Genomic DNA, 55235 nt, shown 5'->3' with positions numbered 1-55235 from the left:
CGGATCGCCTTCGTCACCGCCGACCTCGGCGCGCTGTTCCAGTCCGTCCACCAAGGCGTCATGCGCAAGCTCCAGGCCGCGTACGGCGACCTCTACACCGAGCAGAACGTGCTCCTCAACGCCACGCACACCCACTCCGCGTGCGGCGGGGATTCCCATTACGCCGCCTACGATCTGGCGATCCTGGGCTTCCAGCAGCAGGTGTACGACGCGCACGTCGACGGGATCTTCGAGGCGATCACCCGGGCGCACGCGAACCTCGCGCCGGGGTCGATCCGGCTCGGCCGCGCCGAGCTGACCAAGGCCAGCGTCAACCGCTCGCGCAAGGCCTTCGACCTGAACCCGCAGGCGGACAAGGACCACTTCCCGCAGGCGATCGACCCGGCCGTCACGGTGCTGCGGTTCAGCCAGAACGGTGTCGACGTCGGCGCGATCAGTTGGTTCGCGACGCATGGGACGTCGATGAGCAACGGCAACCACCTGATCAGCGGTGACAACAAGGGCTACGCCGCCTACGAGTGGGAGCACGACCACGCCGGCGTGCGGTACCTCGACGGGAACCCGCGGTTCGTCGCTGCCTTCCCGCAGACCAACACCGGCGACATGAGCCCGAACCTGAACCTCGAACCCGGTACCCCCGAAACCGAGTTCGAGTACACCCGCACGATCGGCGATCTCCAGTTCCGCGCGGCGAAGAGCGCCTTCGATGCCGCTGCGGAGGCTGTGAGGGGCGGCGTCGATCACCGGATGTGCTACGTGGACATGTCCGACGTGGCCGTCGACGCGAAGTACACCCCGAACGGGCGGCCGCAGCGCACCTGCACGGCCGCGATCGGGGTGTCGATGCTCGCGGGCAGCCGCGAGGACGGCCCCGGCCTCCCGCTCCCCGAAGGGGTGAAGAACCCGTTCATCGACTGGCTCGGCGGCATCGACGCGCCGATCCCGCAGGCACTCGCCGACGCGCACGCGCCGAAGGTGATCGCGGTGCCGTTCGGCGCGATGAAGCCGTATCCGTGGACGCCGGAGGTGCTGCCGCTGCAGCTCGTCCGGATCGGTCAGCTGTATCTCGTGGCCGTGCCCGCCGAGCTGACCATCGTCGCCGGACTGCGCCTGCGCCGGACCGTCGCGGCGGAACTCGGTGTTCCGCTGGAGAACGTGCTCATCCAGGGGTATGCCAACGCGTACAGCCAGTACGTCACCACGCCCGAGGAGTACGACTCGCAGCAGTACGAAGGCGCGTCGACGCTGTACGGCCGGTACACGCTTCCGGCCTACCAACAGGAATTCGCCAAGCTCGCGGCCGCGATGAAGGCGGGGGTGGGGGTGCCGCACGGGCCGACGCCTCGGGATCTGCGCGGCAAGCTGATCAACTTCCAGCCAGGGGTCGTCTTCGACAGCCCGCCCGCGTTCAAGAACTTCGGTGACGTCCTGGTCGACGCGAAGAGCACCTACGCGCGCGGCGAGCAGGTCGCGATCGAGTTCGTCACCGGGCATCCGAAGAACGACCTGCGGCGCGGCGGCACGTTCCTGGAGATCCAGCGGCTGGTCGACGGCAAGTGGGTCCGGCACGCCGACGACGGCGACTGGGACACGAAGTACCACTGGGCACGGACGTTCGTCGCCGAATCGAAAGCCGTCGTCCACTGGAAGATCCCCGCGAACGCCCCGATCGGCAAATATCGCGTGATCCACTTCGGAAACTGGAAGAACGGCTGGAACGGGGCGATCTCCGCGTTCAGCGGGACTTCGCGGACATTCGTCGTCTCCTGACACCGGAAAGGGTCTTTCGTGCGGAAGCTCGCCGTACTCGCCATCGCCGCCGCGATGTTCGCCGGAACCGCCGTGCCCGCCCAAGCGGCGGTCTCGGTGAAGGTCATGGCGTTCAACATCTGGCAGCTGCCCTGGATCGCCAGCCCGAACACTTCGGACAAACAGGCCAGGGCTCGCGCGGCGGAAGACGTCATCCGCGCGAACGACGCCGACGTCGTAGTCCTGGACGAGGCTTTCAGCGCCCAGGCGGAGGAACTGCGGAACCGGCTGAAGGACGTCTGGCCGCACCAGACCCCGCTCGTCGGCCAGTACTGCGGCACGTCACCCGGCTGGACCACGGTGAACGGGAACTGCTCGAATTCCCCCGTCGTGGTCAACGGCGGGGTCACGGTGCTCAGCAAGGCGCCGGTGACCGAGCAGCATCAGCTGGTTTTCCGCAATTCCTACTCCGGCACAGCGGATTACCTGTCCAACAAGGGTGCCGCGCTGGCCCGACTGGTCGTCAACGGGAAACCGCTGTGGATCGCGGGTACGCACATGCAGGCGGACGAGGAACCGGAGACACTGCCGAAGGCGCACGAGATCCGGATGGCGCAGCTCGGTGAGATCCGGGACCTGGTCACGAAATACGCGCCGGCCGGTGAGCCGGTGGTCCTCGCGGGCGACCTGAACATCGAGTACTGGGCCGGGCGAACGCGCAAGGACTCCCTCGGCCGGACCCAGGTCCAGCAGGGCGAAGCCATCCTCGACGGCGTCCTCCGCACGACGGGCGAAGGCGCGTACACCTTCGACGCGGCCACGAACCCGAACGCGGCGAAGTCCGTTCCGGCGACCTACCGTGACTCGCTGGACTACGTCGGAGCCGTGCACGCGGGCGGGCGTCCACGCGCCGCTGTCGGCCCGGTACAGCTCGTGCATTACGACGGTGGCACGATTCCTTCCGACCACTACCCGGTGGTGGCCAAGATCCAATACTGAGGCCTTCATCGGGAGAACCGCCTCGAGGAGGATCATGGCATCGCTGCCAGCACGGACGAGGTATCGCTACTCGCTCGGCTCGTTCGTCACCGGTGCCTTTGGCACGGTTCCCGGCCTGCTCCTCCTGAAGTACCTCACCGACACGATGGGCGTCGCGGCGGGCGTGGCCGGTCTGATCGTGTTCGTTCCCAAAGCGTGGGACGTGCTCTTCAACCCGATCGCGGGAAGGCTGTCGGACGCGGACATGGTCCGCACCGGCAGCCGCCGCCGGTTCCTGCTCTACGGCGGAATCGGCGTTTCGATCCTTTTCGCGGCCCTGTTCGCGCATCCCGGCTTCGGCGGCCCGGTGCCCGACGCGATCTACGTCGTCGTCGTGTTCCTGTTGTGCGCCACCGCGTACGCTTTCTTCCAGGTGCCGTTCAACGCGCTGCCCGCCGAGCTGACCGATTCGGCGGAAGAACGCACGAAGCTGACCAGCGTCCGGATCGGGTTCCTCGCGGTCGCCATCCTGGTCTCCGGCGGGGGCGCGCCGGCGATCACCGACCTCATCGGCGGTGTCGCAGGCTACCGGGTCATGGGCCTGTTCATCGCGGTGGTCATCCTGCTCGCGACCCTCGGCGTGTACTTCGGCCTGAAGGACGCTCCCGTCGGCGCGCTGCGGCCGAACACGGTCAGCCCGCGCGAACTGCTCCGGACACTCGCGCAGTGGCGGCCGTTCCGCTGGCTGCTCGGCGTCTACTTCATCCAGGCGCTCGGCATCGGCACGGTGCTGGCCGCGATCCCGTTCTTCGCCGAGCGGATCCTCGGCAGCTCCGGCTACTCGACGGTCCTGTTCGTCGGTTTCGTCGGACCGGCGCTGCTGACCATGCCGCTGTGGCCGCGCCTCGGGGCGAGCGTCGGGAAGCTGGCCGGGTTCCGGATCGCCACCGGCGCGTTCGGTGTCGGCCTGCTGGGTCTGCTCGGCGCCGAGGTGTTCCCGTTCGCCGTCACGATGGTGTTCGTGGCCTTCTGCGGTGTCGGCTACGCGGGGATCTCGGTGTTCCCGCTGGCGATCCTGCCGGACCTGATCAGCGACGAGGAGGAGCGGACCGGCGAGACCAGGGCCGGTGTCGCGGCCGGCGTCTGGACGGCGTCGGAGACGCTGGGGCTCGCGCTCGGACCGGGCCTGTGGGGGCTCGTGCTGCAGTTCGGCGGCTACCAGTCCAGCCTCGACGCCAAGGTCGCGCAGCCGGACAGCGCGCTCACGGCGATCCTGCTCGGCGCGTCGATCCTCCCGGCCGTGCTGATCGTGCTGGGCATCCCGTTGCTGCGCAGGTCCGTGCTGGAGCGCCGCGCGTGACCGCCGAGGACGTCCTCAAGGAACTGCGGGAGCTGCGCGCGGGGGACTTGCCGACGCACGGAGGCCGGACGCTCGCGTACGTCTACGACAGCGGTCTGTCCGAAGTGGACGAACTCGGCGCGGCCGCGCACGCGCTGGCGTCGTCGGCCAACGGGCTCGACCCGACGGCGTTCCCGAGTCTGCTGCGGATGGAGAACGACCTCGTCGGTACCGCCGCACGCCTGCTGGGTGGGACGGACGAGACGGTCGGCTCGGTGACCTCTGGCGGCACGGAGTCGTGCATGCTCGCCGTCCTGGCCGCCCGCGACGCGCGTCCCGACGTGGCCACGCCGAACATCGTGCTGCCCACGACCGCGCACGCGGCGTTCCACAAGGCGGCGCATTTCTTCGGCGTCCGCGTGATCTCGGTGCCGGTCGATCCGGTGACCTTCCGCGCCGTCCCCGAGGCCATGGCCGCCGCGGTCGACGACAGCACGGTGCTCGTCGTCGCGAGCGCGCCGTCGTACGCCCACGGCGTCCTCGACCCGATCCCCGAGATCGCCGCGCTGCTGGACGGCGTCCGGTTCCACGTCGACGCCTGCATCGGCGGCTGGGTGCTCCCGTACCTGGGGCAAGGCTCGTTCGGCTTCGACGTCCCCGGCGTCACCAGCGTCTCGGTGGATCTGCACAAGTACGCCTACTGTCCGAAAGGCGTGTCGGTTCTGTTGCACGCCAACGCCGACCTTCGCCGGCCGCAGTACTTCGCCAGTGCCGATTGGCCCGGCTACACGATGCTGAACACCACGCTGCAGAGCACGCGGTCCGGTGGCCCGCTGGCCGCGGCGTGGGCCGTGGTGCGCCATGTCGGCGACGAGGGCTATGCGAAGCTGGCTTCGGCGGCGCGGGAGGCGGCCGTCGAGATCCGCGCCGGGATCGAGGCGCTGGACGGATTGCGTGTCCTCGGCGATCCGGTGTCGACCCTGCTCGCGTTCACCGTGGCGGACGATGCCGGGTTCGACCTGTTCACCGTCGCGGACGAGATGCGCGAGCGTGGCTGGTACGTCCAGCCGCAGTTCGCCCACGAGTCGTCGCCCGCGAACCTGCATCTGACCGTGACGGCCGCGAACCGGGGGAACGAGAAGGACTTCCTTGCCGATCTCGCCGTGTCGGTCGCGGCCGCCCGTGAAGCGGGACCGGTCGTCGTCGACCCGCAGGTGGCCGAGTTCGTCGCGGCGCTGGACCCGGCGACGTTGACGCCGGAGCAGTTCGCCGGGCTGCTGGCGGCCGCGGCGCTCGGCGGCGCGGCCGGGCTGCCCACCCGGATGGCGGAGATCAACGCGTTGCTGGCCACGGCACCCGGGCCGTTGCGAGAGCGGCTGTTGCTGGAGTTCCTCGGGGCGCTGTACACGGCTTCCTGATTCGCCCTTGACGCAATCAGTCGGTTGCTATACAAAGTTATAGCAACCGATTGATTGCTACATAAGGAGGCTGTCGTGGGATTCCCCGACCGGATCGAACGCACCGTCGAAATCGCCCACCCGCCCGCGAAGGTCTGGGCCGCGCTGACCACGGCCGAAGGCCTGGGTACCTGGTTCGGCAACCAGGCGAGCATCGACCTGCGGCCCGGAGGTGCGGCCGAGATGAAATGGGACGAGGGGCACAAGGCGAACATGCGCGTCGAGCGTGTCGAAGAGCCGGAGATCTTCGGTTTCACCTGGAACATCTACGGTCTGCCCGACGAGGATCCCCGTCGCACCTACGTCGAATTCACCCTGGTGCCGAACGACGGAGGTACGCGGCTCACCGTCGTCGAGTCCGGCTTCTCCCAGCTGCCGGACGAGGCACACCAGGTCGCGTTCGAAGGAAACACGAAGGGGTGGGCGGCCGAGCTGGGCGAACTGATCGAATACCTCGATGCCGCCTGACAACGAAACGATCGCCGAACAGGTCTTCGTCGCCTTGGCCGACCCGAGCAGGCGGAGCATTCTCGCCGTCCTCGCCTCGGGCGGCCCGGCCACGGCGACCGACCTGGCCGACCGGCTGCCGATCACGCGGCAGGCCATCGCCAAGCATCTCGCACTGCTCACCGACGCGGGGCTGGTGATCCCGGAGCAGGGGGAGCGGCGCCGCGTCCGCTACCGGCTGCATTCGGCCCCGATGCAGGTCGCCCAGCAATTCCTCGCCGCGCTCGCCCGGGATTGGGACGGGCCGCTCGCGGCTCTGAAGGACCATCTGGAGGGTTCATCATGAGCTTCACGACGAGTTTCACCGTGGACCAGACGCCACACCAGGTCTTCGACGCCTTCACCGACGTCGGCCGGTGGTGGTCGGAAGAGATCGAGTACGCCGGGGACGAGTTCGAGTACCACTACGAAGAGGTGCACCGCTGCCGGATCCGGATCACCGAATCCGTGCCCGGCCGCAAGGTCTCCTGGCTGGTCCTCGAAAACCACTTCGACTTCACCCGTGACGAGACCGAATGGATCGGCACCACCATCACGTTCGAGATCACTGAGAAGGACGGCAAGACCGAAGCGCGCTTCACCCATCACGGGCTGGTTCCGGAGTACGAATGCTTCGACGTCTGTCACAAGGCGTGGACGTTCTATGTCGGCACCAGCCTGCGTGACTTGATCACCACCGGGGAAGGGCGGCCGAACCGGCGAAGCGTCCTGCCCGCGGAGTTGGCGCGATGAACACGGTGACCGCGGCCGAATGGGAAGAAGCGCGCCTTCGGTTGCTGGTGAAGGAAAAGGAGCTGACCCGAGCCCGCGACGCGCTCGCCGCCGAGCGGCGCCGGATGCCGTGGCTCGCCGTCGAGAAGCCGTACGAGTTCGAGGGGCCGTCCGGCACGGTGAACCTGCTCGACCTGTTCGAGGGCCGCCGTCAGCTGATCGTCTACCGGGCCTTCTTCGATCCCGGCGTGGAAGGTTTCCCCGACCACGCCTGCAAAGGCTGCTCGCTGGTGGCCGACCAGGTCGCGCACGTCGCGCATCTGAACGCCCGCGACACCACCCTGGCCTTCGTTTCCCGGGGCGGGCAGGCGGATATCGCGCGGATGAAGGCGCGGATGGGCTGGACGATGCCGTGGTACACGATCACCGGTGACTTCGACGTCGACTTCGGCGTCGACGAGTGGCACGGCACCAACGCCTTCATCCGCGAGGGTGACCAGGTGTTCCGGACGTACTTCGTCAAGGATCGCGGAGACGAAGCGATGGGGAGCACGTGGAGCTACCTCGACATCACCGCGCTGGGGCGTCAGGAGGAGTGGGAGGACTCGCCGGAGGGCTATCCGCAGACGCCCCCGTACGAGTGGTGGGACTGGCACGACGCCTACGAGGGTGCCGCTCCCGCCGGTGGCTGCTGCTCGGGGTCTTGACCCTGGGTTAGGGTCCGGCCGGTGGAGAGTCTGTTCTTGACCCGGGTGATGGACGCGCTGCGCTCGGGAGGCGACGAAGTGCTGTTCGTCCAGGACGGCGTGGAGACCGGCTACGGGCAGGCGCTCGACCTGGTACGCCGGATGTACGCGGGACTGCCGGAGCGCGGGGTGGTCGCCATCGACGCAGGCAACCGGCCGGAGACCGTCCTCCTGCAGATCGCGGCACAGCTGCGAGGTTCGACGGTGCTGCTCGTCGCCGCGTCGGCGAGTTCGCCCGATCGCCTCGCCGCGGTCGAAGCGGCCGGGGTCACGACCCTGGTGACCGAGCAGCCGTCGGACTGGCCCGCCGGCGACGGGCGGGTGATCACGCTCGACGAACTGCTGGATCACGACGGCGCCGACCCGGCGGGAATGCCGGGTTCGGTCACCGTCGTCTTTCCCACCGGGGGTACCACCGGGGCGCCGAAACTCATCCGGCACAGTGGGATCTACGACGGGATGGCGCATATCTTCGCGCCGGATCCGGCGGCGCCGGGCCGCGCGCTGCTGATCGCGCCGATGACGCATATGACCGGCAACGCCACCGTGCTGGGAGCGATCCTGCGGCGGGAGAGTGTCGTCCTGCTGCGGGGCTTCGACGCGGGCGCGGTACTGGACGCGATCGCGGAACGCCGGATCACCACGTTGTCCCTCACTCCCGCGCGCCTGGCCGAGGTGCTCGACCATCCGGCCATGACGTCGACCGACGTCAGCAGTGTGCGGCAGCTTTCGCTGGGGGCCGCCCCGCTACCGCCGAGACGGCTGGCTCAGGCGCTCGAGGTGTTCGGGCCCGTGGTCGGGCAGGGATACGGGCTCACCGAGGCGCCGATGATCGCGAGCATCTCCGCGGCGGAGCTCGACGGGCGGCCGGACCGGCTCGAGTCCGTGGGCCGGATCGTGCCGGGCATGGAGGCCAGAATCGACGACGGGGAGGTCCTGGTGCGCGGTCTGTCCATGATGGTCGGTTACCACGGGTCGCCGCCGATCGGCGACGGCTGGCTGCGGACCGGCGATCTCGGGCGGTTCGACCACGAGGGATACCTCTACCTGCTGGACAGGGCGAACGACGTCATCATCACCGGCGAGCACGGCACCAAGGTGTATTCGACCGTGGTCGAGAACGCACTCGCGCGGCATCCGCTGATCCGGTCCGTGGCCGTGTTCGGTGTGCCTGGTGACGGAGGCGAGGGTGAGCGGGTCCACGCCGTGGTGGTCGCCTCGGGAGCGCTGTCGGCCGAAGAAGTCCGGGCGCAGGCCAGGGACTTCTTCGGGCGGGAGCATTTCGTACCGTCCGATGTGGACTTCGCCGACGCGCTGCCGCTGACGGCGATCGGCAAGGTCGACAAGCGGGCGCTCCGGGAGCCGTTCTGGGCCGGGCACCGCCGCCGCATCGCCTGATCGGCCACCCGGTCGGGTGAGAGCGCTGCTGGGCCGGTATCCCGGTGCTACGGTCCGCCTGATCAGGCATTTCCGCTCAGGAAGGACCCGGTGATGACCGCCGCGCACACCGAACACGCCGGCCATACGCACGCTCACGGCGAAGGATGCGGCCACGTCGCCGTACCCCACGGAGACCACGTCGACTACGTGCACGACGGGCATCTGCACCGCGCCCACGACGGGCATTTCGACGAGTGCGAGACCGGCGACCACATCCCGCACCAGGGTCACGACCACGCGCACGGCGAGGGCTGCGGTCATGTCGCGGTGCCGCACGGCGACCACGTCGACTACCTGCACGACGGCCACCGCCATGCCGCGCACGGGGATCACTACGACGACCACTGACCCTCGCCTCGTAGTGAGCGGCGAGGGCAGCTCCGTTGAGGGGTAAGGCAATCGTGTCGTGTTGCGAAAGTGGCGTTCGCAACGTTGAAGGAGCCGCTATGTCGCGGAAGTGCCCATTACCGAGTCCGTGAAGGCCTCCTTGAGGGACCCAGGGTCCCTCAAGGAGGCCTTCACGGACCGGACTTGCCGCAGGCAGTCAGTGGCTGTGCACCGCTTCCCATTCCGGGAACGGATCCGCCCCGGCCGGACCGGCGGCCAGGCAGGATCGGAGGGAGTCCAGCAGCGCGTCCTCCTCCAGCCCCACACCGATGAACACCAGCTCCTGTCGCGGCGCCTCCTCGACACCCTGCGGTTCGAACCGGGCGACCGAACCCGCCTGCGACCACAGCCCGGTGACCCCGGGCCGCGACACCAGCGAGAAGAACCCCTTCGACCGCAGGACCGTCCCGAATTCCCCGGTATCGAGCCGCCCGACGAAGTCCCACAGCCGTTCCGGATCGAAAGCCATCGAGGCGCGGAAGACGACGCTGGAGATCCCGTACTCCTCCGTCTCCGGCACGTGATCGCCGTTGAGTTCCGCCACCCACCCGGGTGCTTCCTGCGCCCGCTCGATGTCGTAGCGTCCGGTGCCGAGCACCCGGTCGAGCGGGGCCCTGCCGTGCGTCGAGACGACGACGTCGGCGGCCGGGTTGAGGCGCCGCAACACCGCCGTCAGCCGGTCGAGGGAGACGGCCGGGACCAGGTCCGCCTTGTTCAGCAGGAGGACGTCCGCGAACTCGATCTGGTCCATCAGCAGGTCGCTGACCGTCCGCTCGTCCCCGTCGTACTGGTCCAGCCCGCGTTTGGTCAGCGCGTCACCGGCCGCCAGTTCCCGCTCGAAGTTCACGGCGTCGACCACGGTCACCATCGTGTCGAGCCGCGCGGAGTCCAGGAACGAGAACGTCGCCGCCACGGGCATCGGCTCGGAGATCCCGCTCGATTCGATGAGCAGATAGTCGAACCGGCCGTCCTCGCACAGCCGCGAGACCTCTTCCAGCAGGTCGTCGCGCAAGGTGCAGCAGATACAGCCGTTGGTCATCTCGACGAGCCGTTCCTCGGTGCGGGACAGGCTGTTCCCGTCCCGCACCAGCGCGGCGTCGATGTTGACCTCGCTCATGTCGTTCACGATCACCGCCACCCGCAGCCCGTCGCGGTTGGCGAGGACGTGGTTGAGCACGGTCGTCTTGCCCGCCCCGAGGAATCCGGACAGCACCGTGACGGGCGTCGTCACGCCCCGCCCTGATGGAAGTGCTTCATCAGCTTGCGCGGCACGAGTTTCGTCTCGCCGTTCACCTTGATCGGGACCAGATCCGGTACGGCGGCCTTCCACTGCGAACGCCGGGACCGGGTGTTGCTGCGGGACATCTTCCGCTTGGGGACGGCCATTACTTCGACCCTCCGCGGCGTCCGTAGCGGCGGTGGAACTTCTCGACCTGGCCCGCGCTGTCCATGATCCGCTGGTTGCCGGTCCAGAACGGGTGCGACCAGGAGCTGATCTCGACGTTCACCAGCGGATAGGTGTTGCCGTCGCTCCACTCGATGGTCTGCTCCGAGGTGGCGGTGGAGCGTGTCAGGAAGGCGTCCCCGGTGGAGAGGTCCTTGAACACCACCGGGTGGTAGTCGGGGTGGATTCCCGGTTTCACTGCGTTTCGTCCTTTCGGTTCGACGCGTTCACGTCGTGCTTCTCGGGGTCGGTTTCCGTGTCCTCGCACGGTTCTTCGTGCCATTCGCCGAACGGATCCGGGTAACGGAGCCATTCCTGCTCGCCGGCGGAGAGTTCCTCGTCCGTCAGCAGTGCCCCGTTCAGGGCGGCTTCGATCTCGTCCGGGGTGGCCTGATCGGTGACGACGACCAGTTCCTGCGCGCGGTCGCCGAACAGCGGGTCCCAGCGCAGGGAGGCGAGGGTGCGGCGTTCGGGGGAGACGTCGGTCCAGTCGGGACCGTCCGGAGCGGCGAGCCACGGCCCGGCGTGCCCGACGCCGAGACCGCCGCCCGCGGATTCGATCCACAGCGCCATGTCGGGCTGGCTCGCCACCCAGAGCCGCCCCCGGGTGCGGACCACGCCGTCGAGCAGGACGTCGATCGCGTCGTGCAGGCGCTCCGGGTGGAACGGGCGCTGCGAGGTGAAGGTGAGCAGCCCGATGCCGCAGTCGGTGTGCAATGGCGGCTGGCCGCGCAGCAGCGGCCCGTGCATGTCGGTGACCTCGCCGCGCCGGGCGTCGGCCGGGACGGCGTCGAGCACGGTCTTCCCGTCCACAGAGGACAGATCGACGCGGGGGATCGACGGCGCGACGCGGTCGAGCACGGCCGAAGCCTTCGCCGCGGACCACGCGTCGGTCGCGGCCCCGGCGAGGACGAGCAGGTCGGCGAACTCGACCTGGGACAGCGCGACCTGGGCGACGGTGCGTTCGTCCTCGGGGCTGGCCCGCAGGCTCCGTTCGGCCAGGGTGTCGTCGCCGGTGCTGTCGGCCAGCCAGGCCGCGCAGTCGACGACGGTCAGTACCGCCCGGAGATCGACGTCCTCGATCACCGGCCGGTCGCCGACGAGGACGTTGTGCAGCGCCCAGCTGACCGGCTCGGGCTCCATGGCCTCGTCGAGCCGCACCACGATGCGCCGCACTTGGGGCATCTGCGAGAGCTTGCGCAGCAGCGGCAGCAGGTCTTCGCGGAGTGTGCACGAGACGCAGCCGTGCGCCAGTTCGAGGACGGTCAGCTGGTCGCGGTCGCCGAGCCGGATCCGCCGACGGACCACTCCGGAGTGAATCTGCCTCAGGTCGTGATGCACGACGGCGGTGCCCGGCTCGGCGAGGCGCAGCCGCTCGGCGAGGTCGGTGTTCGGTCCCGGTGCGAGGCCGCTGATCAGGACGAGGGGCACGCGGGGGTTGTCGGTCACTGAAGCTCCGGGGCGTCGAGGGCGTTCTGGTTCGGCTGTGTAGAGTAAATGAAAACGACAACCGATATCAACTCGGGAGGGTATATGTCCGCCGTGTGCCAGGTCACCGGCCGCAAACCGGGCTACGGGAAGCAGGTGTCGCATTCGCATCGGCGCACGTCCCGGCGCTGGGAGCCGAACCTGCAGGCCAAGCGGTACTTCGTGCCGAGCGAAGGACGATGGGTCCGCCTGCGGGTCTCGGTGAAGGGCATGAAGACGATCGACAAGCGCGGGATCGAGGCCGTCGTGGCCGAGCTCCGCGCGAAAGGGGTGAAGCTCTGATGGCCAAGAGCACCGACATCCGGCCGATCATCAAGCTCCGCTCGACCGCCGGCACCGGCTACACGTACGTCACCAAGAAGAACCGGCGGAACGACCCGGACCGGATGGTGCTGCGCAAGTACGACCCGATCGCGCGCAAGCACGTCGAGTTCAAGGAGGAGCGCTGATGGCCAAGAAGTCGAAGATCGCCAAGAACGAGCAGCGCAAGGTCATCGCCGCCCGCCATGTCGAACGACGGCGTGAGCTGAAGGCCACCATCGCCTCGCCCTCCGTGTCGCCCGAGGAGAAGGCGGCGGCCGTGTCGGCCCTGCAGGCGATGCCCCGCGACGCCAGCGCGACCCGCATCCGCAACCGCGACACCGCCGACGGCCGCCCACGCGGCTACCTGCGGAAGTTCGGGCTGTCGAGGGTCCGCATGCGGCAGATGGCGCACAACGGCGAACTGCCCGGCGTCACGAAGTCGAGCTGGTGAGCGCGATGGGCAAGCCGAACCGCGACCGTCCCTTCAAGCGCAAGACGAACATCTTGCACGCCAACAAGATCACCGAGGTCGACTGGAAGGACGTCGACCTGCTGCGGAAGTTCATCTCCGACCGCGGCAAGATCCGCGCCCGCCGGGTCACCGGGCTGACCCCCCAGCAGCAGAAACAGGTCGCCACGGCGATCAAGAACGCCCGCGAGATGGCGTTGCTGCCCTACCCCAACGCGGGGCGCTGACGCCACCGGTCCGGGCGGTGCGAGACGCCGCCCGGACCGCGGTTCCGCGTGGGAGAATGGGCCCCATGACGGAGAACCCCGGACAGGCCGAGGAATTCGATCCCGAACTGCTGGAGTTGTGGGCGAAGGTGTTCGGCTTCGCCCGTTCAGGCGCGACGGCCGAGATCGCCGCGTACGTCGACGCGGGGATTTCGGCGAACCTGACCAACGACCGGGGCGACACGCTGGTCATGCTCGCCGCCTACCACGGGCACGCCGAGACCGTCGCGGCGCTGATCGAACGCGGCGCCGATCCGAACCGTGAGAACGATCGCGGGCAGAGTCCGCTGGCAGGCGCGGTGTTCAAGAACGAACCCGAGGTCGTGAAGGCGCTCCTGAAGGGCGGCGCGGACGCGACGGCGGGGGAGCCGTCGGCGCTCGACGCGGCCAGGATGTTCGGCAACACCGAGCTGCTGGCGCTGCTGGAGAGCTGAGGCGGTTCTCACTCGGATCGCGGTCCGGGGCGCTGAATCCTTACACTGCCCCGCATGGATGACCCGCATTACCTCTCCGGCCTCGACCTGGCAGGCCGTCGTGTCGTGATGATCGGTGGCGGGACGGTAGCCCAGCGCCGCCTGCCGCGGTTGATCAGCGCCGGCGCGCGGGTCGAACTGGTCTCGCCGCACACCACGCCGTCGGTGAGCGCCATGGCCGACGCAGGCGAGATCGTCTGGCACGAGCGCCGCTACACCGAGGGCGACCTCACCGACGCCTGGTACGCGCTGGCGTGCACGAACGATCCCGAGGTCAACGCCGCGGTCTGCGCCGAAGCCGAACGCGCGCGGGTGTTCTGCGTCCGCGCCGACGACGGCGACCTCGGCAGCGCGGTCACCCCGGCGTCGGGCAGGCACGGCGGGCTGCTGGTCGGCGTGCTCTCCGGCGGCGAGCCGCTGCGGTCGGCCACCGTCCGGGACGGCATCCTCGACGGCCTCCGCGCCGGCACCGTCGCCGACGGCCGTGTCCCGGACGTCCACGGCGACCTCCCCGGTGTCGCCCTCGTGGGCGGTGGCCCCGGTGACCCGGAGCTGATCACCGTCCGCGGCCGCCGTCTCCTGGCCAGGGCCGACGTCGTCGTCGCCGACCGGCTGGCTCCGCGCGAACTGCTCGACGAACTCGCGCCCCACGTCGAGATCGTCGACGCCGCGAAGATCCCGTACGGCCGCGCGGCCAGCCAGGAAGTGATCAACTCCACCCTGATCGAGCGGGCCAAGGCGGGCAAGTTCGTCGTGCGGCTCAAGGGCGGCGACCCGTACCTGTTCGGCCGTGGCTTCGAAGAAGTCCTGGCCTGCGCCGAAGCGGGTATCCCGGTGACGATGGTCCCCGGGATCACGAGCGCGTTCTCCGTTCCCGCCGCGGCGGACGTCCCGGTGACTCACCGCGGCGTCGCGCACGAGGTCGTGGTGGTGTCCGGGCACGTCGCGCCGGACGACGAGAAGTCGCTCGTGGACTGGGAACTGCTGGCGAAGATGCGCGGCACGATCGTGCTGATGATGGGTGTCGAGCGGCTCCCGCAGTTCGCGAAGGCGCTCCAGGCGGGGCGGCCGGGCGACACGCCGGTGGCGATCGTCGAGGACGGCACCATGCGCACGCAGCGGGTACTCCGCTCCACTTTGGACAAGGTGGTCGAAGACGCCGCCACGGCCGGGGTCCGGCCGCCCGCGGTGATCGTGTTCGGCCCGGTGGCGGGGCTGGCTCAGCCCTCGTAGCCGGGATCCGAGACGTAGAACCAGTCGGCCCCGTCGTCGCCGGGAGTGTCGAGGTGCTCCGCGCGGACCAGCCCTGCTCGCAGCGCCACCCGCTGCGACGCCACGTTCTCCGGCCGGACACGGGCGATCACGAGATCGTCCGGCCGGTGGACACGGGCCCAGTCCACCGCCGCGGCGGCGGCCTCACTGGCGTAACCGGCGCCCCAGGACGAGGGAAAGAAGCGATAGAAGAGGTTCAGGACGGGGCGGCGCCGGAAGCCGACGATCTTCACCCCGCAGAATCCCAATGGCTCCGCCGAGTCGTGCCGCCGGACCGTCCAATACCCGAAGCCGTACCGGTTCCACTGGTGTGACCAGCGGAGCAGCAGCAACTCCGCCTCCTTGCGCGTGTCCAGCAGATCCGAGGGGTTGTGCGCGCAGGCCTCGGGGTCGGTGTGGAGCGCGAAGATCGCGTCGAGGTCTCCGGGACCCGGGCGGCGCAGGAGCAGCCGCCCGGTCCGCAGTTCCTCCGCGTCGCGGACCGGCGCCGGGTCAGCGGTCATGGCAGCGCGCGGAGAAGTCCGCGATGGCTTCGGTCAGGCGGGTCGGGTCGAAGCGCAACTCGACCGGGCTGCGGGCCTGGACGAACTCGGCCGCCGGCATGTCCGCGGCCAGCGTGTCGGCGTCGCCGAAGGGGTGGATCGGATCGCGCTCGTGCCCGATGACCAACGCCGGTGTCTCGATCCCGCGCCGGATGGACTTGGGCGGCGCGATCCGGCCGAACAGCACGCCGTGCAGGAGCGCGGCCATCGGCGCGGGTTCCTGGGACAGCGTGTCGGTGACGACGTCGACCCACTGGTTGCCGTGCGGCACGAGCTTCGCCGCCAGCGCCACCCCCTGCACGGTCACCGGCAGGAACCGGGCGGCCATGAGCAGCGGCGCGAACGTGACCAGCCCCGCGACGATCGCGTTGTCCAGCACGGGCATCTCGACGACCAGGCCCAGCGCGCGCTCGGGAGCGGCGACGCCCACCTCCAGCGCGACGTTGGCGCCGAGCGACGTCCCGCCGACGACGGCCGCGTCGATCTCCAGGTGGTCGAGCAGCGCGACGGTCTGCTCGGCGAACGCGGGCATCGAGTACAGCCAGGATTCGGTGGGCCGGTCCGAATCGCCGTGCCCGAGCAGGTCGAGGGTCACCACGCGGAAACCGGCGCGCGCCAGCCTGCGGGCGAGCGGGGCGTGCATCCGCCTCGTCAGCATGATGCCGTGGGTGAGGACGACCACCCGGTCACCGGAGCCGAACTCGGTGTAGGCGAGCCGGTGACCCTCATGGGTGAAGGATCCCGACAGTTCGATCGGCCGGGAAGAGCGTTCGCGCCCGCGCGCGGTGCTCGGAGCGGGCAGGTCGGCGACCGCGGTGGCGCTGCTGGCCGGGCTCATGGTCCCACCGTCCTTCGTCGATCATCGGGTACTCACCGGTAGTACTCGTCGGTATCAGGAAAGCATCTCGTGACCGCCCCGGCACAGTGGCCGTTGGCAGCCTGTCAATCACATGAGTCAAGATGACCTCATGACCGCTACAGCTGACAGTCTTCCCGATCTCGTTTCGCTCAAGGTGGACATCGACGGGCACGTCGCCGAAGTGACGCTGCTCGGTCCGTCCAAGGGCAACGCGATGGGCCCCGATTTCTGGCGAGAGCTGCCGATCGTCTTCCGTGCGCTCGACGCGGACCCGCAGGTCAGGGCGGTCGTGCTGACCGGGAGCGGCAAGCACTTCTCCTACGGGCTCGACCTGCCGGCCATGATGCCCAGCTGGGGCGAAATGCTCGGCGGCGACGCGCTCGCCGGCCCGCGGACGAAGTTCCTCGACGAGGTCAAGACGCTCCAGGCGAGTGTGTCCTCGATCGCGGAATGCCGCAAACCGGTCATCGCGGCCATTTCCGGCTGGTGCATCGGCGGCGGTGTCGACGTGATCGCGGCCGCCGACATCCGCCTGGCGAGCGCCGACGCGAAGTTCAGCGTGCGCGAGGTCAAGGTCGCGATCGTGGCCGACCTCGGCAGCCTGCAGCGGCTCGCGCCGATCATCGGTGAGGGACACCTGCGCGAACTGGCCCTGACCGGCAAGGACATCGACGCCGCCCGCGCGGAGAAGATCGGCCTGGTCAACGACGTCCACGTGGATCAGGACACCCTGCTGGCCGAAGCCCGCAAGCTGGCGGCCGAGATCGCCGCGAACCCGCCGCTGGTCGTGCAGGGCACCAAGAACGTCCTGTCGGCCAACACCGAACGCCAGGTGGCGGACGGCCTGCGCTACGTCTCGGCCTGGAACGCGGCGTTCCTGCCCAGCAAGGACCTCGGCGAGGCCGTGCAGGCCTTCCTCGAGCGCCGCGCGCCCGAGTTCAAGGGAGAGTAGAAAGAACCGGCGGCCCACCACGGACCAGGAGGACGATCGTGAGCGCTTCGGAGGCATACCGCACGTTCCGCGAGGCACGGGACTATCTGCAGGCCCATCGCGAGGACTACGAAACCGCCTATCGGGACTTCACCTGGCCCCGGCCCGCCGAGTTCAACTGGGCGCTCGACTGGTTCGACGTCGTCGCGGCCGATCCGGCCAATCAGGACCGGTACGCGCTGTGGATCGTCGAAGAGGACGGCATCGAGAACCGCTGGACCTATCCGGAGATGGCGCGCCGGTCCGACCAGGTCGCGAACTGGCTGCGCTCGCTCGGCGTGGCCAGGGGCGACCGGCTGATCCTGATGCTGGGCAACCAGGGCGAGCTGTGGCAGACGATCCTCGCCGCGATCAAACTGGGCGCCGTCATCATCCCGGCCTCGACCCTGCTCGGCCCGGCGGACCTCGCCGACCGGGTCGAGCGGGGCGCGGCGAAGCACGTGGTGATCCGGTCCGTCGACGCGCACAAGCTCGAGAACGTCGAAGGCGACTACACGCGCATCGCCGTCGGTGAGCCCGTCGAGGGCTGGCGGTCCTTCGTGGACGCCTACGAGGAAGCGGACACCTTCACGCCCGACGGCCCGACGGCGGCGGAAGACCCGCTTCTGCTGTACTTCACGTCAGGGACCACCGCGAAGCCGAAACTGGTGCAACACACCCAGGTCTCGTATCCGATCGGCCATCTGTCCACAATGTACTGGATCGGGCTCGAACCGGGCGACGTCCACCTCAACATCTCGTCGCCCGGCTGGGCGAAACACGCGTGGAGCAACGTTTTCGCGCCGTGGAACGCCGAGGCGACGGTGTTCCTCTACAACTACGCGCGGTTCGACGCGGTCTCCTTGATGGCGCAGATGGACCGGTGCGGCATCACCAGTTTCTGCGCCCCGCCGACGGTGTGGCGGATGCTCATCCAAGCGGATCTGACCGTGCTGAAGACACCGCCGCGCAAGGTGGTCGGCGCGGGCGAACCGCTCAACCCCGAAGTGATCGACCAGGTCGAAAAGGCTTGGGGCGTCACGATTCGCGACGGTTTCGGGCAGACGGAGAGCAGCGTCCAGATCGCCAACACGCCCGGGCAGGACGTCGTGCCGGGCTCGATGGGCCGCCCGTTGCCGGGCTTCACCGTGGCGCTCGTGGACCCGGTCACCGGCGAACGGGCGCACGAGGGCGAGATCTGTCTCGACCTCGCCAAGCGACCGGTCGGGCTGATGGCCGGGTACGCGGACGACGAGGAACGTTCCGCCGCGGCGTTCGCGAACGGCTTCTACCACACCGGGGACGTCGGCTCGATCGACGAACGTGGCTACATCACCTACGTGGGCAGGACCGACGACGTCTTCAAGGCGTCGGACTACCGGATCTCGCCGTTCGAGCTGGAAAGTGTCCTCCTGGAACACGAAGCGGTCGCCGAAGCGGCCGTCGTCCCCGCACCCGACCCGATCCGGCTCGCGGTGCCGAAGGCGTATGTCGTCCTGGCGAACGGTCACGAACCGACGGCCGGCACCGCGGTGTCCATCCTGGCTTTCTGCCGGGAACATTTGGCTCCGTACAAGCGAATCCGTCGGCTGGAGTTCACCGAACTGCCGAAGACGATCTCCGGCAAGATCCGGCGCGTCGAACTGCGCGGGCGGGAGAACGAGGCCGACGGGCGGCCGGCGGGGGAGTTCCGCGAGGAGGACTTCCCGCAGCTGAAGGGCTGACCGGCCCGAACTCCGAACTCGCGTGATCAGAGGCGTATCTCGCGTGTTCGAAGGCGTAACTCGCCCAGCCGGTGTGTTCCGCCTCCAAGCACGCGAGTTACGTCTTCAGACACGCGAGATACGCCTCCGAACACGCGTGATGGACCCGGCCGTGTGGGTCGAACGACCCACAGCGCGGTAGCAGGAACCGCGTTAGCATCCCGTGCAGTGAATCGTTGACAACCCGTGGGGGTCACGGGTCTCACCTTCCCTGCCTTGAAAGGTGTTCCTGTCATGCGCATTCGTTTCCTCCTGCCGATGCTCGCCCTGGTGGCCGGGCTCGGTACCGCGGTGGCCACCCCGGCCGCCGCCGATCCGGGCCCGGTGACGGCGGGCGAAGTCTCCGTCGCCGACGCCTGTTACTCCTGGGGACGCACGTTGTCCGAGGGCGCGTCCGGTGAGGACGTCCGGCAACTCCAGATCCGGGTCGCCGGCTACCCCGGTTACGGGGGCGTGCTCGCCATCGACGGCCAGTTCGGCGCGGGCACCAAGGCCGCGGTCACCCGGTTCCAGCAGGCGTACGGGCTGGGCGCGGACGGCATCGCCGGATCGGCCACGTTCACGAAGCTCTACGCGTTGCAGGACGACGACTGCACGCCGATCAACTTCACCTACGCCGAACTGAACCGGTGCAACTCCGACTGGTCGGGCGGCAACGTCTCAGCGGCGACGGCGAAGGCCAACGCATTGGTCTCGATGTGGAAGCTGCAGGCGATGCGGCACGCCATGGGTGACCGGCCGATCGACGTCAACGGTGGTTTCCGCAGCGTCGCCTGCAACAACGCCGTCGGCGGCGCGACGAACAGCCGTCACCTCTACGGCGACGCCGTCGACCTCGGCGCCGGCTCGCAGGGCTTCTGCGGATTGGCGAAGCAGGCCCGTAACCACGGGTTCGCCGAGATCCTCGGGCCGGGCTACCCCGGCCACAACGATCACACCCACGTGGCACACCGGTCGACGCGCTTCTGGTCGGCGTCCTCCTGCGGGATCTGAGTCACTCCCAGCGCCACAACGACGGCGGCCGTCCTCCCTTGGGGAGGGCGGCCGCGTGTTCGGTGGTGCGCCGCAAACCGGGGACCCGCTCCATCGTCCGGCCGAGGTTGGCCGGATAGGGGCGATCCCCGGTCAGTGCTTCGGTGACGTCCAGCGCCTGCGCCGTCGTGAAGATCCGGCCCAGCAGCCCGGCGGTGAATGCGACGTCCCGCCACAGCCGCTCGGCCAGCATCGGGCGGCAGTCCGCCACGATCCGGTCGTGGTCGAAAGCCAGCGGCGGGACCTCGTCCAGCGGAGGCCACACCACGTTCCCCGGCTCGTCGAGGGCGGGATCCACCGTGGCCCACAAGGCGATGGAGAGGGTGGGACCACGGGGGTCACGGTTCGGCTCGTCGAAGGTGGCGAGCTGTCCCGTCGCCGAAAGCGCGTCCGACGGCAGGCCGAGTTTGCCGACCACCGCCCGGTGCGCCGCCTCCCGCAGCCGTTCCCCGAGCCCGAGCAGCACCCCGGGCAAGGCGAGTTCCCCCGCGAAGGGCTCGGCGGCTCGCGGTGCGATTCCCAGCAGCACTTTCCTGGTGCCGGGCGCGAACCGCACCACGAGCACGTCAACGGACACCGGCGTCGACTCGATCACGCGTTGATTGTCGACCTTGCCTCCGCGACCCGGTAACCGGCCCTGTCCGGGCCGTACCCGGTGACCGCCACCGGCAGCCGCGCGCCGAACCACGCCAGCGGATCCGGCAGGTCGACGACGGGGGAGCCGTCCGCGGGGACGACCTTCAGCCCGGTCGCGTCGAGGTGGGTCACCGCGAGCGCGTCCACGCCGTCGCAGGCCGCGATCGCGTACTCCAGCAGGACCGCGTCGAGATGGCCCGCCCGCCACGCGCCCTGGAATTCGCCGGTTTCGTTGTGCGCCTCCGGAAAGCGGGCGAGCACGGCGGAGGATTCGGTCGGCAGCGGGCCCGCGCCATGCCGGGTGAGATATGTCCGCGTGACACCCAGGACGGCGTGCGGGCGCCCGCCCAGCAGTGCGCGGGCGTTGTGCGGGGTGGTGGTGGACCAGGTCGTATGCGGATGGAATCCGTGGTGCTGGTCGAGGAGAGCCCCCTGCGCTCCCTCGAAGACCAGCCGTCCGGAATCCGCCAGCCGTCCCGTTTCGTCCCCGTCGGTGATCCGCACCGCGTCCGCGAAATCGCGGTACAGCGCCACCAGTTCGTCCACACTGTGCGGTGGCGTGGCGAGCGGGGCGTAGAACCGCGCGAGCGCGTCCAGCTTGCGCCGCAACACCGACGGCCGGGCACAGTCGGCGACCGTGGGCGCTTCCCCCGGCGTCCCGGTCACCTCCTGGTTCTCCACCACGTCACCCGGCGCGGCCCCGGGCAACAGCGAGTACCAGACGGTCTCGCCGATGCCCTTCCCGCACGAGCCGTGCCGGTTCACACCCCGGGCTTCCTCCCGTGCCCGGTTGGCGTGGATGTGGAACGGGGTCGTGAGCAGGGCCCGGCCGTCCACGCTCAGCAGCGAGAACGGATTCCGGACGCCCGCCGCTTCGAGCCGCCGCGCTTCGGTGGCCAGCGCGAACGGCTCGACCAGCACGAACCGCGACAGATGGGTGGGCACGCCGGCGAACGTGCCCGCCCCGAACTGGCTGAACGTGTGGTGCCGCCCGCCCACGACGACGTTGTGCGCGGCCTGCGCGCCCCCGTTGAAGCGGACCACGGCGGTGGTGGGCCGGGCGGCACAGAGCGCGTCGACCACCGCGCCCTTGCCTTCGTCGCCGAAGCCGAGGCCGACCACCACCACGTGTCCGTCCAGGGCGTGTTTCTCGAACCGAGGTCGGCTGGTTGGGTGAGGACACGCGCGCGCGTTTCTTTTCGGCCGTAGGCTTCGGAAATCCGAAAGCGCGCTTTGAGAGACACCGTCCAGGAGATTCATCGCAGCACCACGTCGCTCGGCCCGCCCGGCTCCGGCACCGCCGAGGTGACGACCGACTTGGCGCCCAGCTTCGCCAGCGCCTTGCCGACCGCCTTGCTTTCGGCGACCGAGCCGACGTCCGCGAGGTCGGCGAGCGCCCGGTCGACGTCGACGACCCGCTCTTCCAGCCCGATGGTGGCCGCGATCAGTTCGCATACCGCGCCGGGATCGTCGAGCTTCAGGAAGTTCTGGCCGAGCAAGCCGCTCCAGTGTTCGCCGATCTCCGGGTCGTTGTAGTACGACGACTGGTTCGGCAGCACGAAGTAGACGTGCCACTTGCGGGCCAGCTCCCGGTACACCGAAGCGGGGTCGATGTCCTCCCGCACGTCGTCCCCGATCACCCGGCGGATGTGGCGCGCCTCCAGCGCGGGTTTGTTGAGCTCGTCGCCGATGATGAACAGGTAGCCCTTGCGGCCGCGGTTCTGCCACGCGTCGGTCACGACGTGCCGGGCCATGAAATAGGCGGCCAGTTCGTAGGACTCGCTCTTCTGCCCGCCGCCACCGCCTTCGAGGAAGATCGTGCGCAGCTGCTCGTCCATCCGGTTGTCCGATTCGAACTGCCCGACCTGCAACGGGACCCGGTCGCTGTCGGCGTCGCCGATCGCGCCGAACAGGACCTGCGGGTCGGTCAAGTAGCCCCGGCGCTTCAGCAGGCCGTGCAGTTTGCCGAGCTTGCCCTGCATGACCCGCGGCACCCGGCGCATCGAGCCGGTGACGTCGAACAGTACCGCGATCGGCGTCGAATCGGCGTGGTCGGCCGAATCCCGGCATTCCCGGACGGCGTTCAGCGGGTCGAGCGCGGGCGCCACCTTCCAGTCCTTCGCGGGCTTGGAGCGCAGATCGGCGGTGTAGCCGAAGTCGTCCTCGCCCTTGGCCCGCCGGAAAGTCTTCGCGGCGGCGTAGGCGTTGTCGTCCCAGTGTCCGTGTCCCATGGTCAGGCTCCTGTCTCGGGGATGGTGAAAGGTCGGAAGGTGCGGGGGCCGTAGAGGTCGTCGAGCAGCGCGTCGTATTCGTCGAGAAGATCGGCGGCGTCGGGCCGTTGCGCCGGGTTGTCCTGTGTGCACCAGGTCGCGAATTCGCGTTGGCGGGTTTCGCCCGGTGCCAGGAGTTCCAGCATCATGCGGTGAAGCATGTGGACGTCGGTGGCCGCCGTCACCGGTAGTCCTTTGTGGACTTCCGGCGGGTACTGGACGGACTTGTCCGCCGCCAGCGGGAGCAAGCCGTCCTCGACGGCGAAGGACCAGCCGACGACGACGATGCCGTGCTGTCCCGGGTGGACGAGCACGTTGTCCGCGGTGAGGTGCCCGTGGACGACACCCGCGCGATGCGCGCCCGCCACGGCGCGCAGGAGGCGACGGTGCATCCACGCGTAGTCGCGGCCGTCGAGCCCGCCGGGAAAGGCCTTGCCGATATCGGCGAGGGTGACGAACCCGTCCACGAGCGGATCGAGGACGCTGAACGCGCGGTCGCCCCTGGCCACCGGACCCGAGGTGTCCAGCAGCCGCGGGTAATAGGGGCGCAGCCACCGGTGCCGTTCGGTGAAGCCGTCGAGCGTGCGCAATGCCGCCCACTCGGCGTGGATCAACGGGTTGAGCGCCGGGTCGCGGACGAGTTTCACCAGATATGGCCCGGTGGTCCGGTAGGTCGTCGCGACGCTGCCCACCGCGTGCGGCGAGATGAGGGTGTAGGCGGACGTCGCCGTGGTGACCGTCTGGTGCCGGGCGCGCTTCCAGTCGTCGTGGAGGCGGTTGAGGGTGGCGGCGGCGCGGTGGGCGCGCTCGTCGCCGGGGTTGCGGTCGGGGTGGAGCACCGCCGCCAGTTCGCGATAGCGATGGCGGGCGAACAGAGCGGCCGCGTCGACCGTGTTCTCGATCATCGTCACGGCGTCTTCCCTGGTGAGCATAGTTTGAGTCTAGACGACTCTTACCTGGGATCGCAAGGGGGTGGGTACAAATCCCGTGCTGTGCGGCGGCGTCGGCCCATAAGCTTGGCTGAGCCGGACAGGGGGTATTGGTGGTCTTCCCGGAACTGGATCGGAAAGACGGGCGGCGAACGGACACGATGGTCCTCGCGCTCGTGATCGGGGTCGTCTGGGGGGCCGTCGCGTCCTTCGCCGGACGATGGGCCGTCGAAGGGCTGGCCGGCACTTACGACGTGCGCGCGGTGGTCTCGGAGTGGAACTCCAAGACCACTGAAGGACAGAACGGCCCGCATACCACCTACGACGTCCTGGCGATCACCGAAGACGGCCGCGCGATCGAAGTGCCGACACGAGACGCGTTCGGCCTCGCGGATCCGGTGGTCGCCCGGCTTTCGTCGATGACGGACCGGGTGTTGTCCGTGCGCGGGGCGGACAGGGTCGTGGAAGCCCACCATCCGTGGGAGAAGATCGCGGCGATGTCCCTCGGCCTGGCGTTCTTGGTGCTCGCGGCCGTCGTACTGGTCAAAGTGGCGAGACCGGGAGTCGCGCGGAAGTCGCCGCCGTTCCTGGCCGGGCTGGCCTTCGCCGCGTTCGTCGTGCTGACACCGGTCGGGTTCGGCGGGACGGCTTACCGTGAGGCGGCCGACCCGGTCCCGAACTTCTGGGAACTCCGGCGCGACCTAGGGGGACCGCCGCCGGTGTTCGCCCGTGGACAGACCGCCGTCTCCGGAGAGGCGGCCGTGCGCGTGCTCGACAGCAGGTCCGGACCGCCCGACGGAGCCGAGGCGTGGTTGAGCGGATTCCACGTCCTCACCTTGCGGATCGAGGCGTCCCGCCTCGGCGGCACGCCACTGGAGCTGTCGGCCGACGCGCATGGCGAGCCGGAGCGGGTCAAGGATTGCGCTGGCGCGCCCGGCGCTTTCGACGGCACCGCGGGTCTCGTCTGTTTCGTGGTCCCGCCCGGGTATCGGCCCGAGTACCTACTCGTCGGCGAACTCGAACGCGAAGTCCTGTTGAGGCTCCGGTGAACTGACTGCCGACGGTCGTACCGGAGGCGCCCCACTGTCGCTCAGGAGCGGGTCGCTTCGATCTGGCGCTCGTCCTCGGTCGAGCAGCTCGTCACCGGATCGTTCGGCCCGCTCCCGCATGTCCAGGCCCCGACCACCACGGGACCGGGTCCCTGCGGTGACGCCGCCTCGGCGGGCGTCAGCTTGGCGAAGTAGTCCGTGAGCACCTGCGTCGCTTCCGCGCACTCGGCCTTCCCGCGTACGACGACCTTGTTCTTCGCGCCCTGGAAGCCGGTGACCTCGCCACAGGGCGTACCGGCCAGGACCTGGTCGGCCGTGGGGGCGGGAGACGGCGGCGGCGCGGTCGCGGGAGCGGGATCGGCGCCGCAACCGCTCAGCAGGACGACGGCGAGCGCGGTGGGAAGTACGGCGAGGCTCTTCATGGGCCCTTCTTCTCGGGGGTGGTTCATTCGGTTCATTCCACGGGGACGACGGCGGCGAACACGTTCTGTTCGCCCTTGCTGCAACTGGTGCCGCCTTGCGCGGCGGGAGCGCCGGAGACGCAGAGCCAGCCCTCCACGGTCTCGCTGACCGGTTCGTCCGAGCCCGCGGACTGGCGTCCGGCGATCCTCTTGTGGAACGAGGCGACGATCCCGGTCGCGTCCGCGCAGGACACGCCGGGGCCGTTGAGCACCTGCAGGGTCAGCCCGCTCGCCGCGGTCACCGTTCCGCACGATCCCTGTACCGGTTCAGCGGGTTTCGGTTCGGGGGCGGGATTCGGGGCGGTGGATGGACTCGGCGCGGTTTGTGAGGGGATCGGCGGCACCGGCACGCTGGACACCGCTGTGGGGAGCGAGAGCGACGAGGCCGACAGTGCGGTGACAGGCGGTGGCGGATCTTCGCCCGAACAGGCGGCGAGCGTTCCGGTGGCGGCGCAGGCCGCGAACAGGCGCCGCCACGTTCCCGTGGTCGTGGAGACGGGCAAGGCGATCCTTTCGTCGGCCGGTCGTGGCCGGCCCATTCTGACCCGGCCGGGCCCGAACCCGTGGCATTGAGCCACGTTCGATTCGCGGGAGGCTATCGCGCCGACGAGACGGCGGTGCGCGAGGACCGCCGAATCACTGTCCATTGTGGACAATTAACATGCCGTTCACAGCGCGACAACACCCTGCTGTCGTTGCGAACCGATCGGACGAATCCGCGCCGGATCCGTTAACACGAGGCCCCGTTCTGCCGAAAACAAAGGTAGCGCTCCGGCGTGTCCCAGTCCCCGTCACGAAACCGTGAGAGTGATGAAGACCGACGAACAGACCGACCCCGCGTCACCCCAGGCCATCACACCGGCGAGCACGGAACTGCCGCCGACGGCACCGTGCACCGTCGTCTGGTGTGGCGGCCGCCCGTACGTCCTCGAGACCTCCGCCGGCCACAACCGCTGGGTGGGCACCGACCACCGGGGCAGGCCCGTGGCGCTGACCAGCGCGGACCTGCAACGCCGAGGCTGGACCCACACCCGGGCCAGCTGACGGGGGAGGACCTGCCGCCGCTGGATAGGCTGAGCGGGTGAGTACGCCCCCCGAACCGAGCGTGACCAGCGAAGAACCCTCCTTGCTGCGGCAGGCCCTGAACGTTCCCAACATGCTTTCGATCCTCCGGCTCGCCGGGGTGCCGGTCTTCCTGTGGCTGCTCCTCGGCCCGAAGGAGGACGGCTGGGCGCTCGCGCTGCTCGTGTTCAGCGCGCTCACCGACTGGCTCGACGGCAAACTCGCCCGCTGGCTCAATCAAATGTCCCGGCTCGGCCAGCTGCTGGACCCCGCCGCCGACCGGCTCTACATCCTCGCGACCCTCATCGCCTTCCTGATCCGCGACATCATCCCGTGGTGGCTGGTGGTCCCGCTGGTCGTCCGCGAGGCCGTCCTCGGTGTCTGCGTGCTGCTGCTGCGGCATCGCGGATTCGCCCCGCCGGAGGTCACCTACATCGGCAAGGGCGCCACCTTCGTCCTGATGTACGCCTTCCCGTTCCTGCTGCTCACCCAGGGCGGATCCGACATCGCCGCGATCGCCCGGCCGATCGGCTACGCCTTCACGGCGTGGGGCGCGGTCCTGTACGTCTATTCAGGCGTGTTGTACGTCGTCCAGACGGTGCGGGCGCTGCGAACGGCCGAATCCGGCGAGTTGCGGGAGGCGGCGGGCGCGTGACCCGGCGGGATGCGAAACTGCGCGCGTCGGTTTCGAGCGAGGGCTGAGAAAGGGGAGCGGCGTTGTCCACTCCAGAAGAACTGCGGTACACCGAGGAGCACGAGTGGGTCTCCGTGCGCGACGGCGGGCTCGTGCGCGTGGGCATCACGGAGTACGCCCAGGATCAGCTCGGTGACGTGGTGTTCGTCGAACTTCCCGAGGTCGGCAAGCAGGTCGGCGCGGGCGACGCGTTCGGCGAGGTCGAGTCGACCAAGAGCGTTTCGGAGCTGTTCGCCCCGCTCGACGGCGAGGTGGTCGCGGTCAACGACGCGGTGACCGAGTCGCCCGAGCTGATCAACAGCGACCCCTACGGCGAGGGCTGGCTGATCGAACTCCGCCTCGACGACGCGAGCTCGGTGGAATCCCTGCTGGAGGCCGAGGCGTACCAGGCCCTGATCAAGGAATAGCCGCAGGCCGCGGCCCTTCGGGAAGAGTAGGGGGAGCCGCGGGCCGGAGATTCGATCAGGCACGGTACGTTTGACTCCACACGTTCTTGAGTAGTGGCAACACACATGCGTTAGGAGAGCTCAGGTGAGCACGAACGACGGGCCCGGCGTTCCCCCGGAGCAGTCTCCGGAGCGGACTTCTGTCTTCCGGGCCGACTTCCTGGCCGACGTCGAAGGCACTGAGGCTCCTCCGGCTGCCGAGGCCCCTGTCCAGGGTGTGGACGCGCTGCCCGCGGGTTCGGCGCTGCTGGTCGTCAAGCGGGGCCCGAACGCGGGTTCGCGCTTCCTGCTGGACCGCGACACCACCAGCGCGGGACGGCACCCGGACAGCGACATCTTCCTCGACGACGTCACGGTCTCCCGGCGGCACGCCGAGTTCCGCCGTGAGGGTGGCGAGTTCGTCGTCATCGACGTCGGCAGCCTCAACGGCACCTACGTCAACCGCGAGCCGGTCGACCAGGCCGTCCTCGCCGGTGGCGACGAGGTCCAGATCGGCAAGTTCCGCCTGGTCTTCCTGACCGGCCCGGGATCCGGGGGCCAGGGGGCACGGTGACGGCGGCCGGGCGGCCTGATCGGGATGCGTCGCAGCGCGATGGGTTGAGCATCGGGGCCGTGCTGGCACAGCTGCGCGGCGACTTTCCCGATGTCACCATCTCCAAGATCCGGTTCCTCGAGGCGGAGGGTCTGGTCCAGCCGGGCCGGACCCCGTCGGGGTACCGGCAGTTCGCTCCGGCGGACGTGGAGCGGTTGCGATTCGTCCTGTCCGCCCAGCGGGATCACTACCTTCCGCTGAAGGTCATCAAGGAACAGCTGGACGCGGCGGATCAGGGCGCCGCGCCCGCTGAGCACACCGCGGGGATGCCACGGCTGCCGCGGAAACTCGTGTCACTCGACGCCCCCGGGGAGAACGGCGGACTGCCGTCCCCGGGGGACTTCGAGACCGACCGCGAGATCAGGCTGACCGAGGAAGATCTCCTCCGCCAGGCCGGCATCGACGCCGCCACCCTGGCTGAGCTGCGGCAATACGGTCTCGTTCGCCCAGGTGCGGCGGGGTTCTTCGACCCGGACGCGGTCCTCGTGGCGAAGACCGTGAAAGCGATGACCGAATTCGGTATAGAGCCGAGACATCTGCGTGCCTTCCGGGCCGCGGCGGATCGCGAGGTCGGCCTGCTGGAGCAGATCGTGACCCCGGTGTATCGGCATCGTGACGAGGACGCTCAGGCGAGGGGCGACGAGGTCGTCCGGGAGCTGGCCGCCTTGACCGTGGCGTTGCACACGCTCTTGGTGAAGGCGGGAATACGGGCTGTCACAGGCGGTTGAACGGCTTCGGGCGACCGGGAGCCGTTGTGCGGTCACTTGTCAATGCCTGAATGTTCGGCACCCTATGCCGTACCGTGAGAGTCGGGTTTGCCACGGGCGAACCGAGAATGTCGGAGACAGCGAGCACAGCGCTCGGAAGACGGGTAGCGTCGGGACTACCGTCGCTTGGTCGTCGAGACAAGCGTTGCAGCCCGTGCGCACGAGAGGGAGGCGAAGCCCGATGAGCGAGATGCGCGTCGTCGGCGTGCGGGTGGAGCTACCCGCGAATCAGCCGATCTTGTTGCTGCGGGAAACCGAAGGCGAGCGTTACCTGCCGATCTGGATCGGCTCGGTCGAGGCCACCGCCATCGCCTTGGAGCAGCAGGGAGTCCGCCCGGCCCGTCCGCTCACCCATGACCTGCTCAAGGAGGTCATCGGGGCGTTGGGTCGTGAGCTGGAACAGGTCGTCATCACCGATCTGAAGGAAGGCACGTTCTTCGCGGAACTGGTCTTCGACGGGAACATCCGGGTTTCGGCGCGGCCGAGCGATTCGGTGGCGCTGGCGCTGCGGGTCGGGGTGCCCATCCACGCCGTGGACGCGGTGCTGGAGGAAGCGGGCCTCATCATCCCCGACGAGCAGGAGGACGAGGTCGAGAAGTTCCGCGAGTTCCTCGACTCGGTCTCGCCGGAGGACTTCCGCGGCGCGGACACCTGATCCTGAGACTTGACGAAGGGGCGGCGCCGGCTGGTGCCGCCCCTTCTTTCATGCGCGCTTAATCCTCTGAACGCGGTTCGCGGCGGCCACGGACTTCGTGAAGGGTCCCCGCCGCGAGTCGTCCGCCTGATCACGCGTGTCGTCCATCGGCTCACGCGTGTCGTCCGCCTGATCACGCGTGTCGTCCCGTCGGTCACGTGAAGTCGCCGGCCCGTGTTCGCCCGTTTGCCCCACCCGCACCTGCGGTCACAACGGGTACTGGGCCTAGGGCACTCAGGCGGCGGTCGCCTTGACGAACAGGTCCGCCAGTTCCCGCCCGTACCGCTCCAGGTCCAGCTTCGGGTCCGCCGCGAACTTCGCCGCGACGCCGTCGATGGCCTGCGCGATCGACAGCGCCATCACGTCCGGCGCGAAATCGCCGAAGGCGCCTTCCTGCTGTCCCTGGCGGAGCTGACGTTCGAGCCGGCCGGTCCGGAACTCCTCGACCAGCGGCGCCGACATGAACCAGCCCTCGGCGTCCGAGCCGCTCGAGCCCATTTCGACCATGACCCGCACCAGTTCCGGGTACGAGCCGAGGAACGCGATCTCCGACTCGATGTAGCCGCGCAGCAGCCCGGCCCGGTCGGTCGTGCCCTGGATCCGCTCCTCGAGGAACTTGTCCTTCATCCCTGTCGCGGTGGTGACCACGGCCTGCATCAGGCCCGCCTTGTTGGTGAAGTGGTACGAGATGATCCGGGTGCTGGACAGCCCGGCGCGCTCCTTGATCTTGGCGAACGACGTCTTGTGATAGCCGAGGTCGGAGATCGTCGCGATCGTCGCGCCGATGATCTGGGCCCGCCGGGCCGCCTCGGTGACCGACAGCCCCAGCTCCGCCTGGACCTCTTGCATGGCACTCTGGGTGGAAGGAGTTACTTGCATGAGTAAAAAATAACACGGCTGAGTAAAACTGGCAACCGTGCCGCCGAATGGGGGACCGTGCTCGACAAGCCTCAAGAAGAGCTTGAGGCCGACCGCGCGTCGCGTTGACCGCTTTGCCGGACGCGCTTACCGTCAATGAAGGTGAATCGCCAAGGTGTGATTCGGATGTCTGGGGCATTCGTCTTGACGAGGAACTCCGGTGCGGACTCACGTGGGTCCGCGCGGCTTTGTTCGCCGGCCGCCAGGTCGGGCGAGGGGAGGCATGGCGTGGTCGAGGCTGGTAGCCCTCAAGAGCCGCTCGTTCCGGTCGCTGACGGCGAGCAGGGCGAGTTGTTCCCCGACTCTTCCCTCCCGGACGAACTCGTCGGCTACCGCGGCCCCGCCGCCTGCCAGATCGCCGGGATCACCTACCGTCAGCTCGACTACTGGGCCCGCACGAAGCTGGTCGCGCCGAGTATCCGCACGGCGCACGGCTCCGGTTCGCAGCGGCTCTACTCGTTCAAGGACATCCTCGTCCTGAAGGTCGTCAAGCGGCTGCTGGACACCGGTGTCTCCCTGCAGAACATCCGCGTCGCCGTCGAGCACCTGCGCCTGCGCGGCGTCCGCGACCTCGCCAAGGTCACCCTGTTCTCCGACGGCACCACCGTCTACGAGTGCACTTCGCCCGAAGAGATCGTCGATTTACTCCAGGGCGGGCAGGGTGTCTTCGGGATCGCGGTCAGCGGAGCGATGCAGGAGATCAGCGGCACCATCCACGAGTTCCCGGCCGAGCGGGCCGACGGCGGCGTGATCGAAACGGTCACGCCGGACGAGCTCACGCAGCGCCGTAACGCACGTCGCACCGGCTGATCATGAAGCCGCACGGGCGGCAGGGTAGGCTCACTTCCGCGGTCGACGAATCCGCGCGGGAGAGACCGAGTCGATAACCGTTGAGCTCGGCGCCGAAGGAGCAAGTCCTCCCCGGAACCTCTCAGGCACCCTGGACCGCGCGGAAGAGACGCCTCTGGAAAGTGGTTCGCCAGGTCACAGCCTGGCGGCCCCGCCGACGGTGCAAGCCCGGCTCAACACTCGGGTGAAACTCTCAGGCGCCCCCACCGGGGGTACGGACAGAGTGGGGAGGGCCAGGACAATCGTCCCGGCCCCACCCCCGCGTCCTGGGAGGTCCCCGATGGAGCCCGTTTCACTGGCCGCTCTCGAATCCGGAACCCCCTTCGCGGACCGGCACATCGGTCCCGGCACCGAAGAACTCGCGCGCATCCTCGACGTCGTCGGTGTCGCCTCCCTCGATGAACTCGCCGAGCGGGCCGTCCCCGCGTCGCTGCGGGAGTCCGTGGCACCGCCCGATCTGCCGCCGCCCGCCACCGAGACCGGAGCGCTCGCCGAACTCCGCGCGCTGGCCGCGCGCAACCGCCCGATGGTCCAGATGATCGGCCTCGGCTACCACGACACCGTGACCCCGCCGGTGATCCGCCGGAACGTGCTGGAGAGCCCGGCCTGGTACACCGCGTACACGCCGTATCAGCCGGAGATCTCGCAGGGCCGGCTCGAAGCGCTCCTCAACTTCCAGACCATGGTCTCCGACCTGACCGGCCTGCCGATCGCCAACGCCTCCATGCTGGACGAGGCGACCGCCGTCGCGGAGGCGATGACGCTGGTCCGCCGCGCGGGCAAGGCGAAGTCGAACCGGTTCGTGGTCGACGAGGACACCCTTCCGCAGACGATCGAGGTCCTGCGCACTCGTGCCGAACCGCTCGGCATCGAGCTGGTGACCGCGGATCTGTCCCAGGGCATCACCGGGCTCGGGCTCGGCGGCGACTTCTTCGGAGTGCTGCTGTCGTATCCCGGCGCGTCGGGCGTCGTCCGCGAATGGGACCACACCATCGCCGAGGCCAAGGCGCTGGACGCGGCGGTGGTGATGGCCGCGGACCCGCTGGCGCTGACCCTGCTGCGGTCGCCCGGTGAGCTCGGCGCCGACGTCGCGATCGGATCCACCCAGCGGTTCGGGGTCCCGATGGGCTTCGGCGGGCCGCACGCGGCGTACCTCGCCGTCCGGCAGGGGCTCGAACGGCAGCTGCCCGGACGGCTGGTCGGGGTGTCGAAGGACGCCGACGGCGCGCCCGCGTACCGGCTCGCGCTCCAGACCCGCGAGCAGCACATCCGCCGCGAGAAGGCGACGAGCAACATCTGCACCGCCCAGGTCCTGCTGGCGGTGATCGCGTCGATGTACGCGGTCTACCACGGCCCCGAAGGCCTGCGCGCCATCGCGAACCGCGCCCACCGGATGGCCACCGTGCTCGCGGCGGGGCTCGCCGAGAGCGGTGTCGACGTCGTGCACTGCGAGTTCTTCGACACCGTCATGGCCGCCGTCCCCGGCCGCGCGAAGGGCGTCGTCGCCACCGCGAGGGAACTCGGGGTCAACCTGCGGCTCGTGGACTCCGACCACGTCGCCGTCGCCTGCGACGAGACGACGACCCGTGAACACCTTTCCCTGGTGTGGAAGGCGTTCGGGGTCGCGGTGTCCGATGTGGACTCGCTGGACGCGGACACCGCGGACGGCTTCCCGCCGGATCTGCGCCGCACGAGTGAGTACCTGACGCATCCGGTCTTCCACGCGCATCGCTCCGAGACGGCGCTGCTCCGGTACCTGAGGTCGTTGTCCGACAAGGACCTCGCGCTCGACCGGAGCATGATCCCGCTCGGTTCCTGCACGATGAAGCTCAATGCCACGGCCGAGATGGAGCCGATCACCTGGCCCGAGTTCGCCGGTCTGCACCCGTTCGCGCCCGCCGAGGACGCGGCCGGTCTGCTGACCGTCGTGAAGGACCTGGAGCGGTGGCTCGCCGGCATCACCGGCTACGACGCGGTCTCCCTCCAGCCGAACGCCGGCAGCCAGGGCGAGTTCGCCGGGCTGCTGGCGATCCGCGCCTACCACCGCGAACGCGGGAACGCGGCACGGGACGTCTGCCTGATCCCGTCCAGCGCGCACGGGACGAACGCGGCCAGCGCGGTGATGGCCGGGATGCGCGTGGTCGTCGTGAAATGCGACGACGAGGGCAACATCGACCTCGGCCATCTCAAGTCCACTGTGGACGAGCACGCCGACGACCTCGCCGCGATCATGATCACCTACCCCTCGACGCACGGCGTCTACGAGGACACCGTCCGCGAGGTCTGCGCGCTGGTGCACGACGCGGGCGGTCAGGTGTACGTCGACGGCGCGAACTTGAACGCGCTGATCGGGGTGGCGCAGTACGGCAGATTCGGCGCCGATGTCTCCCACCTGAACCTGCACAAGACCTTCTGCATCCCGCACGGTGGCGGCGGGCCGGGCATCGGGCCGATCGGCGTCCGTGCGCATCTGGCGCCGTATCTGCCGAACCATCCGCTGCAGCCGGACGCCGGCCCGGCCACCGGCGTGGGCCCGATCAGTGCGGCGCCATGGGGAAGCGCGTCGATCCTGCCGATCTCCTGGGCCTACGTCCGGATGATGGGCGCCGACGGCCTGCGGCGGGCGACCCTCACCGCGGTCGCGAACGCCAACTACGTCGCGAAACGTCTCGCCGCGCATTATCCGGTGCTGTACTCCGGGCACGAGGGACTCGTGGCGCACGAGTGCATCCTCGATCTCCGCGCGATCACCAAACGGACCGGTGTCACGGTCGACGACGTGGCCAAGCGGCTGGCCGACTACGGGCTGCACGCGCCGACGATGTCCTTCCCGGTCGCGGGAACGCTCATGGTCGAGCCCACCGAGAGCGAGGATCTCGGCGAACTCGACCGGTTCTGCGACGCGATGATCGCGATCCGCGCCGAGATCGAGAAGGTCGCCACGGGGGAGTGGCCGGTGGCCGAAAGCCCGCTGCGCAATGCCCCGCACACCGCGCGCTGTCTCGCGGGTGCGTGGGATCGGCCGTACAGCAGGGAGATCGCGGTCTTCCCGGCCGGGTTCACCGCGTCGAAGATCTGGCCCCCGGTGCGGCGGATCGACGGGGCCGCGGGTGACCGCAACCTCGTCTGCTCCTGCCCGCCACCGGAGGCCTTCGCCTGAGGATCAGCCGGGCATCTTGTCGAGAAAGCCCAGCACCTGCTTGATCCGCCCGTTCTCGACGGTGATCACGTCGAAGCCGATCGCCAGCGGCTCTTCCACGCCCTCCGGGCCGAGGTACCACTGGAACCGCGCGATGTCATGGTGTGCGTCCGGGGCGGCGGGCAGGCTGAACTTCAGACCGGCGAACTGTGCCTGCGCGCCGGCGACGAAGCCGTCGACACCGTCGTGGCCGGTGACCGCGCCGAGCGGGTCGGTGTAGGCGGCGTCCTCGGTGAACACTTCGGCGATGAGCGCGCGGCGCTTGTCCGCGTCGGTCTCGTTCCACACGGCGATGTACTGCTCGGCGACGCGCTGGATGTCCGACATGGTGTCTCCTCGTTTTCCTGTGGGGTAACCGATGCCGCAACTCTGTCGGCCGAGGGTGGGGCCCGTCGATTACGCGGGAGGTAATGGCGGCCCGTCGTCCGTGGCCGTAGGTTCGTGATCGTGACGACCACTGTGACCGCGGGCCGCCCCGTCGGCGAGCTCCTCCGCGAATGGCGTGACCGGCGCCGGATCAGCCAGCTGGACCTCGCCATCTCGGCGGACATCTCCACCCGGCATCTGAGCTTCGTGGAGACCGGCCGTTCCAAGCCCAGCCGCGACATGGTGCTGCGGCTCGGCGAACATCTGGAGGTGCCCTTGCGGGAACGCAATCAGCTGTTGCTGGCGGCGGGGTACGCGCCCGCGTACGCCGAAAGCGGTCTCGGCGCCCCGGAAATGGCGGCGGTCCGCAAGGCGGTCCGGCAGCTGATGACCAGCCACGAGCCGTATCCGGCCGCCGTCGCCGACCGCTGGTGGAACCTGGTCGACGCCAACGCGAGCATCTCGATCATGACCGGTCTGGTCTCGCCCGCCTTGATGACGCCACCGGTCAACGTCCTTCGGGTGACACTGCATCCGGAGGGGATGGCGCCGCACGTGGTGAACCTGGGGGAGTGGCGCGCCCATCTGCTCGGCAGGCTGCGGCGGCAGGTGACCCAGACGGCCGACCCGGCGCTGACCGAACTCCTGGAGGAACTGGTCTCCTATCCGTGCGCGGATCCCGTCCCCGAGGTGGAGGTCCCCGGGCCGGGTGACATCTTCGTCCCGTTGAAGCTGCGGCACGAGGGCGCCGAACTCACGTTCTTCAGCACGGTCTCCACCTTCGGGACGCCGCTGGACGTCACGGTCGCCGAATTGGTGATCGAGTCCTTCTTCCCCGCCGACGCGGACACGGCGGAGTATCTACGCGCGTACGCCGCGCGCGAGGTGGAATGATGCCGGGAAAGAAGCCCTGCCACAGACTCCAGTGAGGATTCCTCTTCCATGGCCGTGCCTTCCGTCGTCCTGAACAACGAGGTAGCCATCCCCCAACTCGGTTTCGGCGTCTGGCAGGTCCCCGCGGGCGACACGGCCAAGGTCGTCCGGACCGCCATCGAGGCCGGATACCGCAGCATCGACACCGCCGCGTCCTACGGGAACGAAGCCGGCGTCGGCGAGGCGATCCGCTCTGCGGGCGTACCCCGCGAAGAACTGTTCATCACCACGAAGCTGCCGAATCCGGGCCACGGCTACGACGAGGCGCTCCGGGCCTTCGACGCGAGCCTCGCGGAACTCGGCCTGGACCGCGTGGACCTGTACCTCATCCACTGGCCGACACCTGCCCGCGGGAAGTACGTCGAAACCTGGCGGGCACTGGAAAAGCTCTACGCGGACGGCCGGGCGAGCGCCATCGGGGTGTCGAACTTCCACGTCCCGCATCTGCGGCGGCTGTTCGACGAGACCGGGATCGTGCCCGCGGTCAACCAGGTCGAGCTGCACCCGCGGCTGCAGCAGAAGGCACTGCGGGAATTCCACGCCGAGCACGGCATCGTCACCGAGGCGTGGAGCCCGCTCGCGCAGGGATCGCTGCTCTCGGACCCGACACTGACCGCTCTCGCCGCCAAGTACGGCAAGAGCCCGGCACAGCTGGTGCTGCGCTGGCATCTGCAGCTCGGCACGGTCGCGATCCCGAAATCCGTGACGCCGTCCCGGATCCGCGAGAACTTCGACGTCTTCGATTTCGAACTGGCCGAAGACGATCTCGCGGCCCTCGCCGAGTTCGACGACGGGACGCGCACCGGGCCGGACCCGGACACCTTCGGCTCGTGAGTGGTCAGGACGGGTGCAACCGTCCTGACGAGCGCCTGGCTGGAGTCCTACATGCGGCATCGTGGCGGGGTCGCCGAGTCCCGGGCGGATGAGGGGAACATCGGGGGACCCTGAGTCCCTTAAGGAGGCCTTCACGGACAGACCGTGCCCAAAGGCCTGAGCACGGTTGGGCCTGACGTGCCTTCCACTGGCGGGAGTCGCGAGGTACGGGAAAGGCCCCTTCCCGAGCGGTGAAGGGGCCTTTCCCGTGGTTCGGAGGGACTCAGGTGGCCTTGATGCCCGCGGCGGCGAAGTCGGCCTGCTGGGCGGGCTGCTGAAGGTACTGCCGGAAGGTCTGCGAGGCGCGCATCTGGACCTCGTCGATGGTCTTGCCGGCCAGCCCGACGAGCGGGTAGTCGGCCGAACGCGCCGTCGCGACCGATTGGGCGGGGGAACCGACCAGCTCGGGCTTGGCGGTATTCAGCTCGGTCACCCAGTAGGTGGACTCGGGGATCCAGGCGGCAGGGAGGCCGCCGATGGAGTCCAGGTTGGTCCGGCCGACGAGGCCGTCGAGCACGGAAGCGGAGGACAGCGCGTCGACCTGGATGACCACGCAGTGGTCGCGGACCACGGTCGCGGCGTTGTTCCACCGCTCGGCCGCCGCCCGCACGGGCTTTTCGATGCTGGGAGTGACGATGATCCGCATCGGGGTGTCGCCGGCGCTGCACGCCTTGGCCTGGGCTTCGGCGCGGGTGTTGAGTTCACCATCGGCCCAGTTCCAGCCGAAGACACCGATCGCGACCAGGACCACGAGGACCAGGCAGGCGATCGGCCACTTGGCGATCCGGCGCCGCGGGGCCTTCTTCCCGACGATCCGGTGTGAACCGGTCGCCTCACCGCGACCCTGAGGCCGCTTCGGCGGATCGAGGGGATGCGGCACCGGCTCCTCGGCCACGCTGTGTCGCCCCATCGTTGTCCTTTCGAAACGTGCGCGCTCGCGCTGCGTATGCAATCAAACCGTTATCACTCTAACAGGGGAGGATGTTACGGGGAATGCGACGACTCACAGTTGTTTTCCGCGTGTCGCGGGCACCCGCTTAACTCGGCGAGGAGCCGTTGGCAATGCGCTATCAGGTGCTCACGCAGCGGCGCGGCCCTGCGGGCGAAAGCGGCCTGCGCCCGGGCGTACTCAGCCCGGCCTTCCGGGCTCTCGATCCTGACGGGCGAGTACCCGAAGTCCGCCAGATCGTACGGGCTCGCCCGCATGTCCAGTTCCCGGATGTCCGCCGCCAGCTCGAAGCAGTCCCCGACCAGCTCGGCCGGCACGAACGGATCGAGTTTGTACGCCCACTTGAAGAGATCCATGTTGGCGTGCAGGCAGCCCGGCTGCTCGAACTCGACCTGGTTCTCCCGCGCCGGCCGCAGCGTGTTGCGAGGCCGGGCGGGCTCGGTGAAGAACCGGAACGCGTCGTAGTGCCCGCACCGGATCTCCAGCGACTCGACCACGCCGTCGGTGCCGGCCGAACCGAGCCGGAGCGGAAGTTGTGAGTGACGAACCTCATCCGCCGATTCCCGGTAAACCATTGCCCATTCGTGAAGACCGAAACAACTGAGTCTCGGAGAGCGGGACGCGGTCGCGGAAAGCAGTCCGAGAACGAATTCCGCGGTCTTGGCCCGGCCCTCGGTGAAACCCGCCGGATCGAGCATGACGCCGTCCGGTGTCTCCAGATAACCCTTCCGCTCCAGGAACCGCCGGGCGGACGCGCCTTCGAGCACGACCCAGGGGCCCGGCTGCCAGCGTTCGAGATGCCCGGGCCGGTGCGAGTAGTAGGTGAAGAGGAAGTCGAGCACCGGATGTTTCTCGCCCCGCGAGCGGCGGCCCTGGTGCGGCGTCGTCCAGCGCCGCATCCGCGTGACGTGCTCGTCCTCCCGGGCCCGCCAGACGGGCTCGGGAAGGACGATCGGTCCGGTCACGACATGACGTGGGTACCGTCGCGGACGGTTCCCACGTATTCCTCGACGAGGTCCTCCAGCGCGACGACGCCGACCGCGGTCCCCGCCGGGCTCAGCGCCCGCGCCAGGTGGCTGCCTTCCTTGCGCATCGCCGACAACGCCTCGTCGAGCCGGGCGTCGGCGTGCAGTTCGGTGAGCGCCCGTGTCTTGTCCGCCGGCACCACGGTGGTCGGGTCCTCGCCCACGAGGTCGAGGATGTCCTTGACGTGGATGTAGCCGGTCAGCGTCCCGTCGTCGGTGCACACCGGGAAGCGGGAGAACCCGGTCGAGGACACCGCGCGCTCGACGTCGCCCAACGTCGGCGAGCAGGGCAGCGTGGTCAGCTGAGCCGTCGGGACCAGCACGTCGGCCACCGTCTTCTCCACCGAGGACAGCGTCTTGGTCAGCCGCTGGTGCTCGGAGTGCTCCAGCAGCCCCTCGCGCCGCGACTCACTGAGCAGTTCCGCGAGTTCGTCGGAGGTGTAGGCGGTCTCGAGTTCGTCCTTCGGCTCGACCTTGAACATCCGCAGCAGCGAGTTCGCCACGAAGTTCAGCAGCCAGATGAACGGGTTGGCGAGCTTCACCCACGCCACGTGCACCGGGACCAGCCACAGCGCCAGCCGCTCCGGCTCGGCGATCGCGAGGTTCTTCGGCACCATCTCGCCGATGAGGACGTGCAGGACGGTGATGAACGCCAGCGCGATCGCGAACGAGATCGGGTGCAGCAGGACCTCGGGAATCCCGAACAGCTCGAAGAACCCGGCCAACTGGTGCGCCACCGCGGGCTCACCGAGCCGTCCCAGCAGCAACGAGCAGATCGTGATGCCGAGTTGTGCGCCCGCCAACATGAGCGAGACGTTCTTGCTCGCGTTGATGACGATCCGGGCGCGGGTCTTTCCCTGTTCCAGCAAGGCTTCCAGCCGGTCGCGCCGCGACGAGATGAGCGCGAACTCGGCGCCGACGAAGAACGCGTTGGCCAGCAGCAGGACCACGACGAGGAAGATGTTGAACCAGTCGTTCATCGTGCGGGCTCCTGCTCGGCGGACGTGGCGGTCTCGCTGATCCGCCGGACTTCGACCTCGGCGATGCGCAGCCGGTCCATTTTGGTCACCGTGAGCCGCCAGGCGTCGAGATCGGTGGCGTCGCCGGGGGAGGGGATCCGGCCGAGCCGCTCGAGGATGAGCCCGGCGATGGTCTCGTAGTCGCCGTCAGGCATCCGGAACCCGGTCTCGTCGGTGACCTCGTCGGCGCGAAGCTGCCCGGAAACGAGCCAGTTGTCGGCGCCGACCTGCTGGGAGGACGGCGCTTCCCGCTCGTCGTGCTCGTCGCGGACGTCGCCGATGATCTCCTCGACCACGTCCTCCAGGGTCACCAGGCCCGCGGTGCCGCCGTACTCGTCGACGACGATCGCGAGCTGGAACCGGGAATCGCGCAGCCGGTTGAGCAGCGAGTCGCCCGGCAGCGATTCGGGCACCGTCGGGATCGGCCGCATGACCGAACCGATCCGGACCGTGCCGCGCTGGGCGGCCGGAACGGTGAAGGCCTGCTTGATGTGCACCGCGCCCTGTACGTCGTCGAGATCCTCGGTGTAGACCGGAAAACGCGAGAAGCCGGTGCGGCGGGAGATCTCGATGAGGTCGGAGATGGTGTCGTCGACGGTCAGCGATTCGAGCTGGACGCGGGGCGTCATCAGCTCGTCGGCCGTCCGCTCGCCGAAACGCAGCGACTTGTCCAGCAGTTCGGCCGTCGACGTGTCGAGCGTGCCGCTTTCCGCGCTGGACCGCACGATCGAGCCGAGTTCCTGCGGTGACCGGGCCGACCGCAGTTCCTCCTGCGGCTCGACGCCGAACTTGCGGACGAGGAAGTTGGCGCTGTTGTTCATCAAGGTGATGAGCCAGCGGAACAGCGACGAGAACCGCGAGTGGTACCCGGCGACGGCGCGCGCGGTCTGCAGCGGCCGGGCGATCGCGAGGTTCTTCGGCATCATCTCGCCGAGGATCATCGACAGCGACGTGGCCACGATCAGCGCGACCGCGAGCGACACGCCGTCCGCCACGCCTTCGGAGAACCCGGCGGCGGTGAACAGCGGGTGGAGCAGATCACCGATCACCGGCTCCGCGAGATAACCGGTGATCAGGGTGGTGATGGTGATCGCCACCTGCGCGCCGGAAAGCTGGAACGAGAGCGTGCGGTGCGCCTTCTGCACGGTGTGCGCCCGCTTGTCGCCGACCTGTCGGACGTTCGCGTCGACCGTGCTGCGCTCGAGCGCGGTGAGGGAGAACTCGGCGGCGACGGCGAGGCCGGTGCCGACGGTCAGCAGGAGGAACAGAAGAATGCCGAGAACGGCGAGCAGGATTTCCATCATTCCCTGCCGTCGGGATCGGCGGGAATATCCGCGGAACAGCCGGGTGTGCCACCCGGCTCGATACTGTCACCAGGTGACTGCGCGTCGCGCACGAAAAGAGTCACTCCTCGATCGGAAACCAACAGGTACCGCCGCTGTACTGCGACGATGGGACAATCTTAACGCGTTCCCCCGGCCGCGTGGGCCCGGTGCCGCCGCACGCTCTCCTCGACCAGGTCGAGGACGGGGCCGAGATCGTCACCCGGCTGGCCCATCGCGAGGTGCGAGACGAGACCTTCGAGAACAAGCTCGAGGTACGCGGTCAGAACGTCGACGTCGACGTCGTCACGCAGGATCCCGGCGTCGCGCTGACGCAGCAGACGGCGGCGGGTCGCGGCGGTCAGCTGATGGGACCGCTCGGCCCAGCGGGCGCGGAACTCGGGGTCGGTGCGCAGGCGCCGGGAGACCTCCAGCCGCGTGCCGAGCCAGTCGGCGGGATGCTCGCTGCGGTTCGTCAGCAGCTCCCGCATCACCTGGACGAGACCCTGCTCGGCGACGACGTCGGCCATGCGCACCGCGTCGTCCTCGGCCAGGGCCAGGAAGAGGGATTCCTTGTCCCGGAAGTGGTGGAAGATCGCACCACGGGAAAGACCGGTGGCTTCTTCCAGTCGCCGGACGGTGGCACCCTCGTAGCCATAGCGTGCGAAGCACACGCGAGAGCCGTCGAGGATCTGGCGCCGGCGTGCGTCGAGGTGATCCTGGCTGACCCGTGGCATCCTGGAATCCTGTCACCGGGAACCCGGTTAATGCAATCCGTACGTACGTACTGTGACCAGTTCGCGGGACGTTCGGCCGGTCGGGGAACCGGATGGCTTCACGACACGTCGGACTACTCGGCCGGATCGGCTGACACGCCGTCCGCTGCTTGGCTACGCTTTGTCCGTCACGGTGCGTGAATGCTGAGGGGAAGGTGCGGGCGTGAACATCATCGGCGACGCCGCGAGCGCGATCAAGGCCGTCTGGGGTGACTTGACCACGCCGAAGGAACCGACCGTTTACGGCGGTGGCGGCGGTGGTGGCGGCGGGTTCGAGATGAGCCCCGAAGAGCTGAAGACCGTCATCGGCCTGTGGGAAGACGAGCTCAAGAAGGTCGTCGACGACGGCAGGAAGATCGACGAAATTCTCGCCGATCTGATGCCTCCGGGCCAGGACGAGGCCAGCACCAGCTATGTGAACTCCGGTCTCGACTCCTTGTTGTCCCTGCAGAAGCAGAACGACTCCATGAAGGTGTACATCGAGGGCTACATCGAGAAGCTGGAGATCGCTCGCACGAAGACCATGGCGACCGACCAGGCCAACACCCTGCGCGCGACCTGAGGATGCCGAACGTGTTGAGGAATCGCGTCGCCGCAGCGACGCTCGTGCTCGTTTCCGTCGCGGTCGCGGGCTGCTCGGGGGAAAACCCCGGCACACCGTCGCCCAGTACCGGATCGGCTTCGCCGCCGGCCTCGTCGGCCGCGCCGGAGGATCCGAACGTCCCGAAGGTGGCGAATCCGCTGGACGCCTCGGCGTACGTCGGCGACGCGTGCAAGCTGCTTCCGGCCGCCGTGGCCGCGGAACTGGGGTTCACGGAGCCCGGCGAACCGGGGAACGAGACCAGTAACCCCAGTTGCAGCTGGGGGATCCGTGGTAAGGCCGACAGCTTGCTGATCATCCTCGGCAGTGGGAACCGCGAGAAGGGGATGGGCGGCCTGGCCGGTTTGCACAAGGCCAAGGAAGCCGGGCAACTGAGGTTCCTGGAGCCCGGTCCCGAGGTCGACGGCTATCCGACCGTCTATTACGGACTGCAGGACAGGCGTGCCGGCGGCAATTGTGATCTCGCGGTCGGCGTCGCCGACGATCTGGCGATCAGCACGCTCGCCAAGGGCTACGACAACGAACAGGATTCGTGCGGGACCGCGCAGAAATTCGCGTCGGCCGTGATCAAGACACTCAAGGGGGCATGAGGGTGGACGGCAAGCAGATCTACGAGAACTTCACCCAGGGCGACACGCGCAACCTGCGTTCCGCGGCCGATCGCATCGCGGAACTCTCGGACGCCTATGTCGAGCGCGGCATGGGCATCAAGTCCCTGCAGTCGCGGATGGCGTCCTCTTGGACCGGGTCCGCCGCGGACGCGGCCAACGCCGGCGCGGGCCCGCTCGAGCAGGCCTTCAAAGAGACCGCGGAACCGCTGTTCACCACGAAGGCCTCGGTCACCATGCAGGCCGACAGCTTCGATGATTCCGGGCAGACCGTCGTCCCCGTGCCGCCGAAACCGGACAAGCCCAACCCCTGGACCACCGGCCTGAAGGGCGCGATCCCGATCGCCGGACCGTTCATGGTCAACAACGACATCAAGAACTACCAAGAGGGCGTCGCGAAGCACGAGGCGGCGAACCAGAACAACGTCCGCGTGATGGACCAGTACGACTCGGTCACCAGCAGCACGAGCTCCAGCCTGCCGACCGACTACGGCGTGCTGAAGAGCGACGGCGCGGACGTCAGCGTCAAGACCCCCGGCGTCAAGCCCCCGGTCGTGATCCCGCCGTACATCCCGGTGAAGCCCGGCAAGAACGGCGGCGGTGACGACAACGACGGCACCGACACCAGCGGCACGGACGACAACGGCACCAACCAGAACCAGACCAGGCCGGGCGGCGACCAGAACCAGACCAGGCCGGGCACCAACGAGGACCGTCCGGTGCCTCCGAGGGACAGGCCCGACGGCAACATCACGACGCCGACGCGGAAGCCGGGTACCGGGGGCGACGACACCACGCGCCCGACCGGCGGCGGCAAGGGCAAGCCGGGCCCGACGACCGAGATCCCCGGCAGGACGCCCGGACGCGGGCCCGGTGACTCGGACAACGTCATCGGCCTCCCGAACGGGCCGGGCCAGAACTACAACCCCGGCGGTGGCACCGGCCAGAACCCGCCCGGCGGTACCAGCGGACGCAACGGTCCCGGCCCCAACAGCGCCGCGGGACGCCTTCTCGGCGGCGAGGGCGGCACCGGTGGCCGCGCCGGTGGTCCCGGTGGACCCGGTTCCGGCGGTCTGGGCGCGGGCAGGGGGTCCGGCATGGGCGGGCTCGGCGGCCTGGGTGGCGGAGACCTGGCCGGTGGACGTGGTGGCGGCGGCCGCGGCGGTGCCGGCGCGATGGGCGGCCCGATGGGGGCAGGCGGCAGGCGTGCCGATGGGGACGAGGACGACGAGCACCAGCGTCCCGACTACCTGATCGAGGCCGACCCCGACGCGATCTTCGGCACCGACCAGCGGACCAGTCCGCCGGTCATCGGCGAGTAGCGGATGACCGTGAGAACGGGCCGGGTGGACGTCCCGGTCGAAGCACTGGCGGTACTCGCCGAACGCGAACGCGTCGGCGACCTGCACATCACGTTGCGTCCCGAACCGCGCTGGCTGTCCAGGACGGCCCGCGCGGAGGCGGACAAGCGGGTGGAAGCGGCGTTGGCGCAAGCCGGGCTGCTGGACTCGAGCGGTCGCGCGTCGGTCGACTTCCTGGACTGGCTTCCGGTGCTCACGAAACCGGCCATCGAGTACTACGGCTGGGTGAACGCCGGAGGCGAGACCTACGGCGTCCTGGCCGCGTCGCTGGGACTGCAGGCGGTGCTGGCCGTGGCGTCCGGTGACTGGGTCGGGCTTCAGGAGATCGATCGGCGGCGGCTGCCGGAAACGCTGATCGAACAGTTGCCGCCCGTCCCGGCGGGTGGTGGCAGGCTTCGCACGGTCCGTGCGTACGAGCTCGAAGAGGCGGCCCGGCGCGGCCCGGACACGCATTCGCTGCCGCCGGTGATCGCCGACATCGTCAGCCTCGTGCAGCGGCCGGTCGAGGGGAGCGGTGAGCTCTACGTCGGCAAGCGGGACGAGATCGGCAGGCACGTGGCCGTCGAGGATCCGCTCCACTTCGCCGACACGGACTGGGGCCGGTACCTCAGCTACACGACCGGGCACGGCAACGACGCGGTGGTCCACATCGGACCCGCCGGTCCGGCGGAGCTGGCCGACGCGCTTCGGCACGTCGCCGGGACCCTTCCCGGGTAGCCACAGGCAAGTACGTGAAGGCCCCCTTCACTGCGTCTAGCGCAGTGAAGGGGGCCTTCACGTACTTAAAGCACGCGCGCCCAGGAACCCCTCCCGGCTATTGTGACAGCGCTGTTGCATTTCTGGCGGATCTGGGAGGACGAGAACGTGACACGGCTGTATCCGGAAATCGAACCGTACGACCACGGGATGCTCGACGTCGGCGACGGGCACCTCGTGTACTGGGAGGTCTGCGGGAACCCTGACGGCAAACCCGCCGTCACGCTGCACGGCGGCCCGGGGACCGGCTGCAGTACCGGCCTGCGCCGGTACTTCGACCCGGCCAAGTACCGGGTCGTGCTCTTCGACCAGCGCGGCTGCGGCCGGAGCACCCCGCACGCGGGCGAACCCGAGGCCGACCTCTCCGCCAACACCACCGACCACCTGGTCGCCGACATGGAGCGGCTTCGCGAGCACCTGGGGATCGAGAAGTGGCTGCTCTTCGGCGGCTCCTGGGGTTCGGTGCTCGCACTGGTGTACGCCGAACGGCATCCGGACCGGGTCTCGGAGATGGTCCTGATGGGCTTGGCCACCGGCCGCCGTAGCGAGACCGACCTGCTCACCCGCGGCCTCGGCGGCGTCTTCCCCGAGGCGTGGGCGAAGTTCCGCGACGGTGTTCCCAAAGAGGATCGCGATGGCGACCTGGCGGCGGCCTATCTCAAGGTGCTGATGGACCCGGATCCGGCAGTGCACGACAAGGCCGCGGCCGACTGGTGCGCCTGGGAGGACGCGATCATCCCGACTTCCCCGCCGTACAAGAGCTTCGAGACGGCGAAGTTCCGGCTCGCCTTCGCCAGGCTGGTGACGCACTACTGGAGCCAGGGGTCCTTTTTGGACGACGGCGTGGTCCTGCGCGAGGCCGGAAAGCTGGCTCACATCCCGGCTGTGCTCGCGGAAGGAAGCCTCGACCTCGGCAACCTCATCGGCACGCCGTGGGAACTGGCCCACGCGTGGCCCGGCAGCGAACTGGTGATCATCGACGAGGTCGGCCACAGCACCCAGGACGAGCCGATGCGCGAAGTCCTCATCGGCGCGACGGACCGCTTCGCGTCCTGAGCGAAGGATCGCGCGTGAAGGCCCCCTTCCCTCGGCTCAGCCGAGGGAAGGGGGCCTTCACGCGCATTCTCAGGGGATGACGAGGGCGGGCGCGGCTTCGGGTGCGGTGGCGGCGTCCGAATGGGTGTTTTCGGCGAGCCGCAGGCCGGTGGTGCGCGGGGCGATCCGGTCGAGGTTCCACGAACTCAGCAACAGCGCCACCTTCGCCCGCATCTCGGTCCGCAGGCGCAGGAACGAATCGGCCGGATCGGCGCCGACCTCGCCGAGCAGGAGCCACCAGGCCCACGCGGCCGCGCCCGCGTTCGCGACGAAGTCCGGGATCACCGGAATGCCGCGCGCGGCCAAGCCGGCTTCGGCGTCGGGGGTGGTCGCCGCGTTGGCGGCTTCGATGACGACCTTCGCCTTGACCGCGCCCTGATTCCCGGCGCGCAGCGCGTAGGAGATCGCCGCCGGGACGAGGATGTCGGCGTCCGTCGCCACGATCTCGTCACACGGGAGCAGCCGGACGTCGGCGGGGAGACGGCTGCGGTCGATCTCGCCGTAGGAGTCCCGCAGCTCCAGCAGCGCCGGGATGTCGAGGCCTTCGGGCCGGTACAGCGTCCCGGCCGCGTCGGCGACCGCGACGACCTTCATGCCGGCTTCGTGCAGGTACCAGGCCGCGCCGCCGCCCATGGTGCCGATGCCCTGGACGGCGACCGTGGTCTTCTCGGCCGCCCATTCCCAGGCGTCGGCGACACCGAGGCAGGCCTGCGCGACGCCGTAGCCGCCGATCACGTCGCCGAGCAGGAGGCCGCCGGGGACGGGTGTGCTCAATCCGGCCTGCACACGGCGAAGGGTGCGCGCCGGGTCGGCCGAACGGCGGATCGCGGCGTGGTACGACTGGTCGAGGCCGAGTTTCGCGAACACCTCGTCGATCAGGTGCTGGGGCACGCCGAGGTCCTCGGCGGTCACCCAGTGGTTGTCGATCCACGGCCGCAGGAACGCGCAGAACCGTTCCAGCACACCGAAAGCGCGCTCGTCCTTCGGATCGAAGTCGATACCGCCCTTGGCCCCGCCGACCGGCAGGCCGAAGGTCGCGGTCTTGTTCGCCATGCCCCTCGCCAGGTCCTCGACCTCCGACATCGTGCAGCCCGCGCGCATCCGGGTCCCGCCGGTCGCGATACCGGAGACCAGGCTGTGCACTACGAGGTAGCCGGTGGCACCGGTGACGGGGTCGGTCCAGATCAGCCTCATCAGCGGTTCGGCGTTCCTCGCGGCCATGCGGCCACCTCCTTCGGGATTCGGGTTCGTCCTGCGGCACTTCCGAGGGTGCGCCCTGCCGGGCACGGGCGTCCATTTACCGAATCTGAACGATGTCGTGCAGAGAAACTGGTGTAACGCGTCATCCGGCGTCCGCGACCGCACCCGTTTACGTTGGGGTCATGGAGCTTTCGTTGCACCGCCTGAGGATGCTCCGCGAGTTGAGCCGGCGCGGCACGGTCACAGCGGCCGCCGCTTCGCTGCATTACACCGCTTCGGCGGTATCGCAGCAGCTGGCGCAACTGGAACGGGACGTGGGCGCGAAGCTGTTCGAACGCTTCGGCAGACGGGTGCAGCTGACCGAGCTGGGGCTGTTGCTGACCGAGCACGCCGAGGAGATCCTGGGATCCGTCGAGCGGGCGACACTGGCCTTGGAGGAGGCGCAGGAGACCGTTTCGGTACGGCTCATGGCCGGGGTGTGGGCGTCGGTCGCTTCGGGGCTGCTACCGCACGCGCTGGCCGCGCTGGCGGATGAACATCCGGGGATCCAGGTCCGGACCCGGGAGCTCGCCCCCGAGGACACCGCCGACGCCGTCCGGGACGGCGAACTGGATCTGTCGTTCGTGATCGACTACTCCGACGCGCCGATGCCGTGGGACGCCGGTCTGGAACGCGCGGTGATCGCGGTCGAACGGCTGCACGCCGCGGTACCCGCCGGCGCCGTCCCCGCGGGGAGCGCGTCACTGCTCGAACTGGCCGAGCACCCATGGATCCTCGCCAGCCCGAAGAGTCACTTCGGCCGCGCGGTGCGCACGGCGTGTCACCGTCACGGGTTCGAGCCGAAGATCAACCACGAGGTGGAGGAGCAGTCGACGGCGATGGCGATGGTCCGGGCGGGGCTCGGGGTAACCCTCGTGTCGGATCTCGGGCTCGGCCTCCGGCCACCGGGGATCGACGTTGTCGCGTTGACCACACCGTTGCTCCGGACGGTTTCGATCGCCTATCGGACGACCTCGTCACGGCGGCCGGCCCTGCAGCTGGTGATCGAGGCGGTCCGCAACGCGGCGGCCGCGCTGGGCCTGGGGACGGAGCCCGCTTTGCCCTGAATCGTCCGGTCCTAAGAGGTGGTCGTCGGATCCTGCCCCGCAAGAACCGGCCTGAATTTGTCGGACCCCGCGTGTAGCGTCCGAAGTCAAGGTATCTCAGTTATCGGACAACCGACTGGACGGCGGAAAGATGACTACTGTTCATGATTTCCCCGAGAAGTCCGGGAGCGCGTCGAACGCGACGGCGAAGGTCCTCTCGGACCGCGCCGAGGGCGAGGCGTATGTGGCTTCCGTGTGCTTCAAGCACGGGCCACCGAGACTTCTCGGCGTAGAGCTGGAATTCACCGTGCACTACGCCGACGAGCCCGGCCGGCCTCTCGATCCCGACGATCTCGCCACCGCGCTCGGCCCGCACACGCCGCGGACCCTGCGCCCCGACAGCCCCGCCCTCCCGCTTCCGGCAGGTTCACCACTGAGCCTCGAGCCCGGATGCCAGGTGGAGATCTCCGCTCAACCACAGACCACGCTGCGCCACCTGGACGCCGTCGTCTCGGCCGATCTGGCCCACCTCGAAAATCTTCTCGCCGCACAAGGCCTGTACCTGGGGGACTCCGGGATAGACCGGTATCGCGCCCCCGCCCGAAAACTGGGCACACCGCGCTACGCCGCGATGGAACGCCGCTTCGCGCCCATGGGTTCCGGGGGCGCGACGATGATGTGCAGCACCGCCGGCCTGCAGGTCTGTGTGGACACCGGTGAGGCGGGCGACCTGGCCGACCGCTGGGCCGCCGTCCACGCGCTCGGTCCGCCCCTGCTGGCCACCTTCGCCAACTCCCGGGTCCACGCCGGACGCGACACCGGCCACGCGTCCGCGCGCTGGCTGGCCGTGATGGAGACGGAACGGGTCCGCACCCGGTCGGCGGAACCGGGAAAGGATCCGGCGGGCGAGTGGGCCCGCAGGATCCTCGACACGCCGTTGATGGTCCTTCCCGGCCGTGACGGCCGCTGGGACGCGCCCGATTCCCTGACCTTCGCCGACTGGATCGACGGGCGGGGCGAGGGTGCCGGGCTCGACAGGCCGACCGAGGAAGACCTGGCCTATCACCTGACGACGTTCTTCACCCCGGTCCGTCCACAGGGGTATCTGGAGATCCGGTACCTGGACGCCCAGCCCGCCGCCAGATGGCTGCACCCGGTCGCCCTGCTGGCCGCACTGCTCGCCCGGCCGTCCACAGTGGACAAGCTGCTCGAACTGTGCGAACCGGTCACGGGCGGCTGGGAACGCGCGGCCCGGTACGGCCTGGCCGATCCGGCGATCGCCACCGTCGCGAGCAAGGTGGTGGACCTCGGCTGTGCCGAACTCGGCACCACCGGTCTGCCGCCGGAGACCATCACGGAGATCAGCGAGGGCGTGCAGTCCCTCGTGCACGGTTCGAGGAGCCACCAGTCATGAGCGTGGAAAGCACCGAGACCAACCCGCTTCGCGCGCTGAGCCCGCAAGACCTGCGGGCGCACGCGGCCGAGGCGCTCACCAGGGCCCGCGAGCGCAGTGCCGCGCTGACGGACGTGGACGACGAAGACCTGGTCCGCCAGCATTCGAAACTGATGTCGCCGCTGGTCTGGGACCTCGCACACATCGGCAGCCAGGAAGAGCTCTGGCTGGTGCGCGACGTGGGCGGCCGGGAGGCGCTCCGGCCCGACATCGACGACATCTACGACGCGTTCCAGCACGCCCGCGCGGATCGTCCGGCGCTGCCGCTGCTGGGCCCGGACGAGGCGCGCAAGTACGTCCGCGAGGTCAGGGAGAAATCCTTCGACATCCTGGAAACCGTTCCGCTGCAAGGCAGGCGGCTCACCGAAGACGCCTTCGCCTTCGGCATGATCACCCAGCACGAGCAGCAGCACGACGAGACGATGCTGGCCACCCATCAGCTCCGCAAGGGCGATCCGGTGCTGCACGCGCCCGCGCCGCCGCCGTCGCGGTCCGGGCCACTGCCCGCGGAGGTGTTCGTACCCGGCGGCGTCTTCACGATGGGCACCTCGGCCGAGCCGTGGGCGCTGGACAACGAGCGCCCGGCGCACGAGGTCGCGGTGGAGGCGTTCTTCATCGACACCGCACCGGTCACCTGTGGGGCGTATGCCGAGTTTCTCGACTCCGGGGGCTACGAAGACCCGAAGTGGTGGAGCGAGCGTGGCTGGGCGTACCGGAGCGAGTACGGCATCCAGGCGCCGCGCTTCTGGAAACGGGAGCAGGACGGCTGGTGGCGGACGCGGTTCGGCGTCTACGAGAAGGTGCCCGCCGCGGAGCCCGTCGTCCACGTTTCCTTCCACGAGGCCGAGGCGTACGCCGCCTGGGCGGGGCGTCGCCTGCCGACCGAGCCGGAGTGGGAGAAGGCCGCCCGGTTCGACCCGGCGACCGGCCGGTCGCGCCGGTTCCCTTGGGGCGACGAGGAACCCACTCCCGACCACGCGAACCTCGGGCAGCGGCATCTGCGGCCCGCGGAGGTCGGCGCGTACCCGGCGGGTGCCTCGCCGCTGGGCGTGCACCAGCTGATCGGCGACGTCTGGGAGTGGACCAGCAGCGGCTTCGAAGCGTATCCGGGATTCGCCGCATTCCCCTACAAGGAGTATTCGGAGGTGTTCTTCGGCGGGGACTACCGGATCCTGCGTGGTGGCTCGTTCGGGACGGACGCCGCGGCGATCCGTGGCACGTTCCGCAACTGGGATCACCCGATCCGGCGACAGATCTTCTCCGGGTTCCGCTGTGCCCGGGACGCGCGGCCGAGCGAGGTGGCCTGAGGGGCATGTGCCGTCACCTCGCGTATCTCGGCGAGCCGCGCTCGCCCGCCGAGATGCTCTTTCACGCCCCTCATTCGCTGCTCGTGCAGTCCTACGCGCCCCGTGACATGCGGGGCGGTGGTTCGGTCAACGCGGACGGGTACGGCCTCGGCTGGTACGCCGACGGCTCCGAACCGCTGCGGCTGCGCCGATCCGCTCCCTTGTGGACGGACGGGGATCTGCCGGCACTGGCCGGATCGGTCCGGTCGCACGCTTTCCTGGCGGCGGTCCGGAACGGTACGACGGGGATGCCCGTGGTCGAGGCGGCGAACGCGCCGTTCACCGGCGGCGGCTACCTCTTCAGCCACAACGGCCTGGTGCGGGGCTGGCCTGACTCGATGTCCGAGCTCGCCGCGAAACTGCCGATCACCCGGCTGCTGACGTTGGAAGCGACCACGGATTCGATACTGCTGTGGGCGTTGCTGAGTGAGCGGCTGGAGGCGGGCGAAGACCCGCTCGCGGCCGTCACCTGGCTGACCGGAGTGGTCGAGGAGGCGGGGCCGGGTTCGCGGCTCAATCTCCTGCTGACCGACGGCCGGACGCTCATCGGTACCGCGTGGACGCATTCCCTGTCCTATCGGGACATCGGAGGCGGTGTGCTCGTCGCGTCGGAACCGTGCGACGACGATCCCGGCTGGACTCCCGTTCCCGACCGCCACGCCGTCCGGGTCACCGGCGCGGGCGTGGAAATCCTTCCCCTCGAAGCCGATCGGAGCCCTGAGGCACGATGACCGAAGTCGACCTCGACGTACACCACAGCGAATCGGATATCACCGAGCAGCTGCGCGCGGACGTCCGCGCCGGCCTGGAGGCGGACCAGAAGTGGTTGTCGCCCAAATGGTTCTACGACGCACGCGGCAGCGAACTGTTCGAGAAGATCACCGCCCTCCCCGAGTACTACCCGACCCGGAGCGAGCGGGAAGTCCTCGCCGCGCGCGGTGGCGAGATAGCCGAAAGCTCGGGCGCGCACACCCTCGTCGAACTCGGATCCGGTTCGAGTGAAAAGACGAGGCTTCTCCTCGACGCGCTCACGAGCCATGGCACGTTGAAGGAGTTCGTCCCGCTCGACGTCTCCGAGACCGCGCTCGCCGAAGCCGCGGAAGCCATCACGGCCGACTACCCGTCCCTCGAGGTCCGGGGTGTGGTCGGCGACTTCACCCGGCATCTCGACCTGCTGCCGGGCGACCGGCCGCGGCTCGTGGTCTTCCTCGGCGGCACGATCGGCAATTTCCTCCCCGCCGACCGCGCCACCTTTCTGCGTTCGGTCCGCGAGGTGCTCGACGAGGGGGAGTGGTTCCTCCTCGGGACAGACCTCGTGAAGGACCGGGAAACCCTGGAACGCGCGTACGACGACGCGGCGGGGGTCACCGCCGAGTTCAACCGCAACATGCTCCGCGTGATCAACAACGGTCTCGGCGCGAACTTCGACCCGGCCGCGTTCGACCACGTCTCGTATTGGGACGAGGAGAACGAATGGATCGAGATGCGCCTGCGTGCCCGCGAGCCGCAGACCGTCGACATCCCGGGCGCCGCACTGCAGGTGAAGTTCGCCGAGGAAGAATACGTGCGCACCGAGATCTCCGCGAAGTTCCGGCGGGAGGGGATCGCCGCGGAACTGGCCGACGCCGGTTTCTCGGTGGAGAAATGGTGGACGGACTCGGAATCGCGGTTCGGGGTGAGCCTGGCAAGATCTGTCCGTGACTAACCCTCTCACGTCGCTCGCCCGCGCGCTCGGCACGAAACCATGGCTGATGGGGCTCGCCGGCGGGATCATCTGGGTGGACAAGAGACTCCACCGGCTTTTCAAGGGGAAGGTGAGCCTGGTCGCGCTGGCCGGGCTCCCTTCCCTGCGCCTGACCACGACGGGCCGCAAGAGCGGGCTGCCCCGCAGTACCAATCTCCTCTACTTCCCGCACGGTGAAGGCTTCGTGCTCGTCGGCTCCAATTGGGGGAGGCCGAACGATCCCGCTTGGACGCACAACCTGAGGTCGAATCCCGACGCGGTCGTCGCGCTGGCGGGCAAGGAGATCCCGGTCAGGGCCAGGGAACTGCGCGGAGACGAGTACGAAGCGATGTGGAAACTGCTGCTGGAGTTCTGGCCCGGTTACTCCATGGAGGAGCAAGCCGCTCGCCGTGTGTTACCGATTTTCGCGTTGAAGACAACCACTCGATAGGTTCGTACCATCCTTTCGGCCGGTGACTGGGTTACCGGCTTGTGCGAGGCTCGCTTGGTGTTACGCGCCGTGACGTCGACGGCGCGCCGAGCGACGTGGCCCACCACGTCGCCAGCCGAGGGAGGAGTCGTTTTGCCGAGATCCACAAGGAGGCCGGTGCGCGGTTTCGCACTGGTAGGGGCACTCGTGGCCGGCGCCGCGCTGACCGGGACGTCCGGGACGGCGGTGGCCGCCCCGGAGGCCGGGCCGACCGCCGCCCAGGTCGGCGTGACGGCGCCGGTGAACTGGGGCACCTGCACGGCGGACCAGATCCGCGGTGTTCCCGCCGACCAGGCCAAGTTCTACAGCTGCGCGCGGTATCGTGTGCCGATCGACCACGACAACGCGGCGCTCGGCACCATCGACATCGCGATGCTGAAGCGGGCGGCGAAGACGCCCGACAAGAAGGTCGGCTCGCTGTTCCTCAACCCGGGTGGTCCCGGCGGTTCCGGGTTCCGGATGCCGATCGGCGCGGCGAACTACTTCCAGCCGCAGGTGCTCGACCGGTTCGACCTGATCGGGTTCGACCCGCGCGGGGTCGGGGCCAGCAACCCGCTCAAGTGCTTCACCACGCAGGAAGACGCGGACGACGTCTTCTCCGGGCAGATCCCCGTGCCGCTGACCCGGCAGGAGATCTCCGGGACGCTGGCGTCGTACCGGGACTACGGCCAGTTCTGCAAGAACAACGCGGGCGCGCTGCTGAACCACATGTCCACGAAGGACGTCGTGCGTGACCTCGACAAGATGCGGGCGGCCGTCGGCGACCAGAAGCTGACCTTCGTCGGCTTCTCGTACGGGACCCTGATCGGGTCGACGTACACGTCGATGTTCCCGAAGCAGAGCCGGGCGATCGTCGTCGACGGCAACGTCGACCCGGCGCTGCGCACCAGCGACGGTGTGCAGTACGACCGCGAGCGCGCTCGCGGGTTCGAGATCGCGCTGGACGCCTTCCTGCGCAAGTGCGCGCAGGTCGGGCCGAAGTGCTCCTTCAGCGGCGGTACGCCGCGGGAGAAGTTCGACGAGATCCGCGGCTACCTGCGCCAGCAGCCGATCAAGCTGCCGGACGGGAGCAGCTACGACATCAACGCGTTCACCAGCACGGTGGCCGGGGTGCTGTACTCGCCGACGTCGTTCCCGCCGCTGGCCGACGATCTGCAGGCGCTGTACAACATCGTCCACCCGCCCGCCGCGCAGGCGCAGACGGCGCAGGCCGTCGAGCTGAAGGTGCTGCGCTCGGGGGCGAACGGGCGCGCGGACGCGAACCCGGACAGCCCGTACACCGGCGACGACTCCTACTTCGCCGTGAACTGCTCGGACAAGAAGATCACGATCAAGCAGGAGAAGGTCCCGGAGATCGCCGCGAAGTGGGAGAAGGAATCGCCCACTTTCGGTCGCTACCAGGCGTTCTCGGATATCGCGGGCTGCCCGGTGTGGCCGGCCAAGAAGCCGGACGTCTACCGCGGCCCGTGGCAGGCCAAGACCGACACCCCGGT

General features: G+C 69.0%; 62 protein-coding genes and 1 riboswitch (2 of these 63 only partly in view). Of the genes, 42 read left to right on the top strand and 20 right to left on the bottom strand.

Annotated elements, in window-relative coordinates:
• From CVV72_RS10030 to CVV72_RS09985, 10 genes are all read left to right on the top strand, one after another.
• Positions 1 to 1770: the 3' portion of a neutral/alkaline ceramidase gene (locus tag CVV72_RS10030; protein WP_219152168.1), read on the top strand. It extends 246 nt beyond the left edge of the window; 1770 of the gene's 2016 nt are visible here — the last part of the coding sequence; the start codon falls outside the window, past its left edge; its stop codon occupies positions 1768 to 1770.
• A gap of 18 nt (positions 1771 to 1788) precedes the next feature.
• Positions 1789 to 2748, top strand: a complete 960-nt coding sequence (locus CVV72_RS10025) for a sphingomyelin phosphodiesterase (RefSeq protein ID WP_219152167.1) — start codon at positions 1789 to 1791, stop codon at positions 2746 to 2748.
• Between the two features lie 34 nt (positions 2749 to 2782).
• Positions 2783 to 4087, top strand: coding sequence for an MFS transporter (locus CVV72_RS10020; protein ID WP_219152166.1), 1305 nt, complete (start codon positions 2783 to 2785; stop codon positions 4085 to 4087).
• Positions 4084 to 5484, top strand: a complete 1401-nt coding sequence (locus CVV72_RS10015) for an aminotransferase class V-fold PLP-dependent enzyme (protein WP_219152165.1) — start codon at positions 4084 to 4086, stop codon at positions 5482 to 5484. Before CVV72_RS10020 ends, CVV72_RS10015 begins: the two co-directional genes overlap by 4 nt.
• A 75-nt stretch (positions 5485 to 5559) precedes the next feature.
• Entirely contained in the window at positions 5560 to 5991 is a 432-nt protein-coding gene (locus tag CVV72_RS10010) for an SRPBCC domain-containing protein (protein WP_219152164.1), read from the top strand.
• A complete protein-coding gene (locus CVV72_RS10005; RefSeq protein WP_034306386.1) occupies positions 5981 to 6316 on the top strand; it encodes a helix-turn-helix transcriptional regulator in 336 nt (111 codons plus the stop codon). The genes CVV72_RS10010 and CVV72_RS10005 overlap by 11 nt, the downstream gene beginning before the upstream one ends.
• On the top strand, positions 6313 to 6762 hold the full coding sequence (locus CVV72_RS10000; RefSeq protein WP_219152163.1) for an SRPBCC domain-containing protein: 450 nt from the start codon (positions 6313 to 6315) through the stop codon (positions 6760 to 6762). The genes CVV72_RS10005 and CVV72_RS10000 overlap by 4 nt, the downstream gene beginning before the upstream one ends.
• A complete protein-coding gene (locus CVV72_RS09995) occupies positions 6759 to 7448 on the top strand; it encodes a DUF899 domain-containing protein (RefSeq protein WP_219152162.1) in 690 nt (229 codons plus the stop codon). Before CVV72_RS10000 ends, CVV72_RS09995 begins: the two co-directional genes overlap by 4 nt.
• 48 nt (positions 7449 to 7496) lie before the next feature.
• Positions 7497 to 8885 (top strand): class I adenylate-forming enzyme family protein, encoded by a 1389-nt coding sequence (locus CVV72_RS09990; RefSeq protein WP_219153900.1) that lies wholly within the window; start codon positions 7497 to 7499, stop codon positions 8883 to 8885.
• Between the two features lie 93 nt (positions 8886 to 8978).
• Positions 8979 to 9275, top strand: coding sequence for a hypothetical protein (locus CVV72_RS09985; protein WP_125794207.1), 297 nt, complete (start codon positions 8979 to 8981; stop codon positions 9273 to 9275).
• A gap of 196 nt (positions 9276 to 9471) precedes the next feature.
• Here CVV72_RS09985 and CVV72_RS09980 read toward each other — a convergent pair whose 3' ends face one another.
• The 4 genes from CVV72_RS09980 to mrf are packed head-to-tail and all read right to left on the bottom strand — an operon-like array spanning position 9472 to position 12207.
• Positions 9472 to 10545, bottom strand: a complete 1074-nt coding sequence (locus tag CVV72_RS09980) for a GTP-binding protein (protein WP_219152161.1) — start codon at positions 10543 to 10545, stop codon at positions 9472 to 9474.
• Positions 10542 to 10700 (bottom strand): 50S ribosomal protein L32, encoded by a 159-nt coding sequence (gene rpmF, locus CVV72_RS09975; RefSeq protein WP_038514106.1) that lies wholly within the window; start codon positions 10698 to 10700, stop codon positions 10542 to 10544. Before rpmF ends, CVV72_RS09980 begins: the two co-directional genes overlap by 4 nt.
• Entirely contained in the window at positions 10700 to 10957 is a 258-nt protein-coding gene (locus tag CVV72_RS09970; RefSeq protein ID WP_034306403.1) for a type B 50S ribosomal protein L31, read from the bottom strand. The genes rpmF and CVV72_RS09970 overlap by 1 nt, the downstream gene beginning before the upstream one ends.
• Positions 10954 to 12207: a ribosome hibernation factor-recruiting GTPase MRF gene (mrf, locus tag CVV72_RS09965; protein WP_219152160.1), complete on the bottom strand. Its 1254-nt coding sequence runs from the start codon at positions 12205 to 12207 to the stop codon at positions 10954 to 10956. Before mrf ends, CVV72_RS09970 begins: the two co-directional genes overlap by 4 nt.
• A gap of 84 nt (positions 12208 to 12291) precedes the next feature.
• Between mrf and rpmB the strand changes: the two genes are divergently transcribed.
• From rpmB to cobA, 6 genes are all read left to right on the top strand, one after another.
• Positions 12292 to 12528, top strand: coding sequence for a 50S ribosomal protein L28 (rpmB, locus tag CVV72_RS09960; protein ID WP_005149951.1), 237 nt, complete (start codon positions 12292 to 12294; stop codon positions 12526 to 12528).
• Positions 12528 to 12695, top strand: coding sequence for a 50S ribosomal protein L33 (gene rpmG / locus CVV72_RS09955; protein WP_016334057.1), 168 nt, complete (start codon positions 12528 to 12530; stop codon positions 12693 to 12695). Before rpmB ends, rpmG begins: the two co-directional genes overlap by 1 nt.
• Positions 12695 to 13000, top strand: coding sequence for a 30S ribosomal protein S14 (gene rpsN / locus CVV72_RS09950; protein WP_219152159.1), 306 nt, complete (start codon positions 12695 to 12697; stop codon positions 12998 to 13000). The genes rpmG and rpsN overlap by 1 nt, the downstream gene beginning before the upstream one ends.
• Positions 12997 to 13245, top strand: coding sequence for a 30S ribosomal protein S18 (rpsR, locus tag CVV72_RS09945; RefSeq protein ID WP_219152158.1), 249 nt, complete (start codon positions 12997 to 12999; stop codon positions 13243 to 13245). The genes rpsN and rpsR overlap by 4 nt, the downstream gene beginning before the upstream one ends.
• A gap of 65 nt (positions 13246 to 13310) precedes the next feature.
• Complete coding sequence (locus CVV72_RS09940) at positions 13311 to 13718, top strand: ankyrin repeat domain-containing protein (protein WP_034306415.1); 408 nt, start codon at positions 13311 to 13313, stop codon at positions 13716 to 13718.
• Positions 13719 to 13772: 54 nt separating this feature from the next.
• Entirely contained in the window at positions 13773 to 14990 is a 1218-nt protein-coding gene (gene cobA / locus CVV72_RS09935) for a uroporphyrinogen-III C-methyltransferase (protein WP_219152157.1), read from the top strand.
• Here the strand turns inward: cobA and CVV72_RS09930 are convergent.
• Entirely contained in the window at positions 14978 to 15532 is a 555-nt protein-coding gene (locus CVV72_RS09930; RefSeq protein ID WP_219152156.1) for a GNAT family N-acetyltransferase, read from the bottom strand. The two genes, cobA and CVV72_RS09930, sit on opposite strands and share 13 nt — an antisense overlap.
• Positions 15522 to 16409, bottom strand: a complete 888-nt coding sequence (locus tag CVV72_RS09925; protein WP_219152155.1) for an alpha/beta fold hydrolase — start codon at positions 16407 to 16409, stop codon at positions 15522 to 15524. Before CVV72_RS09925 ends, CVV72_RS09930 begins: the two co-directional genes overlap by 11 nt.
• 130 nt (positions 16410 to 16539) lie before the next feature.
• On the opposite strand from CVV72_RS09925, the gene CVV72_RS09920 reads away from it, so the two are divergent.
• The 3 genes from CVV72_RS09920 (at position 16540) to CVV72_RS09910 (ending at position 20156) form a co-directional block, all read left to right on the top strand.
• The gene (locus CVV72_RS09920; RefSeq protein ID WP_219152154.1) at positions 16540 to 17382 is read left to right on the top strand and encodes a crotonase/enoyl-CoA hydratase family protein; all 843 of its coding nucleotides are present in this window, start codon (positions 16540 to 16542) and stop codon (positions 17380 to 17382) included.
• Between the two features lie 38 nt (positions 17383 to 17420).
• The gene (locus CVV72_RS09915) at positions 17421 to 19124 is read left to right on the top strand and encodes an AMP-binding protein (protein ID WP_304511413.1); all 1704 of its coding nucleotides are present in this window, start codon (positions 17421 to 17423) and stop codon (positions 19122 to 19124) included.
• A 273-nt stretch (positions 19125 to 19397) separates the two neighbouring features.
• Positions 19398 to 20156 (top strand): D-Ala-D-Ala carboxypeptidase family metallohydrolase, encoded by a 759-nt coding sequence (locus CVV72_RS09910; protein ID WP_219152153.1) that lies wholly within the window; start codon positions 19398 to 19400, stop codon positions 20154 to 20156.
• A gap of 1 nt (position 20157) precedes the next feature.
• Here CVV72_RS09910 and CVV72_RS09905 read toward each other — a convergent pair whose 3' ends face one another.
• The 4 genes from CVV72_RS09905 to CVV72_RS09890 form a co-directional block, all read right to left on the bottom strand.
• Positions 20158 to 20790, bottom strand: coding sequence for an NUDIX domain-containing protein (locus CVV72_RS09905; RefSeq protein WP_219152152.1), 633 nt, complete (start codon positions 20788 to 20790; stop codon positions 20158 to 20160).
• The gene (locus CVV72_RS09900) at positions 20787 to 21959 is read right to left on the bottom strand and encodes an adenylosuccinate synthetase (RefSeq protein ID WP_255632621.1); all 1173 of its coding nucleotides are present in this window, start codon (positions 21957 to 21959) and stop codon (positions 20787 to 20789) included. Before CVV72_RS09900 ends, CVV72_RS09905 begins: the two co-directional genes overlap by 4 nt.
• Before the next feature lie 128 nt (positions 21960 to 22087).
• The gene (locus tag CVV72_RS09895) at positions 22088 to 23062 is read right to left on the bottom strand and encodes a hypothetical protein (RefSeq protein ID WP_219152151.1); all 975 of its coding nucleotides are present in this window, start codon (positions 23060 to 23062) and stop codon (positions 22088 to 22090) included.
• A 2-nt stretch (positions 23063 to 23064) separates the two neighbouring features.
• Entirely contained in the window at positions 23065 to 24033 is a 969-nt protein-coding gene (locus CVV72_RS09890) for an adenylate cyclase (RefSeq protein WP_219152150.1), read from the bottom strand.
• Positions 24034 to 24143: 110 nt separating this feature from the next.
• On the opposite strand from CVV72_RS09890, the gene CVV72_RS09885 reads away from it, so the two are divergent.
• On the top strand, positions 24144 to 25079 hold the full coding sequence (locus CVV72_RS09885) for a hypothetical protein (protein ID WP_219152149.1): 936 nt from the start codon (positions 24144 to 24146) through the stop codon (positions 25077 to 25079).
• 41 nt (positions 25080 to 25120) lie between these two features.
• On the opposite strand, the gene CVV72_RS09880 is transcribed toward CVV72_RS09885, so the two are convergent.
• The gene (locus CVV72_RS09880) at positions 25121 to 25501 is read right to left on the bottom strand and encodes a hypothetical protein (protein WP_219152148.1); all 381 of its coding nucleotides are present in this window, start codon (positions 25499 to 25501) and stop codon (positions 25121 to 25123) included.
• A gap of 32 nt (positions 25502 to 25533) precedes the next feature.
• Positions 25534 to 26043 (bottom strand): hypothetical protein, encoded by a 510-nt coding sequence (locus CVV72_RS41570; protein ID WP_255632620.1) that lies wholly within the window; start codon positions 26041 to 26043, stop codon positions 25534 to 25536.
• A 307-nt stretch (positions 26044 to 26350) separates the two neighbouring features.
• On the opposite strand from CVV72_RS41570, the gene CVV72_RS09870 reads away from it, so the two are divergent.
• The 6 genes from CVV72_RS09870 (at position 26351) to CVV72_RS09845 (ending at position 29756) form a co-directional block, all read left to right on the top strand.
• Positions 26351 to 26584 (top strand): hypothetical protein, encoded by a 234-nt coding sequence (locus CVV72_RS09870; RefSeq protein ID WP_219152147.1) that lies wholly within the window; start codon positions 26351 to 26353, stop codon positions 26582 to 26584.
• 37 nt (positions 26585 to 26621) lie between these two features.
• Entirely contained in the window at positions 26622 to 27257 is a 636-nt protein-coding gene (locus tag CVV72_RS09865; protein WP_370641889.1) for a CDP-alcohol phosphatidyltransferase family protein, read from the top strand.
• Positions 27258 to 27319: 62 nt separating this feature from the next.
• The gene (gcvH, locus tag CVV72_RS09860) at positions 27320 to 27703 is read left to right on the top strand and encodes a glycine cleavage system protein GcvH (protein WP_192744476.1); all 384 of its coding nucleotides are present in this window, start codon (positions 27320 to 27322) and stop codon (positions 27701 to 27703) included.
• A 124-nt stretch (positions 27704 to 27827) separates the two neighbouring features.
• Positions 27828 to 28295: a glycogen accumulation regulator GarA gene (garA, locus tag CVV72_RS09855; RefSeq protein WP_016334077.1), complete on the top strand. Its 468-nt coding sequence runs from the start codon at positions 27828 to 27830 to the stop codon at positions 28293 to 28295.
• The gene (locus CVV72_RS09850; protein WP_219152146.1) at positions 28292 to 29062 is read left to right on the top strand and encodes a MerR family transcriptional regulator; all 771 of its coding nucleotides are present in this window, start codon (positions 28292 to 28294) and stop codon (positions 29060 to 29062) included. Before garA ends, CVV72_RS09850 begins: the two co-directional genes overlap by 4 nt.
• A 220-nt stretch (positions 29063 to 29282) precedes the next feature.
• The gene (locus CVV72_RS09845) at positions 29283 to 29756 is read left to right on the top strand and encodes a bifunctional nuclease family protein (RefSeq protein ID WP_034306459.1); all 474 of its coding nucleotides are present in this window, start codon (positions 29283 to 29285) and stop codon (positions 29754 to 29756) included.
• 273 nt (positions 29757 to 30029) lie between these two features.
• On the opposite strand, the gene CVV72_RS09840 is transcribed toward CVV72_RS09845, so the two are convergent.
• Entirely contained in the window at positions 30030 to 30644 is a 615-nt protein-coding gene (locus tag CVV72_RS09840; protein ID WP_219152145.1) for a TetR/AcrR family transcriptional regulator, read from the bottom strand.
• 297 nt (positions 30645 to 30941) lie between these two features.
• Between CVV72_RS09840 and CVV72_RS09835 the strand changes: the two genes are divergently transcribed.
• Positions 30942 to 31523, top strand: coding sequence for a MerR family transcriptional regulator (locus CVV72_RS09835; RefSeq protein WP_219152144.1), 582 nt, complete (start codon positions 30942 to 30944; stop codon positions 31521 to 31523).
• Between the two features lie 46 nt (positions 31524 to 31569).
• Positions 31570 to 31671, top strand: a riboswitch (glycine riboswitch).
• 171 nt (positions 31672 to 31842) lie between these two features.
• On the top strand, positions 31843 to 34722 hold the full coding sequence (gene gcvP, locus CVV72_RS09830; protein ID WP_219152143.1) for an aminomethyl-transferring glycine dehydrogenase: 2880 nt from the start codon (positions 31843 to 31845) through the stop codon (positions 34720 to 34722).
• Positions 34723 to 34725: 3 nt separating this feature from the next.
• Here gcvP and CVV72_RS09825 read toward each other — a convergent pair whose 3' ends face one another.
• A complete protein-coding gene (locus CVV72_RS09825) occupies positions 34726 to 35088 on the bottom strand; it encodes a nuclear transport factor 2 family protein (protein ID WP_219152142.1) in 363 nt (120 codons plus the stop codon).
• Between the two features lie 114 nt (positions 35089 to 35202).
• Between CVV72_RS09825 and CVV72_RS09820 the strand changes: the two genes are divergently transcribed.
• Both CVV72_RS09820 and CVV72_RS09815 read left to right on the top strand, forming a co-directional pair.
• The gene (locus CVV72_RS09820) at positions 35203 to 36021 is read left to right on the top strand and encodes a helix-turn-helix domain-containing protein (RefSeq protein ID WP_219152141.1); all 819 of its coding nucleotides are present in this window, start codon (positions 35203 to 35205) and stop codon (positions 36019 to 36021) included.
• Between the two features lie 48 nt (positions 36022 to 36069).
• The gene (locus tag CVV72_RS09815) at positions 36070 to 36894 is read left to right on the top strand and encodes an aldo/keto reductase (RefSeq protein ID WP_219152140.1); all 825 of its coding nucleotides are present in this window, start codon (positions 36070 to 36072) and stop codon (positions 36892 to 36894) included.
• 262 nt (positions 36895 to 37156) lie between these two features.
• On the opposite strand, the gene CVV72_RS09810 is transcribed toward CVV72_RS09815, so the two are convergent.
• From CVV72_RS09810 to CVV72_RS09790, 5 genes are all read right to left on the bottom strand, one after another.
• Positions 37157 to 37843: a hypothetical protein gene (locus CVV72_RS09810; protein WP_241783302.1), complete on the bottom strand. Its 687-nt coding sequence runs from the start codon at positions 37841 to 37843 to the stop codon at positions 37157 to 37159.
• A 74-nt stretch (positions 37844 to 37917) separates the two neighbouring features.
• Positions 37918 to 38847 (bottom strand): 3-methyladenine DNA glycosylase, encoded by a 930-nt coding sequence (locus CVV72_RS09805; RefSeq protein ID WP_219152139.1) that lies wholly within the window; start codon positions 38845 to 38847, stop codon positions 37918 to 37920.
• Positions 38844 to 39887 carry a hemolysin family protein gene (locus CVV72_RS09800; protein ID WP_219152138.1) on the bottom strand — a complete coding sequence of 348 codons (1044 nt, stop codon included), beginning with the start codon at positions 39885 to 39887 and terminating at the stop codon, positions 38844 to 38846. Before CVV72_RS09800 ends, CVV72_RS09805 begins: the two co-directional genes overlap by 4 nt.
• Positions 39884 to 41230: a hemolysin family protein gene (locus tag CVV72_RS09795; RefSeq protein WP_219152137.1), complete on the bottom strand. Its 1347-nt coding sequence runs from the start codon at positions 41228 to 41230 to the stop codon at positions 39884 to 39886. Before CVV72_RS09795 ends, CVV72_RS09800 begins: the two co-directional genes overlap by 4 nt.
• A 158-nt stretch (positions 41231 to 41388) precedes the next feature.
• Complete coding sequence (locus CVV72_RS09790) at positions 41389 to 41985, bottom strand: TetR/AcrR family transcriptional regulator (protein ID WP_219152136.1); 597 nt, start codon at positions 41983 to 41985, stop codon at positions 41389 to 41391.
• A gap of 202 nt (positions 41986 to 42187) precedes the next feature.
• Between CVV72_RS09790 and CVV72_RS09785 the strand changes: the two genes are divergently transcribed.
• The 5 genes from CVV72_RS09785 to pip all read left to right on the top strand — a co-directional run bounded on the left by CVV72_RS09785 (position 42188) and on the right by pip (position 46406).
• Positions 42188 to 42586, top strand: a complete 399-nt coding sequence (locus CVV72_RS09785; protein WP_219152135.1) for a hypothetical protein — start codon at positions 42188 to 42190, stop codon at positions 42584 to 42586.
• A gap of 2 nt (positions 42587 to 42588) precedes the next feature.
• Positions 42589 to 43215 (top strand): DUF3558 domain-containing protein, encoded by a 627-nt coding sequence (locus CVV72_RS09780; RefSeq protein ID WP_219152134.1) that lies wholly within the window; start codon positions 42589 to 42591, stop codon positions 43213 to 43215.
• Positions 43212 to 44555, top strand: a complete 1344-nt coding sequence (locus CVV72_RS09775; RefSeq protein ID WP_219152133.1) for a hypothetical protein — start codon at positions 43212 to 43214, stop codon at positions 44553 to 44555. Before CVV72_RS09780 ends, CVV72_RS09775 begins: the two co-directional genes overlap by 4 nt.
• A gap of 24 nt (positions 44556 to 44579) precedes the next feature.
• Positions 44580 to 45311, top strand: coding sequence for an ESX secretion-associated protein EspG (locus CVV72_RS09770; protein WP_125678810.1), 732 nt, complete (start codon positions 44580 to 44582; stop codon positions 45309 to 45311).
• Between the two features lie 189 nt (positions 45312 to 45500).
• Positions 45501 to 46406, top strand: a complete 906-nt coding sequence (gene pip, locus CVV72_RS09765; RefSeq protein WP_255632764.1) for a prolyl aminopeptidase — start codon at positions 45501 to 45503, stop codon at positions 46404 to 46406.
• Positions 46407 to 46475: 69 nt separating this feature from the next.
• On the opposite strand, the gene CVV72_RS09760 is transcribed toward pip, so the two are convergent.
• Positions 46476 to 47666 (bottom strand): Glu/Leu/Phe/Val dehydrogenase dimerization domain-containing protein, encoded by a 1191-nt coding sequence (locus CVV72_RS09760; RefSeq protein ID WP_219152131.1) that lies wholly within the window; start codon positions 47664 to 47666, stop codon positions 46476 to 46478.
• Positions 47667 to 47827: 161 nt separating this feature from the next.
• On the opposite strand from CVV72_RS09760, the gene CVV72_RS09755 reads away from it, so the two are divergent.
• The 7 genes from CVV72_RS09755 to CVV72_RS09725 all read left to right on the top strand — a co-directional run.
• Positions 47828 to 48751: a LysR family transcriptional regulator gene (locus tag CVV72_RS09755; RefSeq protein ID WP_219152130.1), complete on the top strand. Its 924-nt coding sequence runs from the start codon at positions 47828 to 47830 to the stop codon at positions 48749 to 48751.
• A 130-nt stretch (positions 48752 to 48881) separates the two neighbouring features.
• Positions 48882 to 50144 (top strand): glutamate-cysteine ligase family protein, encoded by a 1263-nt coding sequence (locus tag CVV72_RS09750; protein WP_219152129.1) that lies wholly within the window; start codon positions 48882 to 48884, stop codon positions 50142 to 50144.
• Entirely contained in the window at positions 50141 to 51490 is a 1350-nt protein-coding gene (gene egtB, locus CVV72_RS09745; protein ID WP_219152128.1) for an ergothioneine biosynthesis protein EgtB, read from the top strand. The genes CVV72_RS09750 and egtB overlap by 4 nt, the downstream gene beginning before the upstream one ends.
• A 5-nt stretch (positions 51491 to 51495) precedes the next feature.
• Positions 51496 to 52260 (top strand): ergothioneine biosynthesis protein EgtC, encoded by a 765-nt coding sequence (gene egtC, locus CVV72_RS09740; RefSeq protein WP_219152127.1) that lies wholly within the window; start codon positions 51496 to 51498, stop codon positions 52258 to 52260.
• Complete coding sequence (gene egtD, locus CVV72_RS09735; RefSeq protein ID WP_219152126.1) at positions 52257 to 53234, top strand: L-histidine N(alpha)-methyltransferase; 978 nt, start codon at positions 52257 to 52259, stop codon at positions 53232 to 53234. Before egtC ends, egtD begins: the two co-directional genes overlap by 4 nt.
• Before the next feature lie 46 nt (positions 53235 to 53280).
• Positions 53281 to 53703 carry a nitroreductase family deazaflavin-dependent oxidoreductase gene (locus tag CVV72_RS09730; protein ID WP_219153895.1) on the top strand — a complete coding sequence of 141 codons (423 nt, stop codon included), beginning with the start codon at positions 53281 to 53283 and terminating at the stop codon, positions 53701 to 53703.
• A gap of 156 nt (positions 53704 to 53859) precedes the next feature.
• Positions 53860 to 55235 carry the 5' portion of an alpha/beta hydrolase gene (locus CVV72_RS09725; RefSeq protein ID WP_219152125.1) on the top strand. It continues 232 nt past the right edge of the window, so 1376 of the gene's 1608 nt are visible here — the first part of the coding sequence; the start codon lies at positions 53860 to 53862; the stop codon falls past the right edge of the window.

The organism is Amycolatopsis sp. TNS106 (assembly GCF_019330265.1).
In the GTDB taxonomy this organism is placed as follows: Bacteria; Actinomycetota; Actinomycetes; order Mycobacteriales; family Pseudonocardiaceae; genus Amycolatopsis; species Amycolatopsis lurida.
This window is presented reverse-complemented; position numbering and strand designations above follow the sequence as displayed.

Excerpts from the sequence above, each read along its gene's own strand:
- CVV72_RS09985 (WP_125794207.1), top strand. The coding sequence starts at position 8,979 with ATGACCGCCGCGCACACCGAACACGCCGGCCATACGCACGCTCACGGC.
- CVV72_RS09895 (WP_219152151.1), bottom strand. The coding sequence starts at position 23,062 with ATGGGACACGGACACTGGGACGACAACGCCTACGCCGCCGCGAAGACT.
- CVV72_RS09910 (WP_219152153.1), top strand. The coding sequence starts at position 19,398 with ATGCGCATTCGTTTCCTCCTGCCGATGCTCGCCCTGGTGGCCGGGCTC.
- CVV72_RS09995 (WP_219152162.1), top strand. The coding sequence starts at position 6,759 with ATGAACACGGTGACCGCGGCCGAATGGGAAGAAGCGCGCCTTCGGTTG.
- cobA (WP_219152157.1), top strand. The coding sequence starts at position 13,773 with ATGGATGACCCGCATTACCTCTCCGGCCTCGACCTGGCAGGCCGTCGT.
- gcvP (WP_219152143.1), top strand. The coding sequence starts at position 31,843 with ATGGAGCCCGTTTCACTGGCCGCTCTCGAATCCGGAACCCCCTTCGCG.
- CVV72_RS09780 (WP_219152134.1), top strand. The coding sequence starts at position 42,589 with ATGCCGAACGTGTTGAGGAATCGCGTCGCCGCAGCGACGCTCGTGCTC.
- CVV72_RS09990 (WP_219153900.1), top strand. The coding sequence starts at position 7,497 with ATGGACGCGCTGCGCTCGGGAGGCGACGAAGTGCTGTTCGTCCAGGAC.
- CVV72_RS10000 (WP_219152163.1), top strand. The coding sequence starts at position 6,313 with ATGAGCTTCACGACGAGTTTCACCGTGGACCAGACGCCACACCAGGTC.
- CVV72_RS09800 (WP_219152138.1), bottom strand. The coding sequence starts at position 39,887 with ATGAACGACTGGTTCAACATCTTCCTCGTCGTGGTCCTGCTGCTGGCC.
- CVV72_RS09845 (WP_034306459.1), top strand. The coding sequence starts at position 29,283 with ATGAGCGAGATGCGCGTCGTCGGCGTGCGGGTGGAGCTACCCGCGAAT.
- pip (WP_255632764.1), top strand. The coding sequence starts at position 45,501 with ATGCTCGACGTCGGCGACGGGCACCTCGTGTACTGGGAGGTCTGCGGG.
- CVV72_RS09880 (WP_219152148.1), bottom strand. The coding sequence starts at position 25,501 with ATGAAGAGCCTCGCCGTACTTCCCACCGCGCTCGCCGTCGTCCTGCTG.
- CVV72_RS09840 (WP_219152145.1), bottom strand. The coding sequence starts at position 30,644 with ATGCAAGAGGTCCAGGCGGAGCTGGGGCTGTCGGTCACCGAGGCGGCC.
- rpsN (WP_219152159.1), top strand. The coding sequence starts at position 12,695 with ATGGCCAAGAAGTCGAAGATCGCCAAGAACGAGCAGCGCAAGGTCATC.
- CVV72_RS09920 (WP_219152154.1), top strand. The coding sequence starts at position 16,540 with ATGACCGCTACAGCTGACAGTCTTCCCGATCTCGTTTCGCTCAAGGTG.
- CVV72_RS09870 (WP_219152147.1), top strand. The coding sequence starts at position 26,351 with ATGAAGACCGACGAACAGACCGACCCCGCGTCACCCCAGGCCATCACA.
- CVV72_RS09775 (WP_219152133.1), top strand. The coding sequence starts at position 43,212 with ATGAGGGTGGACGGCAAGCAGATCTACGAGAACTTCACCCAGGGCGAC.
- CVV72_RS09750 (WP_219152129.1), top strand. The coding sequence starts at position 48,882 with ATGACTACTGTTCATGATTTCCCCGAGAAGTCCGGGAGCGCGTCGAAC.
- CVV72_RS09755 (WP_219152130.1), top strand. The coding sequence starts at position 47,828 with ATGGAGCTTTCGTTGCACCGCCTGAGGATGCTCCGCGAGTTGAGCCGG.
- CVV72_RS09930 (WP_219152156.1), bottom strand. The coding sequence starts at position 15,532 with ATGACCGCTGACCCGGCGCCGGTCCGCGACGCGGAGGAACTGCGGACC.
- rpmG (WP_016334057.1), top strand. The coding sequence starts at position 12,528 with ATGGCCAAGAGCACCGACATCCGGCCGATCATCAAGCTCCGCTCGACC.
- egtC (WP_219152127.1), top strand. The coding sequence starts at position 51,496 with ATGTGCCGTCACCTCGCGTATCTCGGCGAGCCGCGCTCGCCCGCCGAG.
- rpmB (WP_005149951.1), top strand. The coding sequence starts at position 12,292 with ATGTCCGCCGTGTGCCAGGTCACCGGCCGCAAACCGGGCTACGGGAAG.
- CVV72_RS10005 (WP_034306386.1), top strand. The coding sequence starts at position 5,981 with ATGCCGCCTGACAACGAAACGATCGCCGAACAGGTCTTCGTCGCCTTG.
- CVV72_RS09810 (WP_241783302.1), bottom strand. The coding sequence starts at position 37,843 with ATGGGGCGACACAGCGTGGCCGAGGAGCCGGTGCCGCATCCCCTCGAT.
- CVV72_RS09825 (WP_219152142.1), bottom strand. The coding sequence starts at position 35,088 with ATGTCGGACATCCAGCGCGTCGCCGAGCAGTACATCGCCGTGTGGAAC.
- CVV72_RS09760 (WP_219152131.1), bottom strand. The coding sequence starts at position 47,666 with ATGGCCGCGAGGAACGCCGAACCGCTGATGAGGCTGATCTGGACCGAC.
- CVV72_RS09925 (WP_219152155.1), bottom strand. The coding sequence starts at position 16,409 with ATGAGCCCGGCCAGCAGCGCCACCGCGGTCGCCGACCTGCCCGCTCCG.
- CVV72_RS09790 (WP_219152136.1), bottom strand. The coding sequence starts at position 41,985 with ATGCCACGGGTCAGCCAGGATCACCTCGACGCACGCCGGCGCCAGATC.
- CVV72_RS09940 (WP_034306415.1), top strand. The coding sequence starts at position 13,311 with ATGACGGAGAACCCCGGACAGGCCGAGGAATTCGATCCCGAACTGCTG.
- CVV72_RS09795 (WP_219152137.1), bottom strand. The coding sequence starts at position 41,230 with ATGATGGAAATCCTGCTCGCCGTTCTCGGCATTCTTCTGTTCCTCCTG.
- CVV72_RS09890 (WP_219152150.1), bottom strand. The coding sequence starts at position 24,033 with ATGCTCACCAGGGAAGACGCCGTGACGATGATCGAGAACACGGTCGAC.
- CVV72_RS09730 (WP_219153895.1), top strand. The coding sequence starts at position 53,281 with ATGGGGCTCGCCGGCGGGATCATCTGGGTGGACAAGAGACTCCACCGG.
- egtD (WP_219152126.1), top strand. The coding sequence starts at position 52,257 with ATGACCGAAGTCGACCTCGACGTACACCACAGCGAATCGGATATCACC.
- CVV72_RS10020 (WP_219152166.1), top strand. The coding sequence starts at position 2,783 with ATGGCATCGCTGCCAGCACGGACGAGGTATCGCTACTCGCTCGGCTCG.
- egtB (WP_219152128.1), top strand. The coding sequence starts at position 50,141 with ATGAGCGTGGAAAGCACCGAGACCAACCCGCTTCGCGCGCTGAGCCCG.
- CVV72_RS09815 (WP_219152140.1), top strand. The coding sequence starts at position 36,070 with ATGGCCGTGCCTTCCGTCGTCCTGAACAACGAGGTAGCCATCCCCCAA.
- rpmF (WP_038514106.1), bottom strand. The coding sequence starts at position 10,700 with ATGGCCGTCCCCAAGCGGAAGATGTCCCGCAGCAACACCCGGTCCCGG.